Below are 56481 nucleotides of genomic sequence, written 5' to 3'. Positions count from 1 at the left end.
CGGCCGCGAGCCGGATGGCGTCCTGTGGCGTGTAGTCGGCGCCGATCCCTTCCAAGCGGGTCAGGAAGTCCGCCAGCAGGCACCCGATGCCTTGGTCACCGGGGAGCGGACGGGCGAGGATCCGGTGGATGCGGCTGGTCGGCAGCGGAAGCAAGGTGTGCGGGAACTGGATGAGCAGGGACTCACCGTCGGCCCAGCTCTCGAACGGGCGCGAGCTGTCGAAGATCGCCATCTCACCCGGTTGCAGCGCCGTTCGGCTCCTGTTCTGCTCCAGCACATGCCGGCCCGAGCGCATGAACGCGACCTGGAAGCACTCCGGATCGGCTCTGCGGATCAGTTTCGGGGTGCGCATGCAGCGGAACGAGTGGTAGGCCATTGCCGAGACCTGCACTGCGCCCAGCGAAGCCACCTTCAGCCAGCCGTGGAAGGGCTCAGTGCCGGCTAGCCGAAATCCCGTCGGCATCACCGCGTCCGCGGTGGTTGCTGCCCACGCGTCGAGAGCGTCGTGCGCAGAGAAGTCCGTGCTGTCGTAAATCTTCTCCATGCTGTCCCCTGGGCTGCCCGAGCGTCGGAACGGCCCCGTACTGTGCCACCGCCCGAGATGCTCCTCGCGCATGCAGCGGGTCCTGCGGTGCCACGGAGTGCGCGGACGGGAACGGCGCGAATGCTGACGATGATGGCGGCTTTCAGCAAGGCGGTGCTGCGACGGCGTGTGTCGGTTTGTCAGGTGCCGCGGACGCTACCGTTGTTGCGCTGTTGATGATGGAGCTGCCCTTGCCGCGGATGTAGTCCGGCAGGTGCCTCCCGGGCCGCGGCGGGGGAGCCTGCGGTGGTTGTGGCGTTGGCGGGTGGGAGGCCGGTCAGTGATGCGGCAAGGAAGTCGGAATGGCGGCGGCGAGCAACGCAGTCCTGCCGTCGCGGGGCCGGCGTGTACGCAGAAGTCTCATAGCATCCGCCTGTCCTGGCGGAACGGTTCGCCATTCCGCTTCTCGCCGATGTTCATCCAGACGAGTGAGTCGGTTCTCCTGTACGGGGCGGCTACGAAGATCACGACCAGTCGGTGCTCTTTGAAAGGACTCGCTCGTGCGCTTGGTCCGATCCCGGTGGCCGGCGAGAACCGCACCGGCTACCAGCGCTCGGCGTTCAAGCGCTGGTCGACGCGGACCGGGACGGCTGCACCACCCGCGCCGAGGTCCTCGAAGTCAAGGCCGTCATCGCACCAGCAGGGGCCGCCCTGTGCCTCGTCCGGGGCGACTGGGGCTCCGGCGCCTCCACCCAACCGGGCGAAGAGCAGCTGTTGTGTGATCACCCGGCCGGCTTGCTCGACCGAGGCGAAGTCCGCCGGGCCCGGAGCCGGTGAACTTCGTCCTGCGGGGGAGGGGGAGGGAAGGCGGTGAGCTTGTCGATCGTGGTGAGACAGCACCCTGCGTATCGGCTGGGGGACACCGCCGTCATCCCCGGCGCGCAGTCCGGCACGCATCCGCGTGACCTGACTCTGGCGCCGTCATGAGACGAGTACCACCCAGCCTCCACGGATCCGGTGAGGGCAGCCCGGCGCGAGCCGTGGGAGGCCGGTGACGATTTGGAGCGGTGGTCGGCTGCACCGGCATGTCGGTCCACTCCAAGCCGCCCGCAGCGTCATCTGCCTACGACATCCATGGCTCCCACGCTGAAATGCCAAGCCTTCCTCCGGGGTTGCCGGGGCCGTTCAGCCCTTGCGGGACGACACGGACGTGACCGCCTTGAAGCCGATCCGGCCCAGGAGCGTGGCCAGTTCGGTGGGCGCGGACAGGAAGGGGCAGTGGCCGGTGTTCAAGCGCTCGACGTGACTGGCGCGGGTGGACATCCGCTCCTGCAATGCGGGCGGGAGCGCCCTGTCATCCTCGCAGAGCACATAGGTGGAGGGCACCGTCCGCCAGGCCGTCCGGGTCACCCGCTGCTGGAAGGAGCGCCGGCTCTGCGTGACGAGCCGGCTGACGGCGTCCTCGGCCTGCTCGTCGGGCAGGTCCCCGAACAGCGCGGTGCGGGGGTCGTCGAAGACGACGGGGGCCGTACCGCGCAGATCCTCGGCCGCGTCGGCGCCGTGACCGTGCACGCTGAGCAAAGACTCTCCCTCCTCGGGCAGATACGCCGCCAGGTAGACGAGGTGAGCGGCGGCAGGAAGGCCGGCGGCGGCCTGGGTAACCGGAAGACCGCCGTAGGAATGGCCGACGACGATCACCGGACCGTCTGCCTGCCGCAGATGAGCGGCTATCGCGTCGGCGTCGTCGTACATCCCGGCGGCGGGTGTGCGCTGCGGTCCGGCACTGGGCAGGTCGACCGTCCGGGCCGTCCATCCATCGGCCGCGAGGGCCTTCCGTACGAGGCCCCAGCACTCCGACCGGTGCCAGGCCCCGTGGACCAGGAGGAACGAGGGGCGCGGTGCGGTGGTGCGGAAGGCGTCGGCAGTGGCCGTTACACCGGTGGACATGATGAGACTCCTGAAATGTTCGGGGCAACGCATGCCGGGAGCGATGGGAGGGATGTGCGGTGCGGCCGTCGGCGGTTCGGCCGCGTGGGCGGCTCGCGAAGACGGGGCTCGCGGTGACGGGCTTCAGCTTTGCTGTGCCGCGTTCGCCTCCGGCCGAGGGCCGCCGCCGTGCTCCCTGCCGTCGCCGGTCCCCGCGCCTCGGCCGGTTTCCACGTCCTCGGCGTCACCCGCGCCTTGCCAACCGTATTTCGCGCTCTGACCGACATCATCTTTCGGCGTGCCCTGCTCGGGGACGGTGGCGTGCCCCGTGGCGGTCCCGCGCGCCGGCCGTACGAAGATCAGGACGATCAGTCCGCCGATCGCTGCCGCCAGTGCCGAGGCCAGGAACACCCGATCGAGGCCGGTGGCGAACGCCGTGTGCACCAACTGGTGCACCGCGCTCCGGTCGGCGGCGGGCGCCGCGTCCACGAGGCGCCGGGCCTGCCCGGCGGCCAGCGCCGAGGCACTCCTGTGCGGATCCGGCACTGTGCCGGGCCCGGCGAGCACGGCGGCCGCCCGGCTGGTGAAGACCGTGCCGAAGACGGCGATGGCCAAGGTCATGCCCAGCTGACGGAACGTGTTGACAGCCCCGCCGGCCATCCCCGCCTGCTGCGGCGGCACGGAGGAGGTGGCAGCCGAAACCAGCACCGGCGTGGCCAGGCCGACGCCGATCCCGGTGACCACGAGCCCTCCCATGAGAGCGGTCCGCCCCGCGTCGGCCGTCATACCCGCACGCAGGACCAGCATGCCTACCGCGACGGACAGGAGTCCGACGCCGATCGGCAGATGCGGCGCGAGCCGCTGGAGGTGACGGCCGGCCACGGCGGCCACGAGGAACGAAGCACCGGCCAGCGGGGTCAGGGCGAGGCCTGCCCCGACCGGGCTGAGGCCGAGCATGGACTGCAGCCACAGGGAGACCAGTACCAGGCAGCCGAAGGCGCCGCCCTGCAGCAGCAGCGCACCGCTCATCAACGCGGCGAACGAGGGGCGGCGCAGCAGCGCGAGGTCCATCATCGGGACGCCCCCGCGTCGCGCCGTACGGTGCTCGATCACCACGAACGCGATGAGCGCCGAGGTGGTGACGGCGAAGGTCGTCAAGGTCTCGACGGAGGCCCAGCCCACCTCCCCGCCACGGATGAGCCCGTAGGTGAGCGTGGCCGCGGCGATGGTGAAGGCCGTCGCACCGGGGATGTCGACACGGGCCCGGGTCCCGTCGAGCCGCGTGCCGTGGCCGGAGGTCCCGACGGGCTGGTAGGCGGGTCGGTCGGCACGCACCACCCGCAGCGTCGTGGCGATGGCGACGGCGGCGATCGGAAGGTTGACCCAGAAGATGGTCGGCCAGCTGAAGTGCTCGGTGAGCAGTCCGCCGAGCAGAGGCCCCGCGGCTGCGGCGGCCCCGTTGGCCGCGCCCCACACACCGAAGGCCGTACCCCGGTCCCTGCCCTGGTAGGAAGTGAGCAGCAGGGCGGGAGCGGTGGCGAACATCGCGGCGCCGCCGACGCCCTGCACCACGCGGGCTGCGATCAGCACCTCCGCGTCGGGGGCGAGGCCGCACGCCAGCGAGGCCAGGCCGAAGAGGCCCAGACCGCAGACGTAGGAACGCCGGTGGCCGAAGCGGTCCGCGAGGGAACCCGAGGCCAGCAGCAGGGCGGCGAGTGCCAGGGCATAGCCGTCGATCACCCATTGCAGAGAGGTGAACGAAGCGCCGAGGTCGGCAGCCATGCTGGGCAGTGCGACGTTCACGATCGTCACATCCACCAGCAGGATGAAGGCACCCAGGCAGACCGCCGTCAGGGGCCACCATTTACGCATGTCGAATTCTCCGTTCGTGTTGAGCAGGTGTTCCGGGACCGGGCCCCGACCGTCATCGGGCCGGGGCGAACCGCGGCGGGCCGAGCAGGCCGGCGGGGGATCCCGCGAAACAGCTTCGAGCCTGCACAGGCGAAATCGTGAGCCAGAGCGCTCTTCATGCGCGGATCCGACAGAATGGGTTCCATGGCGACCTATCTCGACACCCCGGGCCACGTGTACCGCAGTCTGTCGGAAGAGGACATGGAGCTCGTGCACGCGCTGCAGATCAACGGGCGGGCCTCGTTCCGGGAGATCGCCGACGTCCTCGGAATCTCCGACCAGACCGTCGCGCGCCGCTGGGCACGGCTGCGGTCCGCCGGAAAGATCCGGGTCCTCGGCCTGACCGATCCCCTACGGTTGGGGGACTCCGTCTGGCTCGTACGCGTACGGTGCACTCCGGATGCCGCGTCCTCCCTCGGGAAGGCGATGGCACGGCGTACGGACACTACCTGGGTCAACCTGAATTCGGGCGGCACCGAGATCTCCTGCTCGGTACGCACTCGCAGCCCCGGGCCGGAGGAGTCCCCGCTCCTGCAGAAGCTGCCGCGCACACCACAAGTGGTGGACGTGTCCGCGCACTGCTCAATGCACGTCTTCTTCGGTCACGACCTCGGCCCGATCAACAAGCGCGGTCCGCTGACAGCCGCGCAGGTCGCGGCGCTCACGCCCCCTGGCACACCGGACCGGGCCACGGACGCCACCCCACCGGTGAGCCTGGACGACAGCGACCGGCAACTACTCGACCTGCTGGCCCGGGACGGGCGGGCCGCAACGGGAGACCTGGCCGCCGCGACCGGCCTGTCCCCCTCCACCGTGCGCCGGCGCATCACCGAACTCAGATCGGCCGGCGCCCTGTACTTCGACATGGAGTACCACCCGGACATCCTCCAGCAGGACTTCCGGGCCGCCCTCTGGCTGGAGATCGACCCGTCCCGCCTCGCCGAGGCGGGAGCGGCGCTCGCCGCACACCCCGAAGTCGCCTACGCCACCGCCACGACGGGCACGGCGAACCTCTACGCCAGCATTGACGTGGCGACCCCACAGCTCTTCTACCGCTACCTCACCGAGTCGGTCGCAACCCTCCCCGGCCTCCGCCACACAGCGACCGCCCCCATCCAACGCACCCTCAAAGGACCCGGCCCCTACCTCCCGACGACGGCGTGAACGACGTCCGGCATTCGCCGCCCCGCGCTTCTTGCGGATGGGCCATGGCCAGCGGGGCGGCGAGCGGCGGTCACCGTCTGGTCGCAGCCGACGGAACGACACCGCGTCGAACGGTTGGCGGGGCGGGCGCCCTCAGACCTGCGGCAGTGTGACCGGGTGTGGCATGGCCCGGCTCTCGGCGCAGAGCTGCCGGAAGCGCTCGTGAGCCGGATGGGCCGGGTCGCTGGCCTCAACGGAGAGCCGGACGAAGAGCTGAAGCGCGCCGGGGTGGGCACTACGGCAGCTCCAGGTACATGAGGTGAGGCCGGTAGGGACTGGTGGTTCGGAGCACGACGAGGATGGCCGCAGCCCTGTCGGAGGCCGGGTGACCAATCCGCACGTGATTCGGCCTCGGATTACGCGGGGACGTTCCGGATCGTCACACCCAGGGAGAAGCATTGTGAAGGAAGCCGTGCACATCGGCGCCCATCCGTCGTCCAGGCCTGACCTGGAACGATTGATGCACGAAGTGGCCCTGGGAGACCAAGAGGCGTTCGCTGCGGTCTACGACGCGGTGGCCGGCTCCGTGCTAGGCGTCGTCCGCGCGGTGCTGCGGGACCTGGCGCAGTCGGAGGAGGTGGCCCAGGACGTGCTCGTGGAGGTGTGGCGGACAGCCCCGCGCTACCGGCCCGAGCGCGGTACGGCCCTGAACTGGATCCTGACGCTGGCCCACCGCCGCGCGGTGGACCGGGTCCGGTCGGTGGAAGCGGCCGCCGCCCGGGACACCAAGGCTGCGCTGCTGGACCGGACGCCCGCGTACGACCAGGTGACCGAGCAGGTGGAAACCCGGCTGGAGCAGGAACATGTGCGCCGGTGCCTGCGCACCCTCACCGAGCTGCAGCGCCAGGCGGTCACCCTCGCCTACTACCGCGGCCTGACCTACCGGCAGGTGGCCGAGGCGCTCGCGCTGCCGCTGGGCACGGTGAAGACCCGGTTGCGCGACGGACTCATCCGGCTCCGCGACTGCCTGGGGGTGGCGGCATGACCCTGACCGATCCGCACACGCTGACCGGCGCCTTCGCGCTGCACGCACTGCCCGACGACGAACGTGTCGCCTTCGAGAGCCACCTCACCGCCTGCGCATCGTGTGCGCAGGAGGCCGCGGAGTTCACCGCGACGGCTGCCCGGCTGGCCTCAGCGGCCGCCGAACCGGTCCGGCCCGCGGTGCGCAAGCAGGTACTGCAACGCGTGACCACGGTGCGACAGGTACCCCCAGGCGCCCCGGCCGTCGAGCGGGTCCGACGGCGCATGCCGCGCGGCTCTCGCCCGGCCCGGTGGGCGCTGGCCGCCTGTGTGGCAGCCGCCGCGGCCCTCGGGGGTACGGCGGTCTGGCAGTACGACCGTGCCCGGGAAGCCGTGCATCAGGCAGGCGAGGCCGAGCGGCACGCCGAGGAGGTCGCGGGGGTGCTGGCCGCGCCGGATGCGAAGACGCGCTCGGTGCGGGTGGCGGGCGGCACGGGAACCCTGGTGGTCTCCGCCCGCCGTGACCGGGCCGTGTTCGTGGCCTCGGGCATGACGGAGCCGCCCCGGGGCAAGGTCTACCAGTTGTGGTTCGCCGATGGCGGGAAGATGCGTTCGGCCGGGTTCATGCGCCCCGACCGCCGTAGCCAGAGCGTCCTGATGCAGGGCCGGGTGGACGGAACCACGGGAGTCGGGATCACCGTCGAGCCGGCTGGTGGCTCGCCGCAGCCGACCAGCGCGCCGATCGGCCTGCTCGGGATCCCGTCCTGAGCCGGCCCTTGCGGCCGGCCGGTGGCGTGGCGCTACACGATGCCGGTCACGGCGACCGTGACGGTGGCCGTGTCAGTGGGATACGTGGCGGCACGCCCGGCGGTGCGGGCGGCACGGACCACGTCCACGGCTCGGGCGCCGGCTCGTTGACGATCCGTACGTCCGACCAGGGATGACGCAGGGCCAGGCGCAGCCGGACGGGGCCGTGGCCTCGCGGCGCGTGACGTGTACCGGGGCCGTGAAGGGCGAGCTGCCGGGGCGCTGGAGGCGGACGGACAGGCGCAGGTGTTCGCCGGGCGACGGGAGTCGCATCTCGTGGTGGCCGTCGGCCGGGTGGAACGGTGACACGTAACAGCCCATGGCGATCGTGGTGGCGGTGCCGGTCTCGTCGGTGTGCAGCAGGTAGGCGTGGCGCTCGCCGTAGGTGTTGTGGACCTCGGCCACCGCACAGCGCAAGCCGCCGTCGCGGCTGTGACACCAGAACAGGGTGATCGGATTGACGACATGCCCGGGAATCCGGGCGAGCGAGAGTATCAGCACCCGGTCGCCTTGCAGGTCGATGCCGTGCTCGCCCAGGAAGCCGTCCAGTGCGTCCCGGATCGGCGGGGCACGTCCGGTGAAGGGGTCGCGGGCGCGGGCGCGGTAGCGGGCCAGCGGCCGGAGCAGCCGAGGCAGCGCTGGCGTGTGGTCGAGGTCGATCAGCTACAGGTAGGTGCGGTGCGGCGGGGCGCCCGGCACAGGTGGGTGATCGTGCACTGGTACAGGGCGGGCGGCCCCGACCGTGGCGCTCGCCGGGCGGACTGGGCGGTCACCACCCCACCCCCAGGGCGGCGGCCTTGACGCCGCTGTGGCAGCCGTCATCGTGGAACCGCCAGCCGTGGTGGGTGCCCGCGAACGCGGGCGCAACCGTGGTCGGTTCGGGCAGTCGGCGCTGGGAGGCGACCGACTCGGTTGTGTGCACGGGGCGTCGAGTCATTGCCACCGGTTCATGTCGTAGCTGTCCCGCACCCGGCCTGCGCCTGGCCCCGCACGTGGGCATCAAGTGGTTCCATGCGGCGCGCCCCGCGCGTCCGCGGAAGCAGGGAGGTGTCGGTGTGGAGCAGGGGGGCGTTGCGGGAGTAGCGGAAGGCGCCGAGGATTTCCCTCTCGTCCGAGGTCGCGTCGCCGAGCAGCCGCAGTGCCTGATCGGGGTGTGCGGCGACGACTACGTGATCGTAGAAGGTAGCGGTCCCGTCGCCGTTGGTCACGTCCACGCCGTCCGTATGCCGGACCACGGGCCGTCGGGGGGTGCCGGCGCGTACCTCGTGCAGGCGGGCCGCGATTCGGTCGACGCACGTTGCCGAGCCGCCCGTGACGGTCCGCCACACCGGTGACCCGCTCACCGAAAGCATGCGCGTCATGAAGTGGGCCCGGAAGTAGGACGAGAAGCCGGCCCGAGCCAGGGAGGCACCGAGCGTGAGGATGTCGTCGGCGCCCGTCTCGATGAGACGGTGGGTGGCCCCGGTGGAAGCGCGATACCGCAGGTAGGGGCCGCGCAGGATGGTGTACGGCTGGGCGGGCAGCGCGCGCGGGCCCCGGGCGCCGGCGTACTCCAGGCCGCAGCCCTCACACCGGCGGGAGGTGCGGCGGGTGTGCACGATGAAACGGAGTCCGCACGGTGCGTGCGCCCGTCGACCCCCGTGAGGTCGTGGGTGCGGGCGTGGCCGCCGAGGCGGTCGTCGGCCTCGTAGAGGGTGGCGTCGTGGGCGGCGGGGGCCGGATGTACGCGGCGGTCGGTCCCGCCCCCCCTGCCGATGACGGCCGTACGGCGCAGGTCTCCGGCATCCGCTGTCGGCCCGCTCGGCCTCGGTTCGCGTGTTCGGTCCATGGTGGTGCATCCCTCTCCGGACGGACGGACGGACGGACGGATGGAACGGCACCGGCAGAGGCTGGTCCGCAGGATCCGAGGCCTGCGGACCAGCCTCTGGTTCGAATCCGGCGGGCTCTGCCCGTTGGGCGGCCGGCGGATGCCACGGCGCGAAGACCGGGCGTCGGCCGGTCGCTTCCGTCAAGGTGACCGGGCGTGGCGTGCGTCCTCGGCCCGCACAGGCGTCAGCTCTTCGGCATCAGCACGGTGTCGATGATGTACACGTTGGCGTTGGCGGTCTTGACGTTGCCGCAGACGACCTTGGCGGCGTCGTTGACCGTGTAGGACTCGCCCAAGCCGGAGGCCGTCACCTTCGACTTCTCCAGCGTGTCGAAGGAGCCGTTCTGAAGGTCCCTCGGCGTGAGCTTCCGGCCGACGACGTGGTAAGTGAGGATCTTCGTCAGCTCGGCCTTGTCGTTCAGGACCTTGTCCAGAGTGGCCTTCGGGATCTTCTTGAAGGCGTCGTCGGTCGGGGCGAACACGGTGATGTTCTGGGCGTTGTTGAGGGTGTCGACCAAGCCGGCCTTCTTCACCGCGCTCACGAGGGTGGACAGGGCCTGGTTGTTGGAGGCGGCGGTGGCGACCGGGTCCTTGGCCATGCCGTCGAAGGAGCCGGCACCGTTCTTCGGCACGGTGGAACAGGCGGGGCCGAATGGCTGGTTCATGCTGCTCGCGGACTCCGTCGTGCCGTCCATGCCGTCGCTGCTCTTGGTGGCCGGTGCCGACGCCTTGTCGGAGGAGTCGGACTTGCCCGAGTCGCTGCTGCCGCTGGAGCAGGCACTCAGGGCCAAGGGCAGCACGACAGCGGCGGCGAGGACACCGGTGGTACGGCGGATACGGGTGTTCATCATGTTCTCCTGTCGAATCGCGCAGGGTTCTGCTGCGTTCGGGGTTGTCACGGAAAGGTGGTTCGCAAAAGGGCCACGGGACCCTTGTCATGGGGGAGGGTGGTCAGTCGACGGTCACGACCACGGAGTGCCAGCCGCTGGCGCCGTCGGGGATGGTGCGGGTGCGTCTACCGGTCTGCACTCCGCCGGTCCGGTCGGTGGCGCGCACGGTCAGGGTGTGCCCGCCTTTGGTGGCCTGCCAGGGAAGCGACCACTGGCGCCAGGTGTCGCGGGTGTCCTCGGCGGCGAGATGGGCCTCCTGCCAGGGGCCGTCGTCGATACGGACCTCGACCTTGTCGATGCCCCGGCGCTGGGCCCAGGCGACCCCGGCGACCATCACCGTGCCGGCCTTGGGCCGGGCGAAGGGCTTGGGGGTGTCGATCCGGGACTCGGTCTTGATCGGGGCCCTGCGGGCCCAGCCCCGCTTGACCCAGTAGGGATCGTAGGAATCGAAGGTGGTGAGCTCGATGTCCTCGATCCACTTGCAGGCCGACACGAAGCCGTACAAGCCGGGGACCACCATACGAACGGGGAAGCCGTGTTCGAAGGGCAGCGGCTCACCGTTCATGCCGAGCGCGAGCATGGCGTCCCGGCCGTCCATGACGTCCTCGACCGGGCTGCCGATCGTCATGCCGTCCACCGAGCGGGCCACCAACTGGTCCGCCCGCCCTCCTTGGGACGGTGACTCGACTCCGCATTCGGTGAGCAGGCCGGCCAGTCGTACTCCGGTCCAGCGAGCGTTGCCTGCATACGGGCCGCCGACCTCGTTGGAGACACAGGTCAGGGTGATGTCCCGCTCGATCAGCTCCCTGTGCAGCAGGTCGTCGAAGGAGTAGGTGGCCGGGCGGCGCACGCCCTTGCCGTGGACGCGCAGCCGCCAGGTCCTGGCGTCCACTTCGGGCACCACCAGTGCGGTGTCCACCCGGTAGAAATCCTTGTTCGGGGTGACGAAGGGGCTGATCCCGGGGACGCGCAGTGCGGCCCTCTTGGGCACCGGTTGTGCGGGTGACCCGGGTGCCGGCAGTACGAGCGCGTTACGTGAGGCGATCGCGTCCTGGCCGTGTGAGGCGTTCAGTGACCGGCCGACCGCGCCCACAGCAGCAGAAGCAGCTGCGGCTGATGCGGCGGCCAGGACGAACCCTCGCCGGTCCCATCCCGCGGATGCCGTCAGACCGCCCGGCGCTTCCCCCGGCACGGGCTCGGGTACCGACGCCGGGGATCGCCTCACCGCGGTCAGGCGGCCCACCAGAACGTACAGGAGCAGAGCCCCCGTAGCAGCCCCCCCGATGGAGGGCAGTGCGTCGGCGATGCCGGTGGAGTTGGGCCGGCTGACGGCAGCCGCTGCCCCGATGACCCCGGAGAGAAGGACCCCGGCGGCTCCGACCCGCCGAAACCGCACCGTCAGCACACCCAGCGCCACAGCCGATACGGCCAGCACGCCGAGGATGCCGAGCTGCAGTACCAGCTTGTCGTTGGTGCCGAAGTGGCGGATCGCCCAGTCCTTGACCGGGGCGGGCGTGGCGTCGATGGACGCGCCGCCCACCGCGATCACCGGACTGGACTGCTGACGCACCGGTGCCGCGACCAGCTCGGCCACCGCCAGTGCGGCGAAGCCGGCCAGCGCCCCGCTCAGCGCACCCAGCGCCAGACGCGGCAGACCTGGCCGTACTCGCTGATCCTTCTCTTCGTCCCTCACGCAGGGAATCCGGTTCTGCCCGCCGGGCGGATGGGTCCCAGACCTGATCAGGTGAAAAATGAACCGGGACCAATACCCCAGGCGTTCCGCAACGGATCACCCGGCCGAAACCGACGGGCAGAACCGGATTCCCTGCGTGAGGGACGGAACAGGGCAATAGCCTGTCCACGGAAGCGTCTGGTGCGTCACATGCCGGTGTTGACGCAGCCGTTGCCAAAGGCCGGGTTCAGCAAGCCGATCACGTCGACGGTGTTGCCGCAGGCGTTGACCGGAACGTCGACCGGGACCTGAATCACGTTGCCCGACAGCACACCGGGCGAGCCGATCACCACCCCTGCGCACCGCTGTCGGCCGGCACAGCCGCCGCGCCGCCGAGCACCGCCGCGCCCGCGGCGGCCACCAGACCTGCACTCCGCATCCCCCGAGACCGCAGGTATGCCATGTTCACGTTCCCTTCCCCCGTGTGACAGCGGCAGTCACCGCCAGCCGGCCGCGTTCCGCGACCAGGCACCGGTATTCCGCTGCCATCATGGGCGCGGACTGCTCAGGCCGCCTGGATCACCCGATCGCGCTACACAATCGCGCTGGGTGAAGGCCGTCGAGCCTGCATGGTCCGTCGCCTGGCACGACCAAGCGTTCGCAGGGGTGGCCGGTGATCCCGGCCGGCCCTGGACGGTCGCGCGTCTCGTCGTCGCGGTCGGTGCCGCCCCCCTACGGCGACCGCGGCGCGACCGGGATCACCCCCGGCATCGCGGACCTGGACGTGCTGATGCAACTCGGCGGCCGGCTCGGGGAGATGCCGCACGCCCCGTACCCAGGGCCATGCCCAGCGGGGACGCCGTCCAGCGTGAACTGGCGTGGTCCGCCGCGGACGGCCCGCCGCTCGACCGGGACCGGATCCGCACGGCGCTGGAGACGATGGCCATCGGGGTGTCCGTCGCGGGCACCGGCAGCCTCACCTGCACCCAGCAGCACGTGAACGCCCTCGGCCAGTGAGCGCCCACGGCCGGTGAGCCGTTGGGACCCGCCGCCAGGCGGCGCCGTGGCGGCCACCGCACACTGCATGGAGGTGAGGAGCACGTCGCGGGGTTACGCGACGCGGCAATGCCGTTCGTTCGCTGTGATGCCGTGCCGCTCCGGTTTGCCGGACGGGCCGATGCTGTAGATCAGGCCGTCGGGGGTGGTCAGCACGCTGTGGGCGCTGATCTGTGTCGGCTGCCGGTCGCCGGCCGCCGACAGGGTCGTCACCCGGCCGTCCGACAGGAAGACGCCGCAGTCACGGAAGACGCCGATCTCGCCGTCGCTGTTCGCCGTGGTCGTGCGCGGGGGTGCGGACCGGTTGGCGGGGGCGAGGGAGATCGTCTGTCGCGCCTCGTCAGTTCCCGCCGAGAACGCCCCGAGCACGGTCGTGTTCCGGGAGCTGGCGCAGTCACTGAGGAACTGCGGGATCTCACGGAGCTTTCTGCCGGTCGCCAGGTCGAACTCGACGGCCTTGTCGCCGAGCGTCCACATGGACTCGCGTTGCCGGGACAGGCAGCCGATGCTTCCGGGCAGGGCGTCGGAGACCAGGACCGGTGACAGCCGGGCGCCCGTGAGCCGGAAGCGGTAGGCGCTCCAGGTCTTCGCGGAACCGGGCTGGACGGAGACGACCAGCGTGCTCCCGTCGTCGGAGACCCGCCCCATCGCGTCGCCGACCCCTGCGGCGAACTTCTTGCTGTGGAGTCTCCCGGACTGCGACCAGGTGATCGAGGACTCGTCCGTCGCGACCCAGGTGTCCCGGTCCTTCGCCCAGTGGACGACCAGGGAACGGCTGGGCGACGTGCGGACCGTGGAGGCGGCTCCGGTCTTCCAGACGGTGTGCGTCCGCGTCTCCCGCTCGTTCATGTCGACGGTCGCCGATATGACGGCGTTCGGGCAGGAACCCGCGCAGTGCACGTCGGTGGGGAAATAGCGGCTCTCGCGCCATTTCTCGCTGCCGTCCTTCGTGTATCCCGCCAGTACCTCATGCTCCGTGTCGTACGTGATGTAACCACTGGAATCACCGTCGGCCAGCACGATGGAACGGTTTCCGGCGGGCGCTGCTTTAGATGCCGACGGTGCAGTGCATCCGGTGGCGAGAAGAAGTCCGCTCAATGCCGAAGCCAGTACGAAAAGCCTTTTCTGGGTGCTCATGCGTTTTTCCGGTGTCAGGGACACCGCGTGGGTGCGCAGCGCCGCTGCGCACCCACGCGACGGTCGGCGGACTAGAACACCCAGGACTGGGCCTTGCACTCGGTCGGCCAGGTGTCGAGCGCGTACCAGCCGTGGACGACCAGACGGGTCTTGCCCTTCTTGGTCACGGGACGCTGGCCCTTGGGGTAGTCATAGCCGTACGAGATCATGTCCCAGCGGATCGAACCGGGCTTCTCGTGTTCCCAGCCCTTCCGGCTGGAGCCGACGAGCAGCCAACTGGCCACGTCCGTGTCCGAGCGGGACTTCTTGATGCCGTGGCTGCTCGGGTAGAAGTACCGGCTCAGGTGCTGCCAGGTCGTGCTCGTCTTCTTGGTGTAGTACGTCCGCACCTTGATCTTGGCGTCCGCCGTGGGATTGAGCGCGGCCGAGCAGGTGGCGTCCGCCTTGTGCGCGGCGGCGGACGCCTGCGGGGCCGCCATGCCGGTCAGAAGGATTCCGGCGGCGACCGGAGCCGCCAAAGTGGTCAGCCATTTCTTGCTTATGTTCACCGTGTTCCCCGTTCTTCGGCTTGTGTGATCATCCTTCCGCGTGAACGGGTGAGGCGGCAACTGAGTTGAGTGTTCTCTGAGGTTCTATTTTCGGCACAATTTATGCAGGCGGCGTCCGCGTGAATATGTAACGACAGTCGGATGCCCCGTCACCAGGTGACGGACACGGAAATGTCAGGCGATGTACCGGAGCGAATGCCGCGGCGTCGCCTCGTCGAATCGCCCCAGGAGGTACCCGCTACCGGAGCCGGAGCGAGCACGCCGACGAGCACATGCGCCCCGGCCTCGCCCCGTGCGATGCGGTCCGGCAGGAAGGGCGGGGGCCGGGACGTACGGAGCGACGGCAACCCGCTCGCAGCCGCGGGAACGCAGCTTCCGCACGGCTGCCATGGGCGACGACGAGGAGGACGGGCTTGTCGTGCCGAGCACCGGACTCAAGATCAGCACTTCGTGGCGTACGGCTACCGGCGTTGACGACTGCAACCGCGCCGTGCGCGAGGGCACTCACAGACGGTCTTCCACGGTCCGAACCGCTCGGGCAGATCACGCCACTGAACGCTGGTGCGCACCCGGTGCAGCATCCCGTCGATCACCTGCCGGTGATCCGCCCCCTGCCACAACGCCTGTTGCTCACCGGCAGGAACGGCCACAGCCGTTCCCACTGCGCGTCAGTCAGGTGCCCGCGAATGGTCATGCTGCGGAAAACGAGTTCGGTTGTCCGATCGGCACGGCCTACGCTCGCTGACCGCATGTCCGGCATATCGGGAGGCCTTGGTATGGGCGTGAACAGTGGCAACGGCCATGGATCGCCGGGACGATGCCCAGCTATCTCTTCCGGCCGTATCGCGGCAACGCAGACCACGGCGCGATGGCCGCTGTGCGGCTGGGCTGTGCAGGGCGGGATGGGTCGACGCTCGCTCGGTGGTGGAGGGAGTTCCGACGGCAGCCGAGATCGCCGAAGTCTCGGCCGAGCTGGACGACCCGTCCGGGAACCAGGTCTTGGTGGAGCGCAACGGTGACATCGTCGGCTACGTGACGGTCAGGTGGTGGCAGGAGCGGGACGGGACATGGCTGTGCCTGCACCGTGGCTACCTGCTGCCCGAGCACCGCGGCGGGGGCATCGGCTCAGACATGGTCAACTGGGCCGAGAGCCGTATCCGTCGGCTCGCGCAGCAAGATGGAACCGCACGTACGGCCGTGTTCGGCGCGAACGCCATGGTCTCCGAAGAGGAGCTGGAACTGGCCGATCTCCGACGGCTACCCGAGCACAACGGTCAGTTGCCGGCCGGCATCGGAGTGGGTGCCGCCGAGCCGACCAGTTACCACGCGGCCTGGAAGACGGTCGTTGACTCGTATGCGAATGTTGCCTTCACCGAGAAGTGGACGTTCGAGAGCTTCCTCGCCCGGGCCGCCCCGACCTGCTGGCGAGCCGCTTGGGATGATGATCGGATGGCGGGCGTCGCCCTGTGCTCCATCCGCCGGCATGACCACACCGTGGGCGAAGTCGAGGAATTGAGGGTCCGGGCAGAGTCGAGGCGTCTGGGACTGGGGCGGGCCATGCTGCTGGACGGATTGCGATCTCTCCGTGAGCACGGCGCGGAGACTGCCCGGTTGTACACCGGGACCGCGAATCCGCACCGCTCCTGCGGATGAGGGCTCGTCGCGCGGGGTGAGGAAGTGCCGGAAGGCGGGTGGCGGAACCGGACCGGCCAGTTCGCCCAGGGTGGCGCGGCTCCGGGAGGTTTTGCGGCTGCCGGGGAAGCCCTGGACCTGCCAGAGCAGCGAGTTGTCGGCAGCGGCGTGGCAGCGGATGGTGGTCTCGCCGGTCAGGACGGCGTCCTCACCGCCGAGCGGCAGGGCAAGGATTCCCCACGGGCGACGGCCCCAGTCGTGGATTGACATCGCGGCACATACCGCCGACCACACCGACGGCGGCTTCGCCGCTCCGGCACGGTTCCCACTGCGGGTGGCGCCCCAGCCTGGACGGCCATAGCCCAAAGGCCCGGGCTGAAGGCGCGTCCCAGCCGCTGCCCGGGCTGCTGACAGGGACCAGCCACGGCACACCATCGATCCCGGTTTGGGACAACCTGCGCGGGACTCACGCCGTACTCGACGAGGTCCACCACCGCCTGCTCGCCGAGACCACTCTCTGGGCCGGCGGGCTCCTCGCCTCCGTGGTAATGCCGTGCCGCTCATGGAAGGTCCTGCTCCGGGATGCAGCCCGATCCGGGTGGTCACCGGCGCGATGCCGGGCCGTACAGCATGGCCCGATGGCTTGCGCATGCCGTCCCGCGGCCTAAGCCGAGCCCCGACCTTGCCGTCCGATCGGCGGCGGACCCGCATGCGAATAGCCGGTAGGCTGCGACGGTGCGCACGGTCGAGCTCCTGTTGGATGAGGCGGCAGAGCTAGCGGTTCGGGAGACCTGGCGGCGGCTGATGGAGGCGGGGCTGCCCAGTCAGGCGCGGCACCGCTCGCCGACCAACAGCCCGCACCTCACTCTGGCCGCCTGCCCGGAGTTGACCGCCCCGATCCGCTGGGAACTCGCCGAGGTGGCTACCGCCCTGCCACTGCCGACGCGGTTCAGAGGCGTGATCCGCTTCGAGCGGCCCACTTCGGTACTGGCCTGGGCGCTGGACCTCGACTCCGCCCTGGCCGACTTGCACCGACGGGTGTGGGAGGCGGTGGCCTCGGACAGCCCGCCCGCGACCCTGAACCCCTTGCATGAGCCCGGGCGCTGGGTACCACACATCACCCTCGGCCGGACCCGGCGGGCTGGTGCCTTCGCCGACCGGAGGGTCAGCGAGCTGCTGCCGACGCCCCCGCTGTCGGCCCGGCTCGTCAGCCTGCGCAGCTACGACCCCGAGACCGGCGCTCTGGAGATGCTGGAGCCCCGTCCCTGAACAACGCATCGGCCTTTCGGCTGCCGGCCCGAACTCGACGATGATCCGGAGCCGGACCGACGCCGATCGGGACGGACCCCCACCTGCGCGGCGGGTCCTGAATGCCTCGCTGGGGCGGTCGGCGCTGCCGTAGGCGATGCTCGAGGCCAGCCCATAGCCGGTTTCCCACATGTCGAGTGCGATCTCTTGTGCCGCCCGGAGCGTGACACCATCAGCCGCTCGATGATGCCGAGGGCATGGCAGTCCGGTTCCCTCTGACCCCCGCCAGTGCCGAGCACAGCCCCGCCGCACCTCCAGGCATCGTCGTCGAACGTGCGGCCGCGTACACGGTGTGGCACAAGCTCAACCTCCGATGACACACCCTGCCTCACCGAGCTTTGACCGATGGCTCACCTTCCCGTTCCCGCTCGCGCGGCCAGTCGGGCGGCGCGCAGGCTGAGGTGGTGCCGCTCCGGGAGGCTGGTGGTGCGGCGGGCGGCGGTGCGGTAGTCGGCGATGGCGGCCTCCCTTTCCCCGGCGAGTGCGTGCAGATGGGCGCGGACGGCGTACAGCCGGTGGTGGTCGGCGAGCGCGGGCGGTGGGTCGGCGAGCAGGGCGAGGCCGGCGGCGGGGCCGTCCACCATGGCGGCGGCGACCGCCCGGTTCAGGGTGATCAGCGGGTTGTCGGAGATGCGGGCGAGCACTCCGTACAGGGCGAGGATCTGGGGCCAGTCCGTGTCGGCGGCGGTGGGCGCCTCGTCGTGGACGGCCGCGATTGCCGCCTGCACCTGGTACGGGCCGACCGGGCCGCGCGGCAGGGCGGCGGTGATCAGTGCGACGCCCTCGGCGATCGCGGCTGTGTCCCAGCGGCTTCGGTCCTGCTCGGCGAGCGGGACGAGTTCGCCGTCCGGGCTGGTGCGGGCGGGCCCGCGCGCCTCGGTGAGCAGCATCAGCGCGAGCAGGCCGGCCACTTCGGCGTTGTCCGGCAGCAGCGTGTGGACGGCCCGGGCGAGGCGGATCGCCTCCCGGGAGAGTTCGACGCGCCGCAACTGGGGGCCGGTACTGCTGGTGTAGCCCTCGTTGAAGATCAGGTAGAGGACGTGCAGCACCGCGTCCAGCCGGGCCGGCCACTCGGCGTCATCCGGCATCCGGAACGGCACCCCGGAGGCTTTGATCCGTTGCTTGGCGCGGCTGATCCGCTGCCCCATGGTCGCCTCGGGGACGAGGAAGGCGCGGGCGATCTCGCCCGTGGTCAGCCCGCCGACCGAGCGGAGGGTGAGCGCGATCGCCGAGGCCGGCGACAGCACAGGGTGGCAGCACAGGAACAGCAGCGTGAGGGTGTCGTCATGCGCACCCTCGTCTCCAGCGTCGGCTCCCGGTGCGGACCGCCGGTCGGCCGGGATCTGCCCAGCCACCAGCTCCTCGCGCCGATGGCGGGCCTGCTCGCTGCGGACCTGCTCGGTCATCCGGCGACTGGCGACCTGAATCAGCCAGCCGCGCGGGTTGCGCGGCGCCCCCTCGGCCGGCCACTGGGTGGCGGCGTCCAGCAGGGCCTCCTGGACGGCGTCCTCGGCGGCGGCGAAGTCCCCCCAGCGGCGGGTGAGCACGCCGACGACCTGCGGCGCGAGCGTGCGCAGCAGGTCGTCGACGGCTGGTTCGAAGGTCGTCATAGGGGGTTCACAGCTCGGTGGGCGGGGCCACCATGACTTGGCGCACCTCGATCGGCATGTTGAGCGGCCGCCCGCCCGGGCCGGGAGCGGCGGAGACGGCGGCGGCGATCTCGATCGCCCGCTGCTCGGTGTCGCAGTCCACGATCCACCAGCCGGCCACCCACTCCTTGGACTCCGGGAACGGGCCCTCGGTGACGACCGGCGCGCCGCCGCTGTGGGAGCGCACGATCCGGGCGGTCTCCGGCATGGCCAGGCCCTGGGCGTCAACCAGCTCACCGGCGGCGGCCAAGCCGACATTGGTCTGTTTCATGAACTGGATGTGGGTTTGGATCTCCTCGGGCTTCCACTCGTCGAGCTTGGGGAAGTCGACGCTCTTCTCGCTGAACTGCATCAGCAGCATGTACTTCATGGTTCTGCTCCATCGTTCGTCGTGCCCGTCCCGGGCGGGGGCTGTCACGGGTTGGTAGAAGCCCGCCCGGCGTTTTCGACATCCTCGGCCGGAATCCGAGAGAAAACTTAGCGGCCGCCGACAACCCGTCCGACAACCGTCCGCGCCCTCTGCCGCGCCCGTCCGTGAACCCGCGGGCCACCACGCTGGTGCGAACGTTTTCGCGCGGCTCTGGCGTTGGGCTGGGTGTGCCCGGGGGAGCGGAGGTAGGCACGTCAGCCGGCCCTCGCCGCCTCGTTTCCGAGGGCGATGAGCAGGTGGGACTTGCCGGTGACCGAGTCGCCGATCAGGAAGAGCGGCAGGCGCTTCTTGATCCATTCGCACTTGGTAAGTGGTTGCCGGGGCCTGTCCTTCCGGGATCGTGACGAGGGTTTCGGTGACCGCCTCCAGCACTTGGTCTCGCCAGCCGGGCGGCACCACGGTCGCGGTGGCGAAGGCGTCGACATCCCGCGCCCGCATAGCCACCCTCGAAGAAGACCGGCCGGTCAGTGTGAAATGCGGTGCTGACCCGTTGTGCGTGTGGGCGGTGAGGACCCGGGCCGGGCAGGCTGAGGTCCGGGCCCTCACCAGGGCTCGCGCGGAGTGGGGGAGCGCGATGCCGTGATAACGCTCATGCGCAGGCACGGTCACGCTTCGACCGTCCCGACATGCTGCAGGGAATCGGGAACCGTGAACCTGCGTTGTCCCAGCATGGGTGATACACCTCGGTACGGCCACGACGAGCCCGGCTCGTCCGACTTCTCGACCGTGCGCGCACGCCTCGCGGCCGACCGCGCCGACACCCTCGCTCGGGCGGCCGCGCTGAGCCGCGACTTCGACGGGATCGTCGCGGCGAACGCCCTGACCGCGGTAGACGACGAGCACGATCCCGAAGGGGGCACCACCGCCTTCGAGCGGGCACACGTCGCAGCCCTGCTGGCGCAGACGCGCGAGCACCTGGAAGAACTGGACCGGGCACTGGAACGACTCGAAGGGGGACGGTACGAGCAGTGCGAAGGCTGCGGCGGGACGATTCCGCCCGAACGCCTAGAGGTCCGTCCGGCAGCCACCACTTGCGTCCGCTGCGCCCGGCCCGACCCACGCCGCGCTTGACGCCAGCCAGTGTCCGGCAGTCAGAGAGCCCCCGCGTCGGCGGGGAGGACGCCACCCACACCATGCGCGCCCAGGACCGAAGCGGGAACGCCCCCGCGTCGGCGGGGAGGACGCCACCCACACCATGCGCGCCCAGGACCGAAGCGGGAACGCCCCCGCGTCGGCCAGGAGGTACCCACTGGTGCCCTTCGAGACGTTGCGCTCCTACGGAAACACCCCCGCGGACGCGGGGTGCTCCGTCGCAGGTCGAGATGCGCGCAGACTTCCGTGGTTCTCCCCGCCGACGCGGGGGTGTTCCCGAGCTGCGTCGCACTAGGCCTGCTGCGCAGCTGTGCGACTGGCTGCTGCCAGTTGCCGAGCAGGGACATGGTCGTGAGCGCGGCGCCGCCGTACCGGCACACCCGCGGAACCTCCACGGCCCCGCGGTCCGCCTCCCACCACACCTGGTGCGAGTGGAAGGGCATGGCTGACTACTGGGACGTCCTGTGGGATCCGACATCCGTGCCCTCGCCGCGTGGAGCTACCCCGACCCACGGCCGCCCTGCGCAGACCTCGCAGACCACGTCGCCTTCTACGCCGGGAGGGTGGACCGCTGCGCCGTCGATGGCTACACGGTGCAGCCACAGGAGGGCGACTTCTACGGAGGCTGGATCACTCCCGAGATCCGCGGCCCTTTCAAGGGAGGAGCCCAAACCCACGGCCGGTGACGGCAGCAGGTGCTGGGCTGGTCGAAACAGGGCATAGACCTCCGCCGTCGAATGAGCGACGGCTACGGGCGGCGGCGTTATATCCGGGACATTCTGGGCCCTGGCGAGCACCGGGGCCGCCGACGAGGACGGTCCGGTCATGCGGGAGTCGTCGCAGGGCGTTACGGTCGTGGCTCGCCTGGCGGATCCGTACGCGCCGACGGAGGTCGCGCCGTATATGGTCCGGGTACTCCCTGCTCGGCCCGCCGGCAAGTCAGGACCGGGGCGGCGGTTCGACGTCGAGGTGGTCAGTGAGCCCTTCACCACAGGGACCGAGGACCTGTCCACGTTGAAGCGCCGGATCGTCGACCGCGGGCGTGCGGAACAAGCCATGGCGCGCGCAGTCCACGCCGCGACCGAACGGCCGCGCCGCCTGTTGGTGACGGAAGCCGAGGATTGGATGAGGGTCACGCGGAAACCCGGCATTGTCCGCTACGCCCTCTTCACCTTCTCACTCAAGTGGTCCGCCTTCCGTTCACCTCACCGCACGTGGGGAGCACTCATGAAGACAGACACCCGCTCCACCGCCCGCCTACGGCACGACCCGCTCGTGCGTGGCCTGGGCTGGGCCAGCGCGCTCCTGGGTGTGCCCCAGGTCGTCGCTCCGGCCGGCTTCGCCCGGGCCTTGGGCGTGGACGACGCATTCCGGCACCGCTCGGCCACGACCGCCGTCGGTGTGCGCGAGCTGGCGGCGGCGACCGGGCTGCTGGGACGGCCGCACCCCGCCTGGCTCTGGGGCCGCGTCGGCGGCGACCTCATGGACCTGACGATGCTGACCCGGGCCCTGAAGAACCACAACGGTCGCGGCCTGGGCCGCACCGTCGCCGCGACCGCCACGGTCACCGCCCTCACGGCCACGGACGTCTACGCGGCCGTGACCCGCACCCGTAGGAGCACCCCCATGGAACTGACCGCGGCCACTACCGTCATCCAATCCACGGACGAGGTCTACGCCCTCTGGAGCGACCTGGAGCGCCTGCCGGGCTTCATGGCGCACCTGGACGAGGTGCGTGTCACCGGCCCGCGCACCAGTCACTGGCGGGCCAGCGCGCCGTTCGGCAAGGCGGTCGAATGGGACGCCGAGACCACCCAGGACGACCCCGGCCGGCTGATCGCCTGGCGATCGGTGGACGGTGCCGACATCGACAACTCCGGCGAGGTCCGCTTCGTACCCGCCCCCGGCGGCCGGGGCACGGAGATCCGGGTGTCCCTGCGCTACGACCTGCCCGGCGGAGCGCTGGGCAAGGCCGCGGCGCGCTACTTCGGCGAGGAACCGCACCAGCAGCTGGACGACGACCTGCGCCGTTTCAAGCAGATCGCGGAGACCGGCGAGGTCGTCCGCTCCGAGGGCGCACCCGGCGGGAAGCGGGCCCGCGGTGAGTTCCCGCAGCACTCGGCCCGACCGCTGACCGAAAGCGAACTGAAGGAGGCCCTGTCGTGAAGGCGAACTGCTGGACGGGACGCAACTCGGTTGAGGTGCAGGAGGTACCGGACCCGTCGATCCTCAACAGCCGCGACGCCATCGTGAAGATCACCTCGACGGCGATCTGCGGCTCCGACCTCCATCTGCTCGACGGCTACGTCCCCACCATGGAAAAGGGCGACATCATGGGCCACGAGTTCATGGGAGAGGTCATCGAGGTCGGCCCCGGTATCAGCGACGGCAGACTGCGCGTCGGCGACCGGGTCGTCGTGCCCTTCCCGATCGCTTGCGGCGCCTGCGCGGCCTGCCGCGCGGAGCTGTACTCGTGCTGCGAGAACACCAACCCCAACGCCGGCATCTCGGAGAAGTTCTTCGGCCACCCCACCGCCGGCATCTACGGCTACTCCCATCTCACCGGTGGCTTCGCCGGCGGTCAGGCCGAGTACGCCCGGGTGGTGTTCGCCGACGTCAACGCCCTCAAGATCGAGTCGGACCTCAGCGACGAGCAGGTGCTGTTCCTGTCCGACATCCTGCCGACCGGATACATGGGCGCCGACATGTGCGACATCCAGGAAGGTGACGTCGTCGCCGTCTGGGGCGCCGGGCCGGTCGGCCAGTTCGCCATGGACAGCGCCCGGGTCCTGGGCGCGGAGAAGGTCATCGCGATCGACAAGGAGACCTACCGGCTCGACATGGCCGCCGCCCAGGGCTACACCACCATCAACTTCGAGGACGTCGACGTACGGTCGGCGCTGCTGGAACTCACCGGCGGCCGGGGCCCCGACAAGTGCATCGACGCGGTCGGGATGGAGGCCACACACGGTGCCTCCCACGTCCACCTCTACGACCGCGCCAAGCAGGCGGTCCGCTCCGAGACCGACCGGCCGCACGCCCTGCGCCAGGCCATCCTGTCCTGCCGCAGCGGCGGCGTGGTGTCGGTCATCGGCGTCTACGGCGGACTGATCGACAAGTTCCCCGCGGGCGCCTGGATGAACAGGTCCCTGACCCTGCGCACCGGACAGTGCCACGTGCAGAAGTACATGAAACCGCTGCTGGGCCTGATCGAGCAGGGCAAGCTCGACCCCACCCGGGTCATCACCCACCGGCTGCCCCTGACCGAGGCACCGACCGGCTACGACCTGTTCAAGAACAAGAAGGACCGCTGCGAGAAGGTCGTCCTCAAGCCGTGAGGGACGCGTCGACGCACTGCGGCACCCTTGTTGCGGCGCAGCCACCAGCCGCAGTCACAGAGGTTGCCTCGGATGCCCGGCGATCGGACGTCGCGCCCACCGGACGGCGATGATGAGCAAGGCGGGACCCGCGCTGATCCCCGAGCCGGTGTGGGCCCCGCTTCACGCAGCGGGCGTCGCGTCTCCTGCTGGGGCGCGTATCGAGTCGTGATCGAACTGCTTGCTTCGCCCGCCGCCTGTGCGACTCGCGTGAGATCATCCGCCCATGAGCAGCGACCTGGAAGTGAGTGCTCTGGCGATCAACGTCACGATCCCGCAGGCGCTCCGCTGGACGGACACTCGGCGTGGTGAAGAGTTCCAACTGACCACACTCAACGTCCGGCTTCTCCCGGACGGTCGCCTCGCCGCGAAAGCCTATGGCCGACCAGTCGGCGGTGGTCGAGGCGCATACGTCTTGTTCCCGGTCCCCGACGAACCAGAACTGGCGGCTCTGGTTGTCGACGCGGCCAGCCGCGCCGGGACGTTGTGGGCCGCCCATCGCGGACTCAGCTGAGCCTGGTTCGCCTCAAGGGCAGACGGTGGCAGTTCCGGACTTCGCTCTCGCGGCGGGGCCTGGTCCGGTAGGTCTTCCTGCGTGACGCGAGTGCAACTGACGGACGCAGAGTGGGATTCTTCGGGCCGTACCTGCTGCCGATCGGCGAGTACGGCCCGTACCCCGAACGGCTCCGGCAGCAGTTCGAGGGTGTGATCTGGCGGTTCAGGACCGGCGGGCAGTGGCGGGAGATGCCGCAGGAGTCCGGCGCATGGTCGACCGTGCACAACGGCTTCCGGCGGTGGCGTGACGCCGGCGTCTTCGAGGCCCTGCAGGGCTGCCGCCGAGGAGAAGGCCAGGTCAAAGAGGGCAGCCTCGAAGAACAAAGCTCCCGCAGTTCATCCCCGTGCTCAAGAAGTTACGGGTCCGCGGCCCCGTCGGCCGCTCCCGCACCCGGCCGGACGCAGTCGCCGGGGACAATGCCTACTCGTCACGCGGCAACTGGGCCCACCTGCGCCAACGCGGCATCAAGGCAGTGATCCCGGAGAAGAAGGACCAGACCGCCAACCGGAAGAAGAAGGGTCCTGGGGGCGGTCGACCCGTCGGCTACGACGCCGCCCGGAACGCCCTGCTACGACAGGACTGCGGGGCCCCGGCGGCCCTTCGCCGTGCGCCCTGGTCAAGGGCCGCCTCCCGCTCCGCCCACGATCCTGCAAGGTCGAGTTCGGTCTGCGTCCCGGGCGGGGCACGGGCGGATCAGCGGTAGGGGACTGCGGTCGACGGACGCCGCAGTGCATGATGCCCGTCGGCGGGTCCCCGCGCAGTGGCCGGACGCGGCCGTCGGCGGGCGACGGCCGCCAGTGTACGAAGGAGCAGCCACTGTCGGCTCCGGGCACGCGGGATCCGCCGGCACTGTTCCGCCGTATACGCGTGGCGGACCGCATGGTGCCCGGCAGCGCTCCGTCACCGGGTGCCGCGCGGGCGAGGGGCCTACCGTGGGAGATGGTCCCTGCGTCGGCCCCGCCGACCGGCCGGTCGTTCACGCCGGGGGCGGAAGGAGGCACGAGATGTCCGATGCGGTACGGGACACCACGGCCCGGCGCGTACGACATTTCGTCGACGCCGGATATCCCGACGCCGGGCCCGTCGAGGCGGCGGTGGAGGGAGCCGTCTACCGACTCGGGGACGGAACGGTGGCCAAGGTGTGGGAGCGCCGACGGGCATCCGAACTGCGGCGGATGCAGCGTTTCTACGCCGATGCGGCGGCGCACCTGCCGTTCGGCGCCCCGGAGATCCTCGCCGTCGAGGACATCGACGGTGTCCCGATGACCGTGGAGCGGGAGCTGACCGGCGAGCCCTTGGCCGGCAGGATCCGCACCGACGACCCGGACGAGGTGCTGCCCGAAGCGGTCGACTGCCTGGTCGGCGTGCTGCGCGCCCTCGCGGACGCCCATGACGTCGACGAGGTCAAGCATCTTCCTGTGCTGGACGAGGAACGCCCGCTGTGGGAAGGCCACACCACTTTCGGATCCGCCCTGGCGGACCTGGTGGACCGGCGGGTCAGCCGGTGCGCGGACCGGCTCTCCACGCATGTCCGCGACTTCGACGACAAGCGCGCCCGGCTGCTTCGGAAGCTGCGCTCGCTGCCCCGTACCGACGAGGCGGTCGTCCACGGTGACGTCTTCCCGGAGACCGTGCTGGTGGACGACGACCTGCGGCCGCTCGCCCTCGTGGACTACGGCTTCCTGTCCACGGGCGGGGACCCCCGGTTCGACGCCGCCGTGGCCGCGGCCATCTTCCCGGCGGGCACCGAGCACGCCCCGGAGATCACCCGGCAGCTCACCGCGCGGTTCGCCGACGAGTTCGGCTACGCGGTCGACGACCTCCTGCTGTACCGGGCCGCCTATGCGATGGCCACGAGCGAGGCCTTCGCGCCGGGCGGCGGTGACGAGCACTTCGCCTGGTGCGTCACCGTGCTCGAGGACCCGGCCGTCGCCGAGTCCCTGCACCGCTGACGCACCGCGGGCAGCCGGGAAGTTCCGGTGACAGTGTGTGCGGTGCCCTACGGTCCCGAGCGGATCCAGGGGCACATGGCCCTGGGGGTCGAGCGGCCGTTCTCTCGGCCGACGACGCCCGAGGAGGCCACGAAGACAGAGGGGGATGGTCGAGCAGAAGGTCGGGGTTCCAAGCAGTCAGGCCCTGCGCGCTTGGTACGAACAGCGGGCCCGCGAGAACGCGGCGAAGGAGGTCGACCGGCTCCTGGGCACCGCCGTCTACTTGCAGCGTCATGCCCACGCCGCGATGCTCCGGTGGTGCGTCTTGGGCGCGGACTCCAAGGAGGACTGCTCCACCGAGGGCGCCAACCTCCAGCTCGACGTCTGGGACGACACCACGCGCCGGGACATCGTCGAAGACGGCACCACCGGCTGCGTCGCCCACACCGTCGAAGCCGCCCGCCGGGTCATGGCCGACCCCGCCAGCCGCAAGATCCTGCTCGCCTTCGTCCGAGACGACGAAGGCACCGCCGTTGCCCGCGCTCTCGGGCCGGACGACACCCCGCGACCGCGCCCCGGCCGCCAAGCCCCCGCATTGGAGCGCCACGTTGCCCTACGAGGCCCGCGAGCACGTCAAGCACGCGGGCACCGACGGCACGGACCAGTGGAGCTACACGACGTACGCGCCGCTCGAACTGCGCCCGGACGACGCCGCCGCATGGTCTCACCCCGGTGCTGGACTCCGCCATCACACCCCGCCGACTCCACCGCGAAGCCGGGCCGCCTCACCATCGTCCGCCGTCTTTCGGCCGGCGGCCACGGTCCCGAGGACGTGGCAGGTGGTGGCTCGTCGGCGACGAGGGTTTGCGGCTCGGCGGTTTCGTCAGACGGCTTTGACGACGGTTCCGGAGCCTTCGAGCGCGGCGACCTCGTCGGCGGGCGCGGTGGTGTCGGTGACGAGGGTGTGCAGGAGCGTGGCGGGGCCGACGTGGGCGTAGGCGGTGCGGCCGAGTTTGCCGCCGTCCGTGGCGACGACGATGCGGCGCGCCGAGGCGATGCCCGCCTTCTTCACCGCGGAGTCGTCGAGGTCGTAGGCGGTCAGGCCCTCGGTGGCGCTCAGGCCACAGCAGCCGATCACCGCGGTGTCGAAGCGCAACGCGGCCAGGGAGGCGAGGGTGAGGGGGCCGGTCAGGGCTCCTTCGGCGGCGCGGGGCCGTCCGCCGGGCACCATCAGCGTGGCCTGGCCCGGGGGGTCGCTGAGGACGTGGATGGCCTGGAGGGACAGGGGCATCACGGTGACCGGCCGTTCGCGCAGGAGACGGGCGACCTCCAGGCAGGTGGTGCCGCTGTCCAGCAGGACGCTCTCGCCGTCGGCGATGAGCGAGGACACCTCGGCGGCGATCCGGCGCTTGGCGTCGACGGCCTCGCGGGCGCGCAGCGCGAAGGGCGGCTCTTCACCCCGCAGCAGCAGGGTCCGCGCGCCGCCGCGGACGCGTTCGAGCACGCCCTGGCCGGCGAGCACGTCGAGGTCACGCCGGATGGTCATCTCGGATGCGCCGGTCAGCGCGACGAGGTCGTGGACGGTGACCTGGCCCGACTCCCTGACGGCCTGCGCGATCACGGAGTGACGGTCTGCGTTGCTCATACCCGCGATTGAACACCACTCCTGAACAAACATGCAATGTGTTCGAAAGGCGGCCTTTCAACCATCGCGAATGTTCGTTACCGTGGCGGTGTGAACCCTTCGCTTCGAGCCGCTCGCGCGGCGACCTTCGTCTACTTCCTTCTGGCCGGCACCTTGATGGGAATCTGGGTGGTGCACATCCCCGACATCGAGACGCGGGCCGGCATCAGCCACGCCACCCTTGGAAGCCTGCTGGTGCTGCTCGGGCTGGGAGCGTTCGCCGGTATGCAGGTGGCCGGCCCCTTGACCGACCGCCTCGGTCCACGCCTCGTGGTCCCCTCCACCGGGGTTCTGGCCGGTGCCGCTCTGGTCCTGCCCGGCCTGGCCCACGGCCCCTGGACGCTGGCAGGGGCCCTGCTGGCCTTCGGCTTCTGCAACGGCTGCCTGGACGTGAGCATGAACGCCCACGCCGTCCACGTGGAGAAGGCCTACGGCCGGCCCGTCATGTCGGCCTTCCACGCCACCTTCTCCGTCGGTGGTGTCATAGCCGCACTCGCCGCGGCGGGCGCCGCCGGCGCCGGCCTGAGCCCGGTCGCCACGCTCGGCGCCTCCGCCGTCCTCGGTATCGTGATCGCACTGGTCTTCGCCCGCGGTCTGCTGCCCGGCACGCCCGCCACCGTCGCCGCCACCCCTGCCGAGCAGGCTCCCACCGCCACGCGGCGCGCTGTCGCCGGGCGGATCTGGATCCTGGCCGCGCTGGCGTTGACGACGATGCTGTGTGAGGGAGCAGCCAACGACTGGAGCACCCTGCACCTCAAGGACGTACTCGGCGCTCCGGCAAGCACCGCCGCCTTCGGATACGGCACGTTCGCTGCGGCGATGACCACCGGTCGTCTCCTCGCGGACCGGGTCGCCGCGCGGTTCGGGTCGATGGCGGTTCTGCGCTACGGCTCGGGCACGGCCGCCGTCGGGATCACGATCGCCGCCCTCGCCCCGTCGACATGGGTCGCGTTCGTGGGCTGGGCGCTGTTCGGCCTGGGCCTGTCGGGCTGCATCCCCCAGCTGTTCAGCGCCGCCGGTCATGCCGACCCCGCCGCGGCCGGCGCGAACGTCTCCCGAGTCGCCGGGCTCGGCTACCTCGGCATGCTCGCCGGACCCGCCGTCATCGGCTGGCTGACCCACCTCACCGCCCTGAATCACACCTTCCTGCTGCTGACGCTGCTCTGCGCCATCACCGCCGTGGCCACCGGCATCCTGCGCACCGGCTCCGGCGCCACGCCCGAGCCGGAACACGAGCCGGCGTCCAACAGCCACTGACCGCCGGTGCGGCGCGGCGACCCGAGGGCACTCCGTCGCATCCTCCCGGCAGGCTCGTGGTCAGCCTGCCCTGCACGTCCGTAAACAACGACTGGGGACTTAGCCCCACGATCGCCGGGACGGACCGGTTGCAGCCGAGGAGCCCCGAGCCGCTGCGGGCCTCCTCGGCGCTGGACCCTCCCGCGGTGGGAGGGTCCACCATGACGGCATGCAGGACAGACTCCTCATGCAGGTCAGACTCCTCACCATCGGGCGCTTCGCTCGGCTGTGCCGCCTCAGCGTGAAGCAGCTGCGGCACGCGTACCGGCCGCGGGGGCGCGCCGATGCCTTCCAGGTCCTGGCGGAAGGGGAGTCGCACGCGCGGACGATCCCGAGACACAGATGCCCATGTCTCATTCCTCCCTCCTGCGGGCGGCCCGCTCGCCCTGACGCTCCCGGCCCTCGTCACGTGCCTGATTGAAGGCATCGGAGATCGTCTCCGCGGCGCCGGACAGAGCTCCCTTGGTCTTCCCCCGGGCGCCGGACTCGGTGAGCTTTCCCGTGAGCTCGGTCAGCCCGGCCGGCTTGCGCGGGCCCGCCTCCAGGTCGAGGCGGTTGCACGCCTCGGCGAAGCGGAGGTAGGTATCGACGCTGGCGACGACTACCCGTACGTCGATCTTGAGGATCTCGATACCGACGAGGGAGACGCGCACGAACGCGTCGATCACCAGCCCGCGGTCGAGAACGAGCTCCAGAACGTCGTAGAGGCCGCTGGAGCCGCCCCCACCGCCTTGCTGCGTCACCATGGTCATCGCGACCATCCCCTTGTGATCTGTCTTCGCGGAGTTCCGTCGGCGGGGATCGCAGCCAGGAGCGGGCCGGATTCGCTGTTTCCCGCCGCGACGGCGGCTTACGGATGCGGGTAGCCCCCACCACCTTCGACCAAACGCCCTTGCGAGCGCGTGTGCCCCGGCGCCGCGCCGGCCCGCCCTGCCTGAGGCGATACAGCTAGGCCACGCCGGCCGCCTGGGCGGCCTCGTAGACTGCCTGCTCCTCGGCTCCGAAGTGGGTGGCACTCATGTTGGGGCCCTGCACCCAGCCGAGCAGGCCGATGATCTGGGCGGGGTCGTCGTAGCGGGAGAAGACCCCGACCTGGACGCCCGCGCCGGTGGCAGGGTCGAAGTCCTGCAGCAGGGCGCCGCCACTGCAACCGGGCGACTGCGCGCCGGCCATCACGTCGTTGTAGTAGACCGGGTCGTTCCGGGCCGTTCCCCGGGTGACCATCAGGCTCCGGCCGTCGAATGTCCGTTGGAGGGGGGTGGGTACGTTGCCGGGGCGGTAGTAGTTGCGCTCGTTGATGGTCGGGTAGCCGAAGATGTGGCCGGTCCGGTTCTGCGGCTGGTCGAAGGCGACCTCCTGGCCTCCGGTGACCGCGCCGACGGGGCGCGGGTCGTCGGGGTTGTCCACCAGGACGGCGGCCATGTCCCGCCCCAGCAGCCAGTCGGCGCTCTGGCTCCAGGTCCGGGTGATCCACTAACGGGTCACTCCCCAGACCCCGTACGGGGCGATGTCCTTGCCGGGAAGACTCGTGCCGGCGGGGTCGCGCGGCAGGTTCGTCCCGTCGAAGCCCGGTACGAAGACCATGTTGGTGGCGACGACGTTCCCGAAGCCTATGTCGAGCGGGGTGTGGACGCGCAGGCAGTGGGCAGCGGTCAGCACGACGCTGCGGTTCGCGCTGGTGACCACGTTGCCGGAACACGAGGACGTCGAGACGGCGCCTGTGTCCACGTCCGTGTACTGCATGAACAGCTTGCCGGCGGTGCGCGAGACCAGCCCCTGCCCCCGCGGCCACGGCCTGCCGAGGTCGTCCCAGCCGCCGGGAGGCGGAGTCGCATCCGCGTCCTCGTTGTTGAGGCCGGCGTCGGCCATCCTCCCCAGGGTCCAGTAGTCCACCTCCGCCCTGAGCCCGTCCTGGTAGCCGGCACCGGCCGGTACCAGCGGGCGGAGCTCGAACGCGGCGGCGTCGGCCCGTGCCGGGGGCGCCGTCGCGAGCAGTGCGGTCACCAGCGCGAGCAGGCCGATGACCGTGGTGAGCGCACGTCGTGAAGGCATGCCGATCAGCAATGTCTTCCCTTCCTCGGGTGGGCCGTCCAGACGGACGGATGGATGTCCGGGCCGACGGCCGGACTCACGGGCTGGTGGTCACCTCGAACCCCGCGCCGTAGACGCCTTCGGGGGCGGCGGCGTCCCGGGCGCGCAGGTCAGCGAGGATGTTGGCCGAGCTGGTGTACTCGAACGGCGGGAAGGACAGGGTGATCGCCTTGGTGATCCCGGCCCAGGGGCCCGAGGCCTGGAAACCGTTGTCCTGGGACGGGAGTTCGCTTCCCGGTACGTGCCAGACGGCCGGCCCGCCCGAGTCGCCCGTCAGGTTCGCGGCCGCCGAGCGGTAGATGCCGCCGGTGTTGTCCATGACGGTGCCGAACCAGACGCCCGTCTGACCCGATACGACGAGTTCGTTGTCACCGGTGGTGAGCAGCCGCTCGGTGTCGAGCGCGGGTGCCGGGGCGTTCGGACTGGCGGTTCCGCCGGGGACCTCCAGGACACCGGTCTGCTTCAGGTAGGGGCCCTGCGAGGAGAGCGTCACCTGCGGGACCAGTTCGATGATCATGTAGTCCTTGGTCATGTGGCCCGTCTGCGAGCCCTCGGGGTCCTTGAAGTAGCGCACGTACCCGATCGGACCGAAGGCGGTGTCCGCGCGGTCGTAGACGGGGGCCACGTCGTCGTGGATCTCGCGGTCCGCGTAGGCGGCGTCCCTGAGGCAGTGGCCGGCGGAAATGGCGATCCGGTGCCCGTACTTGTCGGTGCCCACCGCGCCGATCGTGCAGAAGGGATACGTCATGGACGGGCTGAAGACGATTTGCATCGCGTTGTAGACGCGCTTGCCTCCGTCGGCGTGGGCCGCACCGGCCCCGACGGTCCAGAGGACCACGAGGCTCAGCAGCAGAGTGCACAGTCGTCTGTTCATGTGCGGTTGCCTGTCTGTCGTAGGGCCGTGGCGATCAAGCGGACGCGAAGGCCGCCTCGAGACGCGGGACGAAGTCGACGAGGTCCCGCGCCCAGCAGCCGCTGGTGTGGCCGCCGGCGCAGTCGTCGCCCCAGCCGGATCCGTCTCCGTAGTCCACGAAGTGCACGGGGTACCCGAGTGCGTCCAGCTGCTCCTTGGCGTGCTGCGACGCCGACTGGACCCAGAACTCCGGCTCGGCCGGGTTGCCGTCACCGTTCCCCGTGTAGATCGTGACGCCTGTACCGGCCCGGGCCAGGACGTCCATGTGCGAGACCGGGTCCGCCTCGTCCCAGCGCCAGTCCGCCCCGAAGACCGGGTAGGGAGTGCCGAAGACCGCGTCGCTGGACACCGTGGGACCGAAGTCGAGGCTGCACGTGGGGTTCGAACTCCCGCACAGCGGGGCGCCGATGTTGGTGAGCGTGGCGACGACGGCCGCGCGCATGACGGCGTGGCGGACCGAGAGTTCGGCGGCGCCGGACAGCGTGGCGACCTGACCGAACAGGCCGGGGTGTCGCTGGGCGTAGTGCAGGGAGCCGAAACCGCCCATCGAGAGGCCGGCGACGGCCCGCGCCTTCCTGGTGGCATCGGTGCGCAGGTTGGCGTCGATGAACGGGATCACCTGGTTGATGTGGAAGTTCTCCCAGTTCTGCGCGCCGGCGGCGGTGTTCTGGTCGAGCCAGTTGGTGTACCAGCCCCTTCGGCCACCGTCCGGTATGACCGTGATCATGGACTGGGCAGCGGTGAGGGCGGGGTACGCCACGTTCGGGTTGCCGGGATCGTCGGACGCGCCGTGCAGGAAGTACAGCACCGGGTAGCGCTCGTCGGGATGCCGGGCGTAATCGGCGGGCAGCAGGATGCGGATGTGGTGCTCACCTTCGACCTCGGGCGTGGTCACCGTGACGACGAAGTTGGTGGCGGAACCGACGGCGTCACCGGTCTGCGTGAGGCCGAAGCCGTCGGTCATCTCCGGCGGGCGCGGGGCCGAGGCCTCCACGGGTGCGAACGATGCGCCCATGAGGAGGATGGTCGCCACCGCGGCGACGCCTGCCGCTCCCGCTCGTCTCAGGCGAGCGGACAGAGCTGGTCTCATCACGTGTCCTAGGGGGACTGGTCGCCATGGTCGCCATGGGACGGTCGGTCGGCCGGTCACGTGGAATCACATCGCACCACCCGTGTGTGACGCCATAGGGACGGTCTGGCGCAACTGCGCCACTGGCGCCAGTGCGCTGAGCCTCCAGTAGGCTCCGGGGACTGAGGACTGGACGGCTGCGCGGACCTGGTCCGTCGCTCCGAAAGGCGAGGGGGCGGTCGTGCACGACGTACTGGACCCGGATTCCGACCGTGGCCGGGTCTATCAGTCCCTGGTCCGTCATCCGCACCAATCGGCCGCGGAGTTGGCCGCCCGTACCGGACTGGCCGAGGCCGCCGTCCGGGCGGCGCTGGACGAACTCGCAGCCGAGGACGGCGTCGTGACGGCGGATCCCGGGAGCGCCGGGGCCGTCTGGGAAGCGGTGCCGCCCACGCAGCTAGTCGAGGCGCTGTTACGGCGCGATGACGCACTGCGGACGGCGCTGCGTCGAACCGGTGCGGAACTGGAGCGGCTCTACCGTTCCGCCAGGCGGGACAGCACCCACTACGGTGCGCTGGAGGTCGTCGAGGACCTCGCGCGGGTCCTGGCGATCAGCCGGCAGCTCCAGCAGACGGCGCGTCACCAGCTGCGCAGCATCGACGTGCCCCCGTACTCCGGCACGCCCGACTTCTACCTCGCGCAGGAGGCCCTGCAGCGCGAGCGCATGGCCGCCGGTGTCACCTACCGCGCCATCTACCCCGGCTCCGCGTTCGACGATGCCATCGCGTGGCCCAACATGGCCCGCATGATCGAGGCCGGGGAACAGGCCCGGACCCTGGACGATCCGCCCCTGAAGCTGAGCCTGCGCGACGACGACCTGGCGGTGGTCACTCTCGCTGCCGACGAGCGCCCCGGCGTCGTCTCCCTCGTGATCCGCCCGTCCAGCCTGCTCCAGGCGCTGTCCAACGTCTTCGAGTCGCTCTGGCGACTGGCCGTCCCCGTGTCGGCGACGGGCACCGGTACGCAGATCGACGCACGGGACCGCCAGATCCTCTCCCTCATGGCCAGCGGCGCCACCGACGACGCGATCGCCCGGCACCTGGGGGTGGGGCGCCGCACCGTCGTCCGCCGCGTCTCCGCCCTGCTGGCCGGGCTGGGTGCCACGACCCGATTCCAGGCCGGGGTCCAAGCGGCACGACGAGGCTGGCTCTGAGGACGCCGGCGCCGGCATCCGGTCTCGTCCGGTCTGATGGAGCCATGGTCACCGGTCGGAACGGTCAGGGACCGCGCCGCGCCCACTGGTGACGGCCCAGGCAGCCTCGATCATCTGGAAGACCTCGCCCACCGCGGCCTGCGGATCGGCCGCCTCACGGGCCAGCGAATAGGCGTCGATCACGAACCTCGCGATCGCCCGGCACGCCGTGGGGGTCCGCGCCAGGCCGGGATCGGCGGCGATGGCCGTTGCCAGCGACTCCGCGTGCCGCAGCCGCATCGACTCTTCGTATTCCCGCAGGGCGGGCGATGCGTGGATCATGCGCCAGATCGGGGCGGTGCTGTCCGCCGTGCAGTGCCGCACCAAGGCCTGGATCTCGCGCCGCAGCGCGGGGACGAGCGGCTCGTGCGGCGCCCGGTCGGTGACCGCCCGCGTGAGGCGCTGCTCGAAGTCTTCGTCCTGTCCGAACACCAGGGCCTCTTTCGAGGGGAAGTGGGAGAAGAGCGTGGTGACGGCCACGTCGGCCTCGGCGGCCACGTCACGAATGCCCACCGCGTCGTACCCGTGCTCCAGGAAGAGCCGCAGGGCGGCGTCGGCGATCTTCTGGCGGGTCGCGGCCTTCTTGCGCTCACGGCGTCCGGTCGGCACCTCCATGCTCGCAGGCTATCAGGTGCAAAATCCAAACGACTCCAAAAGCGTAACCGTTAGTGCTACGGTCGCGGCATGAAGAAGGTGAGCTTCGCCGCATTCGGCGGACCGGACGTCCTGCAACTGTCAGAGGCCGAAGATCCCCACGCGGGCCCGGGCCGGATACGCATCGCCGTACGGGCGGCAGGAGTGAACCCCGTCGACTGGAGGCTCCGCGAAGGCCAGGTCCTGGGGGCGCACCCGATCGAGTGGCCCGCCGGAGTCGGGCTGGACGCAGCCGGGGTGGTCGACGAGGTCGGTGAAGGCGTCGAGGGAGTCGAGGTCGGCGACCGCGTGTTCGGCGAAGGCGCCGACACGTACGCCGAGTTCGCCGTGCTGTCGGCCTGGGCCCGTCTGCCCGAGGGCCTGACGTTCGAAGAGGCGGCCGGCTACCCCTCCGTGGTGGAGACCGCGCTGCGCATCATCCGTGAGGTCGGCGTGCGGTCCGGGCAGACGCTGCTGGTCAGCGGTGCGTCCGGGGGAGTCGGATCGGCGGTGCTGCAGATCGCCCGCGACCGCGGCATCACGGTGATCGGGACCGCCGGGGCGGCGAACCAGGAGTACCTGCGCAGCCTGGGCGCCCTCGCCACGACGTACGGCGAGGGCTGGGTCGAGCGGGTGCGGCAGCTCGGCCATGTCGACACGGCTCTCGACCTGGCCGGCTCGGGCGTGATCCGCGAACTCGTCGAACTCACCGGGGACCCGCAGAAGGTGGTCTCCATCGCCGATCTCGGTGCGCCGAAGTTCGGTGTCCGATTCTCCGGTGTGGCCGGGAGTGTTCCGGAAGCGCTCGCCGAAGCCGTCGACCTCATCTCGCGGGGGAAGCTGCACATCCCGGTCGAGAAGTCGTACCCGCTCGCCGGGGCCGCGGCGGCGCACATCGACAGTCAGGCAGGTCACACACGCGGAAGACGGGTCCTGGTCATCTGAGGACGAGCCGGCCGACGTCCTCGCCGCCACGCAGGCCACCGTAGACGCGCCGTCCGGGCTGGGCGCCCTCGCCCTATCGGCCTGCCGCTCCCGGCGCCGGCTCGGAACGTCCCGGTACGGGCCGACGTGACACCGGGCAGCGCCGGGCGGAGTCTCGCCTGAGGCGCGGCGAACAGCCACCACAGCACACCGGCGGCAAGCGGCGTTCCGAGGCCGAGGAGGACGCTCGGCCCCGCACTGCCGCCAGTGGCGAAACCCCACCAGCACAGCAGCCCCAGGGCAACGAACTCGATCAGCAGCGCCAGTAGTTCGTTCGCCACATACCACGGTCGTTCATCGATGACCACCGAACCCCGGGCCCTCGTCCGCCATGCGTCCCCCCGCTTCTGCCTCTGCGCGCGCCACGAGTCAAAGTCGGGTCCCGTCGCTCAAGCTTCGGCGCGAACGACCTCCTTCGATGGGACGGGACACGATGTCACCGCCGTCGCCTGTCTGCTCCTCCTGGGATCAGCAGGGGAACGTGCCGCTGTAGAGGGCGTGTCCGTAGGAGGAGCTTCCGGAGCCGAAGCCGTAGCTGCCGTCATCGCTCCAGACCGCTTCGCGGAACCCGTTGACGCAGGCCGACGTGGGCGCGATGGCGAAGCCCTCCAGGTTGTCGATCGGCATGACGGCCGGGTTCGTGTAGGTCACATCCGGCACGATCGTGCCGGCGGCGTCGACCTTCAGGAAGGTGTGCGTCTCGCCGCAGGTGTTGTCACAGGTCGCGACGATGCGCTGGGTTCCGGCGTCGAAGGTCACGTCCATCACGGACGCCTTGCCGGTCGAGACGGTGCCGAACGTGGTGAACGAGCCGTCGGAGTTCAGGCCGTAGACGTGCAGCGTGCCGTCCCACTCCAGGCCGGCGAAGTACAGGCCCGACCCGTGCAGCGGGTAGTTGGCCGGGTTGTAGGCGGCGTGGGTGAGCGGGTCGATCCAGCCGTTCGCGGTCAGCCAGCTGTCGGGCACGTAGCCGACGCCCTCGAAGCCCAGATTGGCGTCGTCCTTGCTGCCGGTGTCGAGCTGGGGGAACTGCGCGGTCATGTCCCACTGGTGGACCGGCGTCAGCGTCGCACCGGTCGCGGCCGGGTCGAACTCCATGATCGTGTCCTTCGGCACCGTGTTGTCGGCGTTGTCACGCTCGGATGTCACGTAGACATGGCCGTTGCCGCCGACCGTCACTCCCTCGGAGTCCGGCTGGCCGGAGCCGCCCGCGAAGCGGATCTGCTTGCCGGTCGCGCTCCACGAGGGGTCCGGGACCCACTTGCCGTTGCTCTTGACCAGCTTGTACAGCCAGTTCTTGTTCTTCGCGGCCCACAGCACCGACGGGTTCGCCGGGTCGAACGCCAACCCGCTCACGTCGCGGCCCTCCGGGCCGGTGGACGTGGTGAACGCGCAGACGTTGTCGGTGATCGTGACGTCCAGTCCGCCCGGCCACGCCGACGTGCCCGCCGGGGTCGAGCCCGTACCGGAGGGCGCTTCAGGGGTGCAGCCGCTGGTCAGCGAGCCACCGCCGCCCAGCAGATGGCCGGTCTGACCGCCGCCACCGCCACCGCCGGAGCAGGAGTTGGCGCTGCCGGGCGTCGCGGTCGTAGAGGTCTGGAACCACCCGGTGCCGTTGGCGCAGCGCTCGTCCGACGGCTTGGCACCATCGGTGGCCCAGGTCACCGAGTCGACGGTGGTGCTGTTGCCGTCAAGGAGGAAGAGCGAGTCGTGGTCGCCCAGACCGAGGCCGGCGTCGAACGTGACGTAGCCGCCGGCAGGGATGCTCGTCGCGCTCGGAGAGGAGGACGAGATCGAGACGGGGGAGTGGCTGGTGTCGTTGTCGACGTACTTCCACGACCCGATGCCGACCGCGCTCGTGCCCCCGTTGAACAGCTCGACGGTGTCCGAGCCGTCGGAGGTCACCTCGTTGATCCGCACGCGGCTCGCCGACGGGACCGACGACGGGCAGCCTGCGGCGTTCGCGGCGCCGAACGTGGTCGGCGTGGTCGTGGTCACCCACGCGCCGGTGCCGTCGCCCCCGCAGCGGGCCATCGCGGGCTTCGCCTTGCCGGTGGCCCACTCCACGCGGTCGACCACCGTGCCGTCGGCCGTGTAGATCACCAGCTTGTCCGAGTCCCCGAGCCCCTTGGGCGAGTTGAAGGTGACGAACCCGCCGGCGGAGATCGTGGTGGCGGACGGGGTGAACGACTGCGGTGCGAAGCTGTCGTCGGACATCTTCCAGCCGCTGATACTCACGGCGGTGGAGCCGATGTTGTACAGCTCCACCGTGTCGTTGTTCGAGGAGGTGACCTCGTTGACGCGAACGTTCTGGTAGCCGGCCGGGTCGGCGGCAGCCGCAGGCTGAGCGGCGAGCAGCCCGGCGGCGACCAGCCCTGGGAACGTCAGAACCGCAGCGCATACCGAGGCGACGCTGATGCGTGAGTGTGAAGTAGGCACGAGGCGGAACTCTGGTGACACGACGTTGAAACGGCGTGTACTTCGGCTGAATGCCACCTGCTGACCACCGGAACGCCAGGCGCGCACCGCCGCCGTTCCGGGAGCTCGACTGGTCGCGTGCGCAGTCGACTCTGTCAGCCTCGGGGTGGCAGAAGGGGGCCACTGACCGGACCGATCCGACCGACCGCGGCAAGCTGGGAGCACAATCCCCCTGAACACGGACCCTAAGGGATTCCCACTGACGCTGGGTGTCTCGGCTGCCACAAGCACGACATCCAGGGCCTTCAGCCGTGCGTGCGTGGCATTCCGCCCCTTCGCTCCCCCTGTGGACCCCGTCGCCGCCCGGCGAAGCTGCACGCCGACAAGGGGTACGGGCGGTGATCACCTGCGCCGATGGCTCCGCAAGCGGGACATCGGCCACCGCATGGCTTGCGCGGGGATCGAGTCGGCGCAGTGACTCGGCCGCCACCGATGGGTTGTCGGTAGGACCGTGCCCGCCGGCTGTCACCGGTTCCACCGCCGCTACGAAGGCAAGGCGCAACAGTTCCTTGCCTTCGCCGGCGTAGCTGCAGCCCTCATCTGTCACCGCCGACTCGTCCGTGTCCAACTTGGGCGGCGTCTAAGGCAAGCGCTCCGGGCGACTGTGCGTACGTGCTCCTTCGACAGCCTCGGCGGATAGGCTCGACCACGTCCGCGAGATCGCCGAAGCCCTGGCTCTGGGCACCGAGGAGTCGTCGATGCACCACCCGGAGCAGCGGTATGCCGCGCGGCTCGCCACCTATGGGACCGTGGCGACGCACCTGTCCCTGCTGAGCGACCGTCGGCTCGGCGAGGTCGTGGCCGCCGCAGCCCCGATCGGGTCCGGGATGGGCGGCAGGTCTGCGGAGCTGGACATCGACGGCACGCGGGTGTTCGTCAAGCGGGTGCCCCTGACGGACACCGAGTTGCGGCCAGAGAACCAGCGGTCGACGGCGAACCTCTTCGGACTGCCGCTGTTCTACCAGTACGGGGTGGGCTCAGCAGGGTTCGGGGCCTGGCGAGAGCTGGCCGTGCACGTCATGACCACCAACTGGGTCCTCGGAAACGAGTACGAGGGCTTCCCACTGCTGTACCACTGGCGCGTCCTGCCCGACTCCCCTCCAAAAGGGTTCGCCGACGAGTTCGGGGGCATCGACGGGGCGGTCGCGCACTGGGAGGGCTCATCGGCTGTGCGCGAGCGTCTGAGGGCCATCAGCCGGTCTTCGTCCAGCCTGGTGCTCTTCTTGGAGCACGTCCCGCAGACACTCGGCGACTGGCTGCACGACTACCGGACCACCTCGCCGGGGGGTAGGGATGGTTCGCCGTACCCCTGGGTGGAAGAGGCCCTCTCGCGGGGGACCGCCTTCATGAACTCGCACGGACTGGTTCACTTCGACGCCCACTTCGCCAATGTCCTGACCGACGGTCGGCTGTTGTACTTCGCGGACTTCGGACTCGCCTTGAGCTCCAGGTTCGAACTGTCAGCGGCCGAGGCAGAGTTCCTCGTCGACCATCTCGTGTACGACCGCTGCCACACCGCGAGCCACTTGCTCCGCCACCATCTGCCCGACGGCCTGCGCGGCGATATGGAACACGAAGCGTTCCTGCGTGAGTGGATCGCCGGCCACCGGCCCGATGGAGTCCCACACGAGATCGCCGCAATCATCAACCGGCATTGCCGAGCTGCCGTGGTCTTCGGTGAATTCGCCCGCCGTCTGCTCACCGAGAGCAAGCGGACGCCATTTCCGGCCGCCGAGGTGGTGAGGGCCTGGGGCACGACAACCGCGGCGCCCCACTGAGACCAGGAAGACCGGTGCTCAAGGGCAAGCGAGTCCCGATGTCGCCCGGACTAGACGCCCTTGCCGCAGTGGTACTGGTCGCGCCAGTCGATGTTCTGGACGCAGATCCGCACCTTGTACCCCTTGTCGTCCCAGTAGTAGCCCGTCGACACGGTCTCACCCGCCGCACGGTGCTCACCGGAGACTGCAACGTAACGGCCGCTGCCGTGCTTGCGCTCGATGTACATCAAGCAGTGCCAGCCGTACCCACCGCCGCTGGAGGACATGACACCCTTGGCGAACCAGTGGCCGTTCTTCTTCTTCGTGTACACCCAGCCCTTGCAGTACCCGCGGGCCACGACGGAGCCGGGCTCGTACCCGTCCGGGTGGATGACAGCGGGATGCGAGGCACCGGACTCCTCTCCTGACTGTGCAGCGCCAGCAGGGGCAGTGAACCCCAAGCTGGCTACACCGGCGAGTGCGGTCGTCGCTGCGAGCGCCGTGATGTTCTTGAGGATGCTCACGCTTCGGTTACCTCCGTAGTCGTCGCCCGGGGAACTCAAGGTCCCCCGTGACCTCTGACCACGGTGGTGGCCAACGGACGTGGAAGCCAGCGATTCGGGGTGAATGACGCTTTCGTGGGACGTCCCGCCGTCTGACGTGCACGAACACGACCCAGGATGACCACACCCCGGGACACCGCGGACCACCGCCCTGAACTGCGCGCACGAATCTGCACCCCGACATGACCGAGGCGGCGGTGAGAAACTTCACCGGATCGCGCATCACCGAGACGCGGTGGTCGCAACCTTCGCTCTGAAGGCCGTGAAGGCCGTGAAGGCCGTGAAGGCCCCCGAGGGCACCGACGCGACATCGCTCGACGACTACACGGCGGATGCGGCACGAGCGGAAGCGACCGCGGCCCTCATCCTGCGTCCGGGCACGTCACCTGCGTCGAACCCCAGTTGAGAGCCGGATCCACGCACGTCCAGGCCGCCGCCCGGGCTCCGATCGAGCCCAGGGTGGCGGTCACCGTTGTCCGCAGGGACGCGGCATCCGCACCGGCGCGGGATCGCAGGTTGACGCCGTAGGCGAGCAGCGCCGACAGGTCCGCGAAAGCGCCCGGATCGGCACCGGGCGGCAGCTGCCTTTGCCGCTCGGCGGTGACCAGGGCGGCGTACGTCGCATCACGCAACTCCTGGTGGTGCTGGTCCAGGACGGCGCGCACCTCCGGGTCGCTGTTCTCCGCCCGGGCCTCCGCGTTGGAGACCATGCAGCCCCACCGGGCGTACTCACCCGAGCAGCGGGCCTCGATCAGGCCGCCGAAGAACTCGGAGATCGCGGGCAGTCCCCGCTCGTCCTCGGCCATACGCCGGAACATCGGTCTGCTACGGCCTGCACGCGAATCCCAAGAGCGGAAACCAGGGCAGGCAGCATCGCCCGTCATGGAACGATCGAGGGCTCAGACATGCATCCCGGCGGACAACCGGACGAGAACGACACCTCCGCGGAGGTGCTGACCGAGGTGGAACTGCCGCCGACTGTGCGAATGAGCCCAACTGCTCACCAGCCCTGAGGTCTGCCACCCGCTCCGTGCACTGCTCTACGAGGTGCGGCACGCACAGGAGGATCCGGCTGTCGAGTAGCCGGCACTGTCCTCGTGCGCTCCCTCTACGTGCGCCATGCGCCCCCACAGCACAGCCGTACACCCGGAGAGGCAAGGCGATCCGTTTTGGTCAACGGCGTCGGCCTCGATAATGACGTGACGTCAAGTGTGGGTCATGGACGGGGGAGGAACTGTGGCGCGCAGACGGGCACCCGACGCACCCCATCGAGAAGCGATCATGGGAATCGCCAGGGATGTGATCAAGGAACTAGCCCCGGAAGAAGTGCCGATGTTCTCGGCGGTCAGCCAGGCATACTTCGCCGATCCTCGACGGGCGATGTCCGGAAAGGGGTCACGGAGGTCGCCGCTCGGGTTCGGATCCGAAGCGGTCGAACTCGTCCTGACGCCGGTCGTCCTGGCCGCCACGGCAAAAGCCGTCGAATGCCTGGCGGAAATCCGCTTCCAGCACGTCACGAGGGAAGGCACCGTCTCAGCCCTGCGCCGGATCTTCCGTGTCGGACGGCGCTCGCAGGGCGCAACCGCACCGGATGACGCCGCCGAGAACGCACCCTCCCGAACCGCCGCCATCGAATTGCGGCAGGAGGACATCGAACCGCTCAGGCACGTGGTGGAAACGACCCTCCACGATTGTGGGGTCGCTCCGGAGAGCTCCCGTCTGATAGCGGACGCGATCATAGGCCGGTGCCGCGCTCCACGGCCGACCAGCTAGCACCGCGGCCGCGCCATGACCACGAACAGAGAAGCATGCACCGGGCGGCGTACCGGACAGCGGGCGTCACGCGGTCTTCCCGGCGGTACGACCAGCCGGTTCGTCCTTCTGATCGCGGCCGTGGGTGCGGGCGGGCTGTACGTGTTCCTTCAGGCCTACTTCCTCGTCCCGCAGAACGCGGCCTATTTCTTCGGCACCTTCAGCCGATGCTTCCAGGACCGCCGGATCTCGCTCCCGGACCAGACCAGCCAGGGCTACGAGGAATCGCGGCGCCTGTTGTCGGCCTGTGAGCAGCCCGCCTTCGTGGACCAGGCGCAGTGGGTCGGCATCGGGTTCCTGCTGCTGTGCGCCGTGTCGGTGGCTTGTTACCTCTCCCACCCCTGGTGGGTGACCCGCAGAAGGTGTGAGAGGTTTCCGGCACTGCAGAGCCTGCGCTCGCGGACGCTGTCGCGGTTTCCCTCGATGGACAGGCCTGAAGAGCGGGAGATGGCGGAGTACCTCGCCGATCTGTGCCGCGCGGTCGGCGTGCAGCACGAGCCCGCCTGGCTGCTGGACACTTCGGCAGGTTCGTTGAACGGGCTCACCTTCGGCCTGCCCCGGCGACGGTGCGTCATCATCGACTTCGGTCTGGCGAAGTGTTTCCACGGCGATCGCGACATGTTCCGCGCCGTGATGGTGCACGAGCTGGCCCACCTGCGCAATCGCGACGTCGACAAGACCTACATGGCCTTTGGCATCGGGTGGGCTTTCCTGATCGTCGCGGTGATGCCCTTCGGAGCGCTGGCTCTGCACAGTGCGTGGTCCGGCGGGCCACCCGTGCTCCCTTCAGGCGCCCTGCAGTACCTCGTGGACACGCCGCATGCCCTGGGGCTGGCGGCCGCCCTCACCCTGCTCGTCCGCCTGGTGCGGAACTCGGTCCTGCGGGCCCGCGAGTTGCACGCCGACGCCACGGCCGCGGCGGAGGTCGGGTACGAGGGGGCGGCGGCGATCCCCCGGGGACTAGCGGACCGGCCCACCTCGGGCCAAGGCCCCGCACGCGCCGCCTTGGCCCGGCTCGCCCGCCGGCTGGGGTACTGGCCGACACCCGAGACGCGGCAGCGCGTCCTGCGCGAACCGGCCCTGCTCACCCGCCCGACCGCGTGGGAGATGCTGGCTGCCGGAGTCGTGGCGGGCGTCTTCACAGCCAGCGCCGATGACCTGGTGGACACCCTGTTCCGGCTGCTCCTGGGCAAACTCAACACTCTTTCGGGCAATCTGACGGTCGGCTGCGCCATCGGCGCCGGACTCACGGGAGTGCTCGCCGCAGCAGTGTGGCGCACCGCCGCGGCGTCCGACCTGAAACCTCGACCGCTCAGGGCCACCTGGCTGGCGCTTCCCACCGGACTCGTCGGGGGGTACCTCGCCGGAGCCAGCCTGCCTCTGATCACGGACGGAACCGAGCTGCCAGCCACCACGATCGAGGTCCAGGGCTTTGCCTGGCTGCTGAGAACGGGACCGGTTCTGCTGGCCGGGGCCATATGCGTCACGGTCTGGCTCGTCTCCGCGGCCCGCGGCCTGCTTCCCCGGGCCCGGGGTCGCAGAGCCCTGTACGCGGTGGTGGCCACCTCCGTCGTCTCCTTCGCCCCGTGGTTCGCCGTCTGGTACTCCCTCCGGCGAGTCGATGCGAGCAACGCATTCCAGCCCGTCCTGGGAGACGCCCCGGACATCGGCTCCTCGATCGGCTGGTACACGGTGCTCGGCCGCTGGACGGGCTTCACCTGGACGCCGCTCACCGTGCAGGGACAGCTCCCGTCCGCCCTGGTGGGCCTGATGCTGCTCTGGCTCGTGCCGCTGGCCTTCCTCCTGTTCTCGGGCAGGGTGAGCGGCACCGATGCCGACGTCCGGCCACAGATCGGGATGGCTCTGCTCGTGGGCCTGGCCGGAGGGATCTCCGTGGTCGCCGCGGGCACGGCTCTGCCGTTCCTCGCGCGGATCGCACTGCCGCCAGCCGTCCTGCACTATTACGGAACACGGCAGGACACGGGGTTCCCGGCCGTCTACTGGCACTCCTACATCGCCCTGGCATGCGTCGCCCAGGGGGCCGTGGCCATGGTGCTGTCCGCGACTGTCCGAAGGCACCGGCCCGCACTGGTCCTGGCCGCCGTATCGCTGACCGCGCCGATGGCGGCTCTCGGCCGCGCGCCGGCCTTCGCGGTGGCCGGCTGCACCCGCCTCTTCGGCGCATCGGCCCGCCACTGTTCCGTCCCGTTCGACCCCGAGGTCCTCGCGGGGGACCTGCGGACCATCACCCTGCGCGGGCTGCTGGCCGTCATTCCCGCAGCCGTGCTGGGAGCCGCCGCAGGAGCGCTCGCCCGGAGGCGGACACCCGCACTGCGCGCCCCGCGCCCAGCGGGCAGGTGCCGGATACCTGCCCGGCCCCTTGCCTGGACCCTGGCCACGGCCTTCGTCGTCCTCGTCGCAGCCGACGTCGCTTCCGTGGTTCTCGCACTCCCCGCAGACCAGTACGTCTGGGAGATCTGGCTCAGAGGCTGACGCCGCACGACCGCAACCGACTGGCCTCACGCAGGCCGGTCACGGCAGCCGACCCCGTCAGACCGCCTGTCCCGTAATCCCCTTGATCCCGAGGAGCGGTGCCAGCACGATCTCGCGCGGCCCCTCGCGTCCCTCGTCGAGCCGCTCCACGGCCGCCCGGACCGCGTGCCGCGCCGTCTGGCTGACCGTCGTGAGATCGACGAGGCTCAGCCGGGGGAGCGCGTCGCCGTAACCGGCGACCGAGACCCGGCCGGGGACGGCCACCCCCGCACGGGACAGGACGGCGAGGACACCGATGGCGCACTGGTCGTTCGCCTCCGGCACTTCCTCAATCGGGTCAAGCCGTGAAGCCGGTTCGCGACCCGGGTGGTGTCGATCACGCGCAGGCTCCTCCACCAGGCCTTCGTCCGACCTTGCCAGGGCACCGAGCAGCCACACCCACGTTCCGGAAAGCTCCTCCAGCTCGGGTGAACCCGGTGCCAAAGCCCCTCGTCAGCGGTCCGTCGATGCCTCCGAGCCCGGTGACACCACCCCGGATCATCAGCAACAGGAGGGGAAGCCATGCCGGACCCGAAGGCCGGAGACTTCGTTGCGGAGTCAACGAAGACGGTAACGGCGGGGGACCGGTGCGCCCGCCGATTTCGAGGTGCGGAACGGTTCTGCCGCACCCCCGGACAAGGCCACAACGAGTCGTGGGCGGCGCACCCTGAGCCGCGCAGAGCTTAAATGCGTGGACAGCGCTCCTCGGCTCCCGGCACAGTGGCCACCCGTGACGAGCAGTGAACTGTGGACCCGCGCGGCTGCCGACCGCTACGACGCCGAGGAAGCTGAAGCGTCCTCGGCTGCCGTTCTCGGACCGACCCTCGCCTTCCTCTCCGAGCTCGCCGGAGACGGCCGGGCGCTGGAGTTCGCCATCGGAACCGGACGGGTGGGAGTCCCACTTCGGGAACGCGGCGTGCCGGTGGTGGGCATCGAACTGTCCGAGCACATGGCGGCGGTGCTGCGGCGCAAGATCGACGAGGACACCCTCCCGGTAGTGATCGGGGACATGGCCACCACGTTCGTTCCCGGCGGGTTCACCCTGGTCTACCTCGTCTACAACACGATCACGAACCTGCTCACGCAGGACGAGCAGGTCGAGTGCTTCCGCAACGCCGCACGGCATCTTGAGCCCGGCGGCCGGTTCGTCATCGAGCTGGGCGTGCCGCCGCTGCGGTTGCTGCCGCCCGGCCAGGTCGCGGTGCCGTTCGACGTCTCTCAGCAGCATCTCGGCTTCGACACCTTCGACCTGGTCGAGCAGATGCTCGTCTCGCACCACTTCACCCGCGAAGGCGACGACGGCCACTACCGCCGCGAAAACTCCCGGCACCGGTACGCCTGGCCGGCGGAGCTCGACCTGATGGCGCGGATCGCTGGGCTTGAACTGGAACGTCGCGTTGCGGACTGGGACGGGTCTGCGTTCACTCAGGATTCCGCGAAGCACGTCTCAGTGTGGCGCAAGCCAGCCTGAGGTCGGCCACCGCGCCATCAACGTCAGCCGCCTGCCTCGAACTTCTATCTCGCGAAGAAGTCCAAGACCGGAATGGCCTGACGCAGCCGGGGGGGGGAGCTCACGCTGCGGCCCCGTTGACGACCTATCCGGTGCGACGGGGCGCAGCGGGCGTGGCAGGGCGCAGCAGCACTCAGCCCCGTCCAGGCCTGGCCGCCGACCCCGCCGACGAGCGCCGCCGACACCGGATCCGCTCGCACATCCCCGTCATGCGCAACCGGGCACTTGCATACGGCGGCGATGGGGCGACTTGCAAGGTTCCCGCCCCCTTCGGCTTCCCGCGCGTACCTTGCGCGGTACGACCTTGAAGGACCACAGCTGCACCCCGGCTCCGGGGTCCGTCGACATGCCCTCCGCGTCCGCGACCCGGCCGGTGGTCAGGTTCGCCAGGTATCCGGCGTCGGCCCGAAGCGGCTGGTCGGCCGCGCTCGCGGTGGGCGCCTCCACCATCGCCGGCAGGGCGAGGATCACGGTGGTCACGGCCGCGGCCCCACGCCGAACGGGGCATATCCCGGTCCGGGTGGTGGGACCGGCGGTCCGGGGGCGCCCGGAGCATGGGCGGGTGGGGACGGGCGGGCACGGCTGATCACAGGGCCTTCCTCGGCGCGGTCGGGGATCGATCGGTGCGCGTGCTGCGGCTGCAGCTGGTCTCGGACGTCACCGGCACGCGGGGCCGAACGGCAGTGAAGGGGAAGCGCCCCTGTCCTGCGGGAGACGTGACTCCTAGCGGATCGTCCATGTCAGCGAGTTGGTCGCTCGGGCGAGGGCCACGGGGTTACGCAGGGCCGCCGAGCGGTCGGTCACGGTGGCCGTGACCCGGTGACCGTGCCCGTGGACGCCCAGCGCGTGCGGCGTCACCACGCGGGCGCCGGCCGCCCAGGGCACCTCCCTGCCGTCCACGTACCAGGTGAGGTGGAGGTCGGCGAGGCCGGTCAGCGGGGCGAGGCGCACCGGGATCGGCCGGTTCCCGCGGACCGGCTCGGAGGTGGGCACAGGGGAAGTCAGGGCGTCCGCGTCGGCGTAGAAGCCGGCGATCATCGCCTCGCGCCCGACGACGTTGAACTCGGTCGACGCCAGGCTGCGCATGAGGGATGTGTCGGTCGGACGGTGGATGCCGGTCTCGTAGTAGCCGCCGCCCTCGTAGCTGCCGACGATGGAGCCGGTCGGGTCCTGGACACCGGCCCAGCGGCTCCACTTGGCGGTGGCCGGGTCGCGCGTGAGGGTCAGGTTGGCCGCGGCCGGTTCCTCGGCGTAGGGGTAGGGGCCGTAGCCCGGGTACTGGTACTCGTCGGCCAGTTTGCCTATGGAGTGGCCCAGTTCATGGGCTCCTATGAGGTACGACCGTTCGTTGTCGGAGGACATCGTCGCCACGCCGTGGAACGGAGAGGCCGGCGGCAGGTCGGCGGTGGAGTAGCCGGCACCGCCGTACTTGGCGGAGTTGGCGACGACGAAGACGATGTCGGCGTCCGGGGCGAGGCGGGCGTACCGGGCGACCGCGTCGGTGTCGACGCACAGCAGGCGTTCGAGGCCGTCGCAGAAGAAGGCGGAACCGAGCGCGGTGTCCTTCACGACGTCGGCGGTCGGGTCGCCGGAGACCCCGGACTCGGCGGAGACGGTGTCGACGAGCCAGACGTTGAACAGCCCCCGGTAGCTCCGGTACGGCTCGACGGCGAAGATCGCGTCCAGCTTCTCCTCGGCGTCGGCGGCGAAGTCGCCCTGTTCGTCGGCGGTGTAGCCGTCGCCCATCACGACCAGGTCGAGCCGCCCGGAGACCGGTCCGGTCCGCTCCAGCGGCCGCACCGCCGGGACGGCGGCCTGACGGGCCGGGCGGCGGGCCGTCTGGTCGTGCACCGCCGGTTGTGCCGGGACGCTCACCTGGCGGGGCTCGGCCGCGGGGCCGGGGAAGTACTCGATGTGCTGGGTGCGTTGTCCCGGGGCGGCCGCTTCGGCCGTCCCCGAACCCGTTCCCCCGGCCAGCGCCGCGACGGCGGCGAGGACGGCCGTGGCGGCGGTGATCCAGCGTGTACGTGGTCTTGCGCGGTGCGTCACGGCGACCTCGCTAAGTGTTCAGTTAAATAGACTTAATGACCCGCTTAACTTAGGGGTGTGGACGCCAAGGGGCAAGAAACTCAGGGGTGTTGCACGTGCCCGGCCCTCCATAGTCGTGGCAGCCGCCGCGCTGGCGCGGCGTCGGGGAAGCGTTCGGCGCCGGAGGCGGCTGGAACTGGCAGACCCTTCCGTCGGACCAGCGCAAGAGCGAAGAGCGAGAAGCAACAAGGAAGGACGAGGAAGCGCAGGGACGGCCGCTGTCGGTGGCCGTCTATGCGGTGGGCTCGGTCCTGCATGAGCGTCGGCACGGCACGGTGAACGCTCGGCAGGAGGCGGGGGCCAGCCCCGTGGCCGCGGCGTCACCGGTGACCGCCCAGGCAAGGCCGCCGTTCTCGACGGGCTGGCCGGCGATCGTGACGTGCTGTGTCGTGGTCTGCTGCCCATGGCGACTGACCACGGTCACGGTGTAGCGGCCGTCGACTACATCGCCCCGCAGTCGTGCATGGCCCGCGCGCGCCGTGACGGCGTCGTCACTGGTCGCGCGACCTCCGCTGTCGAAGGTCACCAGCCCGTTGTCCCGGCTGCGGCCCGTTCCGCCGCTAGTGACGGAGATCCGGGTGCTCGGCCCCCTTGACGTGTGGCAGCACCGCTCACGGCTGCTCATCCCGCTGGGCCTGCTGATTGGCGTCGCCATGGCGCTGTACGCGGGGTCCATCGGGGCGGTCTCAAAAGGCGGTACGCCCTTTGGCGTGGCCATCGGCGTGGCGAGCGGCATCGGTCACGCCGTGTTGTCCGGCGTTCTCGGCAATCTGGCCGTCGCCACTGCCGCGACCGCAGTGCAGCTCTTGTTCCGGGAGGGCACACCCGTAAGCCTGACGACCCTCATGCACGACGCGCACCTGCGCGTTCTGCTGCGGGTGACCGGTCCCGCGTACGAGTTCCGGCACGCCCGGCTCCAGGAGTGGCTGGCCCGCCGCCGTAGCGATCAGCCGGGGGCCGCGTCCTTCACCGGCTCCCGGCTCTCCTGGGCCGCCCGCCCATGCGGCCGGCCAGGCGCGCGGTCCCTGGAAGAGGTAGGACACCCGCGCTCTCGACCTCCTGCTGCGCCTGTCGCTGCGGTAGCCGCCCCGAAAGTGACTCACCGCCGGCCGGTGAATCGGAGCACCGGCCGGCTCCCGTCGACACCGCCAGGCAGCAGCTGGACCCCGCGGCCGCCGACGTGGTGTACGCGTACGCCGCCCGCACTCGGGCCGCCGCCGACCAGTTCGCCGACGTCCAGAAGGAGATCGCCGCAAACGGTCTGCCGTCGGTGGAGGAGAGCGCGCCGTGGGAGGAACTGCGCGAGGCCCGCGTCGCCCGCCAGCGCCCGGCCGTCGCCTGACGTCCCAACGGCACAGCCCGCGCCGCGCCCGGATCGCTTCCTCCGACTCCGCCGGCTGGAAACATCACCAGTACGCCGAGGACCGCGCCCTGGTTGTCATCTCCCCGGCCCGACGCCGGCGAGCCGATCCCCGGCAACACCAGCGGCCTCCGGCTGCGCCAGTACATCGACGGCAGCGTCAGTACATCGACGACATCGGGCAGGTGCGCGTTCGGTACTTCGTCACCGCGCTGCGCACCGCCGTAGTCGTCGCCTGCATCGAGGTCCAGGTTCTGTCTCCTTGGTCAGTGGTCCCTTCGAACTCGCCCGGGACTGCTCGTATGCCTTCGTTGCACGGCCAATCGGTATGGCCGATTTCTCTGCTCGACAGTCATCAAGTGGCAATGGATCCCCGATGGGGCATCCACGTCATATACGTACCTGTGACGTGCTTTGAGGTGGGTTACAGGTCCAAATCGACCATAGGGAGGTAACCATGCGTGGTCGACTCACGCTCAGCAGCCTGGCGTTGAGCGTCAGCCTCCTGGCCGGCGCTTCGGCTGCCGTGCTGGCGGCACCTGCAGAGGCCGTCGCCAGCACGTCATCAGCCGTGGTCATCCCGGGGTGTGTTGACGCTGGTACCTTCGCCACTCGTGCACAATGCGAAGCGGCCGGCCGGGGCTTCCCCAATCACTTGTGCAAGCAGTCAACGACGACTACGAACTGGCACCTTTGGATCTGCGATTAGCAGTGATCGCGTATGCGGGGTGGGCCGGATCCACCTGCTGATGCTGGCCGATCCCGTCCTCGCCAACGACCTCGGCGGACGCGCGGGCGCTGATCGCGGTGTCGGCGGCGTCGAACCGGTCGAAGGCGCGACCAGGACCCCGCCACATGGCTTACCCCGGCTGCGCGTTACCGCTGCCGGTCAGGAGGCCGCGGTTGACGAACCAGCGCACCGCGAACGCCGTCACGTTCGCCCGCTCGCCGAACGTGGTCGGGTCAGGGATGCCGAGCGCGTCGGCGCTCCGATCGGCCGCCACGGCGCCGGAGATCGGCGGGCAAGGCATCGCGGCCCGGATGGCGTCGGCGCCCATCGCCTTCACAGCCGCCCGGGACCACCGGGACGACGCCACGTCAAAGGCGGGGACGAGGCCGGTGTGGCGGGCCCACCGAAAGCCGCTGCGGGCGCATCCAGGCGCTTGGCGGCCCGGTTGGGGCGCCCCCGTCCGGACCACCGTTTTCAGTGTTCCTGCCACGAACGAGTGCCGTATCAGCTGACAGCCGACTTCTCTCTGGCGGATCGTGCTCAGCCGCCGTTCTCCTGCCTGCCCGCGGTCGGCATCTCCCGGAGCTTCTCGACGGGCATGTCAACCCACCGGGCCGGGGCCGACGGACCGCTGGACCCGTTCCCCTCACCCTGGCTCTCCTGGCCCTGCGCGCTTCTGGACGGGCTTGTGGGCGTTGGGGGCCTGCTGCTCGGCGAGCTGCTCGACCACCGGGCGTCTGCGCCCTGAGCCCCTCCAACAGCTTCGCCAGCCCGCCGACTGCCCGGCTGGTGAGCATGTTGTCCGCCGTCTCGCCCGGCCCGAACAGGACCGGCACGACCAGGCTGGCCACCTTCCCCTCACCCGGCTGCATCCGCAGCGCGCGACCCACGGCCTGGACGAGGTCGGGCAGGAGCCGCGCACGTCAGCCCAGTACACGGAGTCGCAGTTTTTGGTGTCGACGCCCTCCCCGAGGACCTTCACCGAGCCCAAAAAGCCTTTCTCCACGACGGTGCCGTCCGTGGCGATCCCGGACGCGAACTCCCCGAGGACCCGCCGCCGGTGGTTGGGCTTGTGTTCGCCGCACAGCCGGTCCGCCCAGATCGTGCGCGGATACAGCTCGGGGTCGGCGGCGTGCAGTTGCGCGCCGACGTCGGGCAGGTCGGCCGCGAATGCCTCGGCCTCCTTCACCATGTGGTGGAAGACGAGCGCTAGTAGAGCCGGTCGGTGGGCGGGAGCAGTCACAACCAGGGCACCATCCGCAGGGCCACGAACCCGAGTTCTTTCACGGCCCATGCGCAGTTCCCGCACGGCCTGGATCGGCCTGGTGAGACCCGCGCCGGCCGCGCCGCGCGGCCTTCCCTCGGACTCGGCGACGAATTCGGCCACTTCATCGTTGCTGATCAGCGGCCCCTGGAGCCCATACCAGGCCGCCGAAAGACCGACCTCCACATCAGCCGCCGTCATCGCAGCCACCGTGGCCCTGACCGGCAACGGTTCCTCCAGCAAGGGCGCACCGGCGCGATCGATCTTTCTTCGCCAACGTTGTCATCAGTATTGGTCTATACCTTGACCTGTACGCATCACGTCGTCGAGTATGGCCCCCACACCCCCCGCTCAAGGCGCCCGGACGGCGTGACCGCCCCCTGGGGCGGCGTACGCAGAAGCACTGCCTCGCCCCCGGTGCAGCCTGGCTCGAAGGAGTTGCTCAATGTCGAAGCGCCGCCTGTCCGCACTCATGGCTGCGATCGTGATCGGAGCCACCGCTCCGGCGCTGCTGCCGGCCACCGGTGCCTCCGCCGCGTCCTGCTCCAGCTACCCGAACTGGACGGCCGGTAAGGCCTACGTCACCGGCGACATCGTCCGTTACACCGACGGCAAGACGTACATCGCCGAACACGACAACCCGGGTTACGACCCCACCATCAGCACCTGGTTCTGGGACCCGTACGCCTGCGACGGCGACGGCCCGACCAACCCCTCCGGCAGCTTCGTCGTGAGCGAGGCGCAGTTCAACCAGATGTTCCCCAACCGGAACTCCTTCTACACCTACAGCGGTCTCAAGGCCGCGCTCAGCGCCTACCCGGGCTTCGCGAACACCGGCAGCGACACCGTCAAGAAGCAGGAGGCCGCGGCCTTCCTCGCCAACGTCAGTCACGAGACCGGCGGCCTGGTCTACGTGGTGGAGCAGAACACCGCCAACTACCCGCACTACTGCGACTGGAGCCAGCCGTACGGCTGTCCGGCCGGCCAGTCCGCCTACTACGGCCGCGGGCCCATCCAGCTCAGCTGGAACTTCAACTACAAGGCCGCGGGCGACGCGCTCGGCATCGACCTGCTCCACAACCCGAACCTGGTGCAGACCGACGCCTCGGTCGCCTGGAAGACGGGGCTCTGGTACTGGAACACCCAGACCGGACCGGGCTCGATGACTCCGCACAACGCGATGGTCAACGGTGCCGGATTCGGCCAGACCATCCGCAGCATCAACGGCTCCCTGGAGTGCGACGGCAAGAACCCCGCGCAGGTGCAGAGCCGCGTGGACGCCTACCAGCGGTTCGTGCAGATCCTGGGCACCTCCGCGGGCTCGAACCTCTACTGCTGACGCGCGGCCCGCGCCTCGGGCGGGCCCAGTCGCCTACCCGCGGGGCTCACAGAGCCTGCGACGCCCCTACCCCGGTCCTGGCGCGTTTCACCGTGCGCCAGGACCTCCACCGCCGGCTCGGCCGTGGTTCGTTCGGCGCTCCTCAGTTTTCAGTTCCGGGTGGGTTGATCTGTCCCGTGACGTGGGCGAGTTCAAGCTTGCCGATGGTCATATGCCGAGCTTGCCGCACTCCACCATGGCCTGAGAGTACGGCGCGGCCAGGACCACACCCTGTGGGCCGCCGCCACCCCGGCAGCCCACCGCCTGCTTCTCGCCCGCGGCCAACCCCATGATCACCGCCAACAACTGTACCGATGAGTCAAGGCCGGTGGGTGTTGTCGCCGAGCCAGGCCAGGACCTGGCCGGCGTGCTCGTCAGGCGGGAAGACCGGGTAGAAAACGTGCTCGATCACGTTGTCCTTGATGATCAGTGTGAGCCGCTTGTACAGCGTCAGCCCGCCAGTGGTGAATGTGGGAAGGCCCAGTGCCCGGGCCAGACTCCGTGCGGGGTCGGACAGCATCTGGAACGGCAGGCGGAGCCGCTCGGTGACCTCACGTTGGTAGTCGCTGTCCTGGCTGGAGAGGCCATACACCTGGGTCGCGCCAGCCGCGATCAGGTCCTGGTGGTGGTCGCGAAAGCCGCATGCCTCGGCGGTGCAGCCACGGGCACCGGGGATGGAGTCCCAGCCCTCGGGCAGATCGGTGCCGGGGCGGCCCGTCAGCGGGTAGATGTAGAGCACCGTGCGACCCGCACCCAGCACCTCAAGACTGATCGTGGCGCCATCGGTGGCACGGAGTTTCATCTGCGGCATTCGCGCACCGCGCAAGTGGGCGGCAGCGCCGTCGTCCTCGGGAACGGGCAGATCGGCAGGCAGGCTCGTGTAGTCGGTCATCGGTTCCTCTCCCTTGGCCGGTGCGAAGCGGCTGTTGCGGTGGGCAGCCTCGTGCAGGTGCGCCACCAGCACCGCCCGGCGGGCGGTGAGGCCCTCGATCCGCTGTGTGAGCTCATCGATGGCGTCCCGGTACCCGGCCAGCGCAGCCGGGCAGTCGTCCGCGTGCCGGTGGCCCATGGCCAGACATTCCAAGAACGGCCGCGTCGCCTCGACAGGGATGCCAAGGCGGGACAGCGCCCGGATCTCCTGTGTGAGCCGTACGTCGTTCTCGTCGTAGTGCCGATAGCCGTTGGTCAACCGCACCGGCGCGAGGAGCCCCAGCGATTCGTAGTAGCGCACCGCCTTGGTCGTCACACCCGCTCGCCGGGCCAGCTCACCTATCCGCATGCCTCTCACCTCGAAGAACGCTAAACCTTGCCCTTGAGGGTAAGGTCAAGCGCTCTGCCGGGGGCCTGCACGCCCCGCGGGGCAGGCCTTTGCCCGGCTCGGCGTCTGGGGGCCGCGACCTGTGGGTATGTGTGGTCAGCTGATTGTCAGCTGCCATCTGATCTCTCCGTCGTGCCACTGGTTGGTGGGGGCGAGGCCAGCTGCGGTGGCCACGGCGGCGGATGCCTTGTGATCCGGGTGGATGTGGGCGATGAGCGTGTGCACCGGATACTTCCGGAGCCACGCGACGAGTCCGTGGGTGGCTTCGGTGGCGATGCCGCGCCGCTGCCAGCGGGTGCCTACCACCCAGGCGATCTCCGCAGCGGCTCCGCGGTCGTCGGCGGTGACCGTCGCTTGGACATAGCCGGTCAGCCAGGCGGCGTCGCGGAGCTGGATGACCCAGTTGCACCAGAATTCGCCGGGGCGGAGTGAGCCGGCCACCAAGCGTTCGTAGCGGATGCGCAGGTCCTCGGCGGTGTCCGGGGTGCCCCCGATGAAGGTGTGCAGGTCCGGGTCGGACAGCACCGCAGCCATCTCGTCGGCGTGCTCGACCTGCAGGGGAAGCAAGGCCAGCCGGTCGGTGTGGATGGTTTCGGGCTTGAGTGGGGTCACGCTGCCTCCTGTCGGGACGTCCGACGAGTATGCCGCTCGAAGTGGGCAACGGCCCGGACCAGGCAACAAGGTGGGGGACGTGCACCGCGCGCCACCGGTTCCGGGCGGACTCGACCAGCTTGAAGACCAGTGCGAGGGTGGCGGCTCGGCGCCCTGGGTGACCTGAGTGACCTTGGTCCACAGCCGGATGGCGGACTTCGCGCCGCAGAGCTTCGCCAAGGCCTTGATGGCCTGCTCGGCGTGTTCGCGAGCCTCGGCGGCAACGCGTCCATGACATCCGCGGTCATGTGGACGTGTTGCAACTCAGGTCACGCGGTCCACGGGTGCAGCCTCCGCCGCGAGGGCGAACCCCGCAGATTGATCGCGCCCCCATATGCGCCCTGAGATCATCCGAGACCACGATGGGCGGCCCACAACGCCCCGGCAAGACTGGCAGCGTCGGAGACCAGAGCCGCCAGTTCGGGTTCGTCGGGGACGGGGAACGAGACGTATGCGCCCCGACCGCCATCGACTGGCCTGCCATAGGCCTTCACGGCGAGGTGACCGTCCGGGAGAAGCCGGACGTTGAGTGTGGTCAGTGTGAATGCTTCACCGCGTCGAGTGTCCGTCCAGCGGAGCGCCTGCGGGATCGTGACATTGATCGCCAGAGCGCTTACTTCCAGGTCGCTACTCATGGACC

53 protein-coding genes and 7 pseudogenes (1 of these 60 running past the window's edge) are annotated in these 56481 nt (G+C 70.1%); 22 read left to right on the top strand and 38 right to left on the bottom strand.

Annotation, left to right across the window (positions count from 1 at the left end; all coding sequences use genetic code 11):
- From IG05_RS0116655 to IG05_RS0116640, 3 genes are all read right to left on the bottom strand, one after another.
- A protein-coding gene (locus IG05_RS0116655) for a helix-turn-helix domain-containing protein (RefSeq protein WP_158838914.1) crosses the window boundary here: on the bottom strand, positions 1–544 show its 5' portion. The gene continues 485 nt to the left of window position 1, outside the view; the window shows 544 of its 1029 coding nt (coding positions 1–544); its start codon is at positions 542–544; its stop codon lies off the left edge, out of view.
- Positions 545–1708: 1164 nt separating this feature from the next.
- On the bottom strand, positions 1709–2470 hold the full coding sequence (locus IG05_RS0116645; RefSeq protein WP_051789923.1) for an alpha/beta hydrolase: 762 nt from the start codon (positions 2468–2470) through the stop codon (positions 1709–1711).
- A gap of 123 nt (positions 2471–2593) precedes the next feature.
- Positions 2594–4321 (bottom strand): MFS transporter, encoded by a 1728-nt coding sequence (locus IG05_RS0116640; RefSeq protein WP_037813916.1) that lies wholly within the window; start codon positions 4319–4321, stop codon positions 2594–2596.
- 183 nt (positions 4322–4504) lie between these two features.
- Between IG05_RS0116640 and IG05_RS0116635 the strand changes: the two genes are divergently transcribed.
- The 3 genes from IG05_RS0116635 to IG05_RS0116625 all read left to right on the top strand — a co-directional run bounded on the left by IG05_RS0116635 (position 4505) and on the right by IG05_RS0116625 (position 7294).
- A complete protein-coding gene (locus IG05_RS0116635; protein ID WP_030343304.1) occupies positions 4505–5524 on the top strand; it encodes an Lrp/AsnC family transcriptional regulator in 1020 nt (339 codons plus the stop codon).
- 439 nt (positions 5525–5963) lie between these two features.
- The gene (locus tag IG05_RS0116630; protein ID WP_030343303.1) at positions 5964–6548 is read left to right on the top strand and encodes a sigma-70 family RNA polymerase sigma factor; all 585 of its coding nucleotides are present in this window, start codon (positions 5964–5966) and stop codon (positions 6546–6548) included.
- Positions 6545–7294 (top strand): anti-sigma factor, encoded by a 750-nt coding sequence (locus IG05_RS0116625; protein WP_030343302.1) that lies wholly within the window; start codon positions 6545–6547, stop codon positions 7292–7294. Before IG05_RS0116630 ends, IG05_RS0116625 begins: the two co-directional genes overlap by 4 nt.
- 72 nt (positions 7295–7366) lie before the next feature.
- Here IG05_RS0116625 and IG05_RS45280 read toward each other — a convergent pair whose 3' ends face one another.
- From IG05_RS45280 to IG05_RS42270, 5 genes and pseudogenes are all read right to left on the bottom strand, one after another.
- Positions 7367–7948, bottom strand: coding sequence for a DUF1365 family protein (locus tag IG05_RS45280; RefSeq protein WP_234335904.1), 582 nt, complete (start codon positions 7946–7948; stop codon positions 7367–7369).
- A 154-nt stretch (positions 7949–8102) separates the two neighbouring features.
- Positions 8103–9161 (bottom strand): annotated as a pseudogene (locus tag IG05_RS50595) (FAD-dependent oxidoreductase).
- 224 nt (positions 9162–9385) lie between these two features.
- Positions 9386–10048, bottom strand: a complete 663-nt coding sequence (locus IG05_RS0116610; protein WP_030343301.1) for a fasciclin domain-containing protein — start codon at positions 10046–10048, stop codon at positions 9386–9388.
- A gap of 103 nt (positions 10049–10151) precedes the next feature.
- Positions 10152–11783: a molybdopterin-dependent oxidoreductase gene (locus tag IG05_RS0116605; protein ID WP_030343300.1), complete on the bottom strand. Its 1632-nt coding sequence runs from the start codon at positions 11781–11783 to the stop codon at positions 10152–10154.
- A gap of 185 nt (positions 11784–11968) precedes the next feature.
- Positions 11969–12201 (bottom strand): annotated as a pseudogene (locus IG05_RS42270) (chaplin).
- A 404-nt stretch (positions 12202–12605) separates the two neighbouring features.
- On the opposite strand from IG05_RS42270, the gene IG05_RS47820 reads away from it, so the two are divergent.
- On the top strand, positions 12606–12779 hold the full coding sequence (locus IG05_RS47820) for a hypothetical protein (protein WP_158838912.1): 174 nt from the start codon (positions 12606–12608) through the stop codon (positions 12777–12779).
- A gap of 93 nt (positions 12780–12872) precedes the next feature.
- Here IG05_RS47820 and IG05_RS0116590 read toward each other — a convergent pair whose 3' ends face one another.
- The 4 genes and pseudogenes from IG05_RS0116590 to IG05_RS48395 form a co-directional block, all read right to left on the bottom strand.
- Positions 12873–13838: a hypothetical protein gene (locus IG05_RS0116590; RefSeq protein ID WP_030343299.1), complete on the bottom strand. Its 966-nt coding sequence runs from the start codon at positions 13836–13838 to the stop codon at positions 12873–12875.
- Between the two features lie 188 nt (positions 13839–14026).
- A complete protein-coding gene (locus IG05_RS0116585; RefSeq protein WP_158838910.1) occupies positions 14027–14503 on the bottom strand; it encodes a hypothetical protein in 477 nt (158 codons plus the stop codon).
- Positions 14504–14745: 242 nt separating this feature from the next.
- Positions 14746–14887 (bottom strand): annotated as a pseudogene (locus IG05_RS49285) (sirohydrochlorin chelatase); the annotation flags it as partial.
- A gap of 77 nt (positions 14888–14964) precedes the next feature.
- A complete protein-coding gene (locus IG05_RS48395) occupies positions 14965–15153 on the bottom strand; it encodes a transposase (RefSeq protein WP_199808325.1) in 189 nt (62 codons plus the stop codon).
- Between the two features lie 126 nt (positions 15154–15279).
- Between IG05_RS48395 and IG05_RS42260 the strand changes: the two are divergent.
- Positions 15280–16147 (top strand): annotated as a pseudogene (locus IG05_RS42260) (GNAT family N-acetyltransferase); the annotation flags it as partial.
- Between the two features lie 723 nt (positions 16148–16870).
- On the top strand, positions 16871–17404 hold the full coding sequence (locus IG05_RS0116575; RefSeq protein ID WP_030343297.1) for a 2'-5' RNA ligase family protein: 534 nt from the start codon (positions 16871–16873) through the stop codon (positions 17402–17404).
- Positions 17405–17793: 389 nt separating this feature from the next.
- Here IG05_RS0116575 and IG05_RS0116570 read toward each other — a convergent pair whose 3' ends face one another.
- From IG05_RS0116570 to IG05_RS49970, 3 genes and pseudogenes are all read right to left on the bottom strand, one after another.
- On the bottom strand, positions 17794–19053 hold the full coding sequence (locus tag IG05_RS0116570) for an RNA polymerase sigma factor (protein WP_030343296.1): 1260 nt from the start codon (positions 19051–19053) through the stop codon (positions 17794–17796).
- Positions 19054–19060: 7 nt separating this feature from the next.
- Complete coding sequence (locus IG05_RS0116565) at positions 19061–19462, bottom strand: YciI family protein (RefSeq protein WP_030343295.1); 402 nt, start codon at positions 19460–19462, stop codon at positions 19061–19063.
- Positions 19463–19719: 257 nt separating this feature from the next.
- Positions 19720–19947 (bottom strand): annotated as a pseudogene (locus tag IG05_RS49970) (ATP-binding protein); the annotation flags it as partial.
- A gap of 244 nt (positions 19948–20191) precedes the next feature.
- Between IG05_RS49970 and IG05_RS0116560 the strand changes: the two are divergent.
- The 7 genes and pseudogenes from IG05_RS0116560 (at position 20192) to IG05_RS0116535 (ending at position 26499) form a co-directional block, all read left to right on the top strand.
- Positions 20192–20593: a TraR/DksA family transcriptional regulator gene (locus tag IG05_RS0116560; RefSeq protein ID WP_051789918.1), complete on the top strand. Its 402-nt coding sequence runs from the start codon at positions 20192–20194 to the stop codon at positions 20591–20593.
- Between the two features lie 485 nt (positions 20594–21078).
- Positions 21079–21300 carry a DUF427 domain-containing protein gene (locus tag IG05_RS50590; protein ID WP_051789915.1) on the top strand — a complete coding sequence of 74 codons (222 nt, stop codon included), beginning with the start codon at positions 21079–21081 and terminating at the stop codon, positions 21298–21300.
- A 541-nt stretch (positions 21301–21841) separates the two neighbouring features.
- On the top strand, positions 21842–22780 hold the full coding sequence (locus tag IG05_RS0116550; RefSeq protein WP_030343293.1) for an SRPBCC family protein: 939 nt from the start codon (positions 21842–21844) through the stop codon (positions 22778–22780).
- A complete protein-coding gene (locus tag IG05_RS0116545) occupies positions 22777–23952 on the top strand; it encodes a zinc-dependent alcohol dehydrogenase (RefSeq protein WP_030343292.1) in 1176 nt (391 codons plus the stop codon). Before IG05_RS0116550 ends, IG05_RS0116545 begins: the two co-directional genes overlap by 4 nt.
- A 265-nt stretch (positions 23953–24217) precedes the next feature.
- Complete coding sequence (locus tag IG05_RS45265; protein WP_078894245.1) at positions 24218–24505, top strand: hypothetical protein; 288 nt, start codon at positions 24218–24220, stop codon at positions 24503–24505.
- Positions 24506–24586: 81 nt separating this feature from the next.
- Positions 24587–25100: pseudogene (locus tag IG05_RS45260) on the top strand (transposase); the annotation flags it as partial.
- Between the two features lie 451 nt (positions 25101–25551).
- A complete protein-coding gene (locus IG05_RS0116535; RefSeq protein ID WP_030343290.1) occupies positions 25552–26499 on the top strand; it encodes a phosphotransferase family protein in 948 nt (315 codons plus the stop codon).
- Between the two features lie 862 nt (positions 26500–27361).
- On the opposite strand, the gene IG05_RS0116525 is transcribed toward IG05_RS0116535, so the two are convergent.
- A complete protein-coding gene (locus IG05_RS0116525; protein WP_030343286.1) occupies positions 27362–28123 on the bottom strand; it encodes a DeoR/GlpR family DNA-binding transcription regulator in 762 nt (253 codons plus the stop codon).
- Between the two features lie 156 nt (positions 28124–28279).
- On the opposite strand from IG05_RS0116525, the gene IG05_RS0116520 reads away from it, so the two are divergent.
- The gene (locus IG05_RS0116520) at positions 28280–29419 is read left to right on the top strand and encodes an MFS transporter (RefSeq protein WP_051789913.1); all 1140 of its coding nucleotides are present in this window, start codon (positions 28280–28282) and stop codon (positions 29417–29419) included.
- Positions 29420–29811: 392 nt separating this feature from the next.
- Here the strand turns inward: IG05_RS0116520 and IG05_RS0116515 are convergent, their stop codons facing one another.
- The 5 genes from IG05_RS0116515 to IG05_RS0116495 form a co-directional block, all read right to left on the bottom strand.
- Positions 29812–30210, bottom strand: coding sequence for a gas vesicle structural protein GvpA (locus tag IG05_RS0116515; protein ID WP_030343283.1), 399 nt, complete (start codon positions 30208–30210; stop codon positions 29812–29814).
- A 196-nt stretch (positions 30211–30406) separates the two neighbouring features.
- The gene (locus tag IG05_RS0116510; protein WP_030343281.1) at positions 30407–30880 is read right to left on the bottom strand and encodes a hypothetical protein; all 474 of its coding nucleotides are present in this window, start codon (positions 30878–30880) and stop codon (positions 30407–30409) included.
- Positions 30881–30931: 51 nt separating this feature from the next.
- Positions 30932–31510, bottom strand: coding sequence for a hypothetical protein (locus IG05_RS0116505; protein WP_158838906.1), 579 nt, complete (start codon positions 31508–31510; stop codon positions 30932–30934).
- A gap of 76 nt (positions 31511–31586) precedes the next feature.
- Complete coding sequence (locus tag IG05_RS0116500; protein WP_030343277.1) at positions 31587–32423, bottom strand: hypothetical protein; 837 nt, start codon at positions 32421–32423, stop codon at positions 31587–31589.
- A gap of 34 nt (positions 32424–32457) precedes the next feature.
- A complete protein-coding gene (locus IG05_RS0116495) occupies positions 32458–33477 on the bottom strand; it encodes an alpha/beta hydrolase (RefSeq protein ID WP_107051372.1) in 1020 nt (339 codons plus the stop codon).
- Between the two features lie 295 nt (positions 33478–33772).
- Here IG05_RS0116495 and IG05_RS0116490 point away from each other — a divergent pair, with 295 nt between their 5' ends.
- On the top strand, positions 33773–34744 hold the full coding sequence (locus IG05_RS0116490) for a LuxR C-terminal-related transcriptional regulator (protein WP_030343274.1): 972 nt from the start codon (positions 33773–33775) through the stop codon (positions 34742–34744).
- A gap of 48 nt (positions 34745–34792) precedes the next feature.
- Here the strand turns inward: IG05_RS0116490 and IG05_RS0116485 are convergent, their stop codons facing one another.
- The gene (locus tag IG05_RS0116485) at positions 34793–35398 is read right to left on the bottom strand and encodes a TetR/AcrR family transcriptional regulator (RefSeq protein ID WP_051789909.1); all 606 of its coding nucleotides are present in this window, start codon (positions 35396–35398) and stop codon (positions 34793–34795) included.
- Positions 35399–35467: 69 nt separating this feature from the next.
- Between IG05_RS0116485 and IG05_RS0116480 the strand changes: the two genes are divergently transcribed.
- Positions 35468–36361: an NADP-dependent oxidoreductase gene (locus IG05_RS0116480; RefSeq protein ID WP_030343270.1), complete on the top strand. Its 894-nt coding sequence runs from the start codon at positions 35468–35470 to the stop codon at positions 36359–36361.
- On the opposite strand, the gene IG05_RS45250 is transcribed toward IG05_RS0116480, so the two are convergent.
- Both IG05_RS45250 and IG05_RS45245 read right to left on the bottom strand, forming a co-directional pair.
- Positions 36328–36681: a YrdB family protein gene (locus IG05_RS45250; protein ID WP_078894237.1), complete on the bottom strand. Its 354-nt coding sequence runs from the start codon at positions 36679–36681 to the stop codon at positions 36328–36330. The genes IG05_RS0116480 and IG05_RS45250 overlap by 34 nt on opposite strands.
- A 187-nt stretch (positions 36682–36868) precedes the next feature.
- Complete coding sequence (locus tag IG05_RS45245) at positions 36869–38839, bottom strand: lamin tail domain-containing protein (RefSeq protein ID WP_078894235.1); 1971 nt, start codon at positions 38837–38839, stop codon at positions 36869–36871.
- A 737-nt stretch (positions 38840–39576) separates the two neighbouring features.
- Between IG05_RS45245 and IG05_RS0116470 the strand changes: the two genes are divergently transcribed.
- Complete coding sequence (locus tag IG05_RS0116470) at positions 39577–40656, top strand: hypothetical protein (protein WP_030343267.1); 1080 nt, start codon at positions 39577–39579, stop codon at positions 40654–40656.
- A 50-nt stretch (positions 40657–40706) separates the two neighbouring features.
- Here IG05_RS0116470 and IG05_RS47815 read toward each other — a convergent pair whose 3' ends face one another.
- Positions 40707–41159 (bottom strand): hypothetical protein, encoded by a 453-nt coding sequence (locus tag IG05_RS47815; protein WP_158838904.1) that lies wholly within the window; start codon positions 41157–41159, stop codon positions 40707–40709.
- A 401-nt stretch (positions 41160–41560) separates the two neighbouring features.
- Entirely contained in the window at positions 41561–42004 is a 444-nt protein-coding gene (locus tag IG05_RS0116460; protein ID WP_234335879.1) for a TetR family transcriptional regulator C-terminal domain-containing protein, read from the bottom strand.
- A 475-nt stretch (positions 42005–42479) separates the two neighbouring features.
- Between IG05_RS0116460 and IG05_RS0116455 the strand changes: the two genes are divergently transcribed.
- Entirely contained in the window at positions 42480–42971 is a 492-nt protein-coding gene (locus IG05_RS0116455) for a hypothetical protein (RefSeq protein WP_158838902.1), read from the top strand.
- 15 nt (positions 42972–42986) lie between these two features.
- Complete coding sequence (locus IG05_RS0116450; RefSeq protein WP_107051363.1) at positions 42987–45503, top strand: M48 family metalloprotease; 2517 nt, start codon at positions 42987–42989, stop codon at positions 45501–45503.
- Between the two features lie 57 nt (positions 45504–45560).
- Here IG05_RS0116450 and IG05_RS49280 read toward each other — a convergent pair whose 3' ends face one another.
- A complete protein-coding gene (locus IG05_RS49280; protein WP_030343257.1) occupies positions 45561–45827 on the bottom strand; it encodes a substrate-binding domain-containing protein in 267 nt (88 codons plus the stop codon).
- 445 nt (positions 45828–46272) lie between these two features.
- Here IG05_RS49280 and IG05_RS0116440 point away from each other — a divergent pair, with 445 nt between their 5' ends.
- Positions 46273–47013, top strand: a complete 741-nt coding sequence (locus tag IG05_RS0116440; protein WP_030343255.1) for a class I SAM-dependent DNA methyltransferase — start codon at positions 46273–46275, stop codon at positions 47011–47013.
- Positions 47014–47259: 246 nt separating this feature from the next.
- Here the strand turns inward: IG05_RS0116440 and IG05_RS0116435 are convergent, their stop codons facing one another.
- The 4 genes from IG05_RS0116435 to IG05_RS47805 form a co-directional block, all read right to left on the bottom strand.
- The gene (locus IG05_RS0116435; RefSeq protein ID WP_030343253.1) at positions 47260–47532 is read right to left on the bottom strand and encodes an RICIN domain-containing protein; all 273 of its coding nucleotides are present in this window, start codon (positions 47530–47532) and stop codon (positions 47260–47262) included.
- Positions 47533–47775: 243 nt separating this feature from the next.
- Positions 47776–49101: a M64 family metallopeptidase gene (locus IG05_RS0116430; RefSeq protein WP_037813906.1), complete on the bottom strand. Its 1326-nt coding sequence runs from the start codon at positions 49099–49101 to the stop codon at positions 47776–47778.
- A 271-nt stretch (positions 49102–49372) separates the two neighbouring features.
- Positions 49373–49666, bottom strand: a complete 294-nt coding sequence (locus IG05_RS47810; RefSeq protein ID WP_158838900.1) for a hypothetical protein — start codon at positions 49664–49666, stop codon at positions 49373–49375.
- Positions 49667–49826: 160 nt separating this feature from the next.
- Positions 49827–50048 carry a hypothetical protein gene (locus tag IG05_RS47805; RefSeq protein WP_158838898.1) on the bottom strand — a complete coding sequence of 74 codons (222 nt, stop codon included), beginning with the start codon at positions 50046–50048 and terminating at the stop codon, positions 49827–49829.
- 272 nt (positions 50049–50320) lie between these two features.
- On the opposite strand from IG05_RS47805, the gene IG05_RS0116420 reads away from it, so the two are divergent.
- Entirely contained in the window at positions 50321–50482 is a 162-nt protein-coding gene (locus IG05_RS0116420) for a hypothetical protein (protein WP_420707602.1), read from the top strand.
- Positions 50483–51360: 878 nt separating this feature from the next.
- Here the strand turns inward: IG05_RS0116420 and IG05_RS46885 are convergent.
- Both IG05_RS46885 and IG05_RS50585 read right to left on the bottom strand, forming a co-directional pair.
- Entirely contained in the window at positions 51361–51558 is a 198-nt protein-coding gene (locus IG05_RS46885) for a hypothetical protein (protein WP_199808337.1), read from the bottom strand.
- Positions 51559–51876: 318 nt separating this feature from the next.
- On the bottom strand, positions 51877–52695 hold the full coding sequence (locus tag IG05_RS50585; protein ID WP_420707601.1) for a hypothetical protein: 819 nt from the start codon (positions 52693–52695) through the stop codon (positions 51877–51879).
- A 244-nt stretch (positions 52696–52939) separates the two neighbouring features.
- On the opposite strand from IG05_RS50585, the gene IG05_RS0116400 reads away from it, so the two are divergent.
- Positions 52940–53833, top strand: coding sequence for a glycoside hydrolase family 19 protein (locus IG05_RS0116400; RefSeq protein ID WP_030343244.1), 894 nt, complete (start codon positions 52940–52942; stop codon positions 53831–53833).
- Positions 53834–54040: 207 nt separating this feature from the next.
- On the opposite strand, the gene IG05_RS49965 is transcribed toward IG05_RS0116400, so the two are convergent.
- The 5 genes and pseudogenes from IG05_RS49965 to IG05_RS45215 all read right to left on the bottom strand — a co-directional run bounded on the left by IG05_RS49965 (position 54041) and on the right by IG05_RS45215 (position 56476).
- Positions 54041–54169 carry a hypothetical protein gene (locus tag IG05_RS49965; protein ID WP_267883313.1) on the bottom strand — a complete coding sequence of 43 codons (129 nt, stop codon included), beginning with the start codon at positions 54167–54169 and terminating at the stop codon, positions 54041–54043.
- Positions 54170–54191: 22 nt separating this feature from the next.
- Positions 54192–55151: a MerR family transcriptional regulator gene (locus IG05_RS0116390; RefSeq protein WP_030343242.1), complete on the bottom strand. Its 960-nt coding sequence runs from the start codon at positions 55149–55151 to the stop codon at positions 54192–54194.
- A gap of 135 nt (positions 55152–55286) precedes the next feature.
- The gene (locus IG05_RS0116385) at positions 55287–55802 is read right to left on the bottom strand and encodes a GNAT family N-acetyltransferase (RefSeq protein ID WP_030343241.1); all 516 of its coding nucleotides are present in this window, start codon (positions 55800–55802) and stop codon (positions 55287–55289) included.
- Positions 55799–55997, bottom strand: a pseudogene (locus tag IG05_RS50580) (IS256 family transposase); the annotation flags it as partial. The gene IG05_RS0116385 and the pseudogene IG05_RS50580, both read right to left, overlap by 4 nt.
- 191 nt (positions 55998–56188) lie before the next feature.
- Positions 56189–56476, bottom strand: coding sequence for a hypothetical protein (locus IG05_RS45215; RefSeq protein ID WP_078894231.1), 288 nt, complete (start codon positions 56474–56476; stop codon positions 56189–56191).
- Between the last annotated feature and the right edge of the window lie 5 nt (positions 56477–56481).

Source organism: Streptomyces sp. NRRL S-1022, assembly GCF_000720135.1.
Taxonomy (GTDB): Bacteria; Actinomycetota; Actinomycetes; order Streptomycetales; family Streptomycetaceae; genus Streptomyces.
Note: the sequence above shows the minus strand (reverse complement) of the source record. Positions and strands in the feature narration are given on the sequence as shown.

Bases quoted from the DNA above. Each gene is read 5' to 3' on its own strand.
- IG05_RS0116635 (WP_030343304.1), top strand. From the start codon at position 4,505: ATGGCGACCTATCTCGACACCCCGGGCCACGTGTACCGCAGTCTGTCG.
- IG05_RS0116625 (WP_030343302.1), top strand. From the start codon at position 6,545: ATGACCCTGACCGATCCGCACACGCTGACCGGCGCCTTCGCGCTGCAC.
- IG05_RS0116535 (WP_030343290.1), top strand. From the start codon at position 25,552: ATGTCCGATGCGGTACGGGACACCACGGCCCGGCGCGTACGACATTTC.
- IG05_RS50585 (WP_420707601.1), bottom strand. From the start codon at position 52,695: ATGACGGCGGCTGATGTGGAGGTCGGTCTTTCGGCGGCCTGGTATGGG.
- IG05_RS0116520 (WP_051789913.1), top strand. From the start codon at position 28,280: ATGGGAATCTGGGTGGTGCACATCCCCGACATCGAGACGCGGGCCGGC.
- IG05_RS0116500 (WP_030343277.1), bottom strand. From the start codon at position 32,423: ATGAACAGACGACTGTGCACTCTGCTGCTGAGCCTCGTGGTCCTCTGG.
- IG05_RS0116485 (WP_051789909.1), bottom strand. From the start codon at position 35,398: ATGGAGGTGCCGACCGGACGCCGTGAGCGCAAGAAGGCCGCGACCCGC.
- IG05_RS0116455 (WP_158838902.1), top strand. From the start codon at position 42,480: ATGGGAATCGCCAGGGATGTGATCAAGGAACTAGCCCCGGAAGAAGTG.
- IG05_RS0116510 (WP_030343281.1), bottom strand. From the start codon at position 30,880: ATGGCCGCCGTCCTGGTGGACAACCCCGACGACCCGCGCCCCGTCGGC.
- IG05_RS47820 (WP_158838912.1), top strand. From the start codon at position 12,606: ATGCCCAGCGGGGACGCCGTCCAGCGTGAACTGGCGTGGTCCGCCGCG.
- IG05_RS45265 (WP_078894245.1), top strand. From the start codon at position 24,218: ATGAGCAGCGACCTGGAAGTGAGTGCTCTGGCGATCAACGTCACGATC.
- IG05_RS0116400 (WP_030343244.1), top strand. From the start codon at position 52,940: ATGTCGAAGCGCCGCCTGTCCGCACTCATGGCTGCGATCGTGATCGGA.
- IG05_RS0116565 (WP_030343295.1), bottom strand. From the start codon at position 19,462: ATGAAGTACATGCTGCTGATGCAGTTCAGCGAGAAGAGCGTCGACTTC.
- IG05_RS0116450 (WP_107051363.1), top strand. From the start codon at position 42,987: ATGACCACGAACAGAGAAGCATGCACCGGGCGGCGTACCGGACAGCGG.
- IG05_RS0116480 (WP_030343270.1), top strand. From the start codon at position 35,468: ATGAAGAAGGTGAGCTTCGCCGCATTCGGCGGACCGGACGTCCTGCAA.
- IG05_RS0116470 (WP_030343267.1), top strand. From the start codon at position 39,577: ATGCACCACCCGGAGCAGCGGTATGCCGCGCGGCTCGCCACCTATGGG.
- IG05_RS0116640 (WP_037813916.1), bottom strand. From the start codon at position 4,321: ATGCGTAAATGGTGGCCCCTGACGGCGGTCTGCCTGGGTGCCTTCATC.
- IG05_RS0116505 (WP_158838906.1), bottom strand. From the start codon at position 31,510: ATGCCTTCACGACGTGCGCTCACCACGGTCATCGGCCTGCTCGCGCTG.
- IG05_RS0116390 (WP_030343242.1), bottom strand. From the start codon at position 55,151: ATGCGGATAGGTGAGCTGGCCCGGCGAGCGGGTGTGACGACCAAGGCG.
- IG05_RS0116560 (WP_051789918.1), top strand. From the start codon at position 20,192: ATGGGTGATACACCTCGGTACGGCCACGACGAGCCCGGCTCGTCCGAC.
- IG05_RS0116460 (WP_234335879.1), bottom strand. From the start codon at position 42,004: ATGGCCGAGGACGAGCGGGGACTGCCCGCGATCTCCGAGTTCTTCGGC.
- IG05_RS0116570 (WP_030343296.1), bottom strand. From the start codon at position 19,053: ATGACGACCTTCGAACCAGCCGTCGACGACCTGCTGCGCACGCTCGCG.
- IG05_RS45215 (WP_078894231.1), bottom strand. From the start codon at position 56,476: ATGAGTAGCGACCTGGAAGTAAGCGCTCTGGCGATCAATGTCACGATC.
- IG05_RS0116525 (WP_030343286.1), bottom strand. From the start codon at position 28,123: ATGAGCAACGCAGACCGTCACTCCGTGATCGCGCAGGCCGTCAGGGAG.
- IG05_RS0116550 (WP_030343293.1), top strand. From the start codon at position 21,842: ATGAAGACAGACACCCGCTCCACCGCCCGCCTACGGCACGACCCGCTC.
- IG05_RS0116610 (WP_030343301.1), bottom strand. From the start codon at position 10,048: ATGAACACCCGTATCCGCCGTACCACCGGTGTCCTCGCCGCCGCTGTC.
- IG05_RS0116515 (WP_030343283.1), bottom strand. From the start codon at position 30,210: ATGACCATGGTGACGCAGCAAGGCGGTGGGGGCGGCTCCAGCGGCCTC.
- IG05_RS0116495 (WP_107051372.1), bottom strand. From the start codon at position 33,477: ATGGGCGCATCGTTCGCACCCGTGGAGGCCTCGGCCCCGCGCCCGCCG.
- IG05_RS0116645 (WP_051789923.1), bottom strand. From the start codon at position 2,470: ATGTCCACCGGTGTAACGGCCACTGCCGACGCCTTCCGCACCACCGCA.
- IG05_RS46885 (WP_199808337.1), bottom strand. From the start codon at position 51,558: ATGGGCGCCGACGCCATCCGGGCCGCGATGCCTTGCCCGCCGATCTCC.